Annotated in this window: 33 protein-coding genes, 4 tRNA genes and 1 pseudogene (1 of these 38 running past the window's edge); 14 read left to right on the top strand and 24 right to left on the bottom strand. The window is 61.2% G+C overall.

All coding sequences use genetic code 11. The features are described from left to right. Positions 1-817 carry the 5' portion of an AraC family transcriptional regulator gene (locus tag ALP40_RS17230; RefSeq protein WP_122209513.1) on the bottom strand. The gene continues 89 nt to the left of window position 1, outside the view, so 817 of the gene's 906 nt are visible here — the first part of the coding sequence; its start codon is at positions 815-817; its stop codon lies beyond the left edge, outside the window. Positions 818-997: 180 nt separating this feature from the next. On the opposite strand from ALP40_RS17230, the gene ALP40_RS17225 reads away from it, so the two are divergent. After that, positions 998-2,050: an NAD(P)-dependent alcohol dehydrogenase gene (locus ALP40_RS17225; RefSeq protein WP_099227238.1), complete on the top strand. Its 1,053-nt coding sequence runs from the start codon at positions 998-1,000 to the stop codon at positions 2,048-2,050. 1 nt (position 2,051) lies between these two features. Here ALP40_RS17225 and ALP40_RS17220 read toward each other — a convergent pair whose 3' ends face one another. The 10 genes from ALP40_RS17220 to leuC all read right to left on the bottom strand — a co-directional run bounded on the left by ALP40_RS17220 (position 2,052) and on the right by leuC (position 13,013). Then, positions 2,052-2,864, bottom strand: a complete 813-nt coding sequence (locus ALP40_RS17220; protein ID WP_122209419.1) for an IclR family transcriptional regulator — start codon at positions 2,862-2,864, stop codon at positions 2,052-2,054. A 65-nt stretch (positions 2,865-2,929) separates the two neighbouring features. Next, positions 2,930-4,240, bottom strand: a complete 1,311-nt coding sequence (locus ALP40_RS17215; protein ID WP_099227205.1) for an MFS transporter — start codon at positions 4,238-4,240, stop codon at positions 2,930-2,932. A gap of 346 nt (positions 4,241-4,586) precedes the next feature. Then, a complete protein-coding gene (gene dgoD / locus ALP40_RS17210) occupies positions 4,587-5,735 on the bottom strand; it encodes a galactonate dehydratase (RefSeq protein WP_004882597.1) in 1,149 nt (382 codons plus the stop codon). Between the two features lie 61 nt (positions 5,736-5,796). Continuing rightward, positions 5,797-6,426, bottom strand: a complete 630-nt coding sequence (locus tag ALP40_RS17205; protein WP_122209418.1) for a 2-dehydro-3-deoxy-6-phosphogalactonate aldolase — start codon at positions 6,424-6,426, stop codon at positions 5,797-5,799. Position 6,427: 1 nt separating this feature from the next. Then, positions 6,428-7,432 (bottom strand): 2-dehydro-3-deoxygalactonokinase, encoded by a 1,005-nt coding sequence (locus ALP40_RS17200; protein ID WP_122209417.1) that lies wholly within the window; start codon positions 7,430-7,432, stop codon positions 6,428-6,430. A gap of 183 nt (positions 7,433-7,615) precedes the next feature. After that, positions 7,616-8,728 carry an aspartate-semialdehyde dehydrogenase gene (asd, locus tag ALP40_RS17195; protein WP_122209416.1) on the bottom strand — a complete coding sequence of 371 codons (1,113 nt, stop codon included), beginning with the start codon at positions 8,726-8,728 and terminating at the stop codon, positions 7,616-7,618. Between the two features lie 69 nt (positions 8,729-8,797). Continuing rightward, positions 8,798-9,880 carry a 3-isopropylmalate dehydrogenase gene (gene leuB / locus ALP40_RS17190; protein ID WP_122209415.1) on the bottom strand — a complete coding sequence of 361 codons (1,083 nt, stop codon included), beginning with the start codon at positions 9,878-9,880 and terminating at the stop codon, positions 8,798-8,800. Between the two features lie 69 nt (positions 9,881-9,949). Further along, entirely contained in the window at positions 9,950-10,714 is a 765-nt protein-coding gene (locus ALP40_RS17185) for a class I SAM-dependent methyltransferase (protein WP_122209512.1), read from the bottom strand. A gap of 222 nt (positions 10,715-10,936) precedes the next feature. Then, positions 10,937-11,578: a 3-isopropylmalate dehydratase small subunit gene (leuD, locus tag ALP40_RS17180; RefSeq protein WP_122209414.1), complete on the bottom strand. Its 642-nt coding sequence runs from the start codon at positions 11,576-11,578 to the stop codon at positions 10,937-10,939. A 10-nt stretch (positions 11,579-11,588) separates the two neighbouring features. Then, entirely contained in the window at positions 11,589-13,013 is a 1,425-nt protein-coding gene (gene leuC, locus ALP40_RS17175; RefSeq protein ID WP_122209413.1) for a 3-isopropylmalate dehydratase large subunit, read from the bottom strand. 144 nt (positions 13,014-13,157) lie between these two features. Between leuC and ALP40_RS17170 the strand changes: the two genes are divergently transcribed. Continuing rightward, complete coding sequence (locus tag ALP40_RS17170) at positions 13,158-14,015, top strand: LysR family transcriptional regulator (RefSeq protein WP_122209412.1); 858 nt, start codon at positions 13,158-13,160, stop codon at positions 14,013-14,015. Between the two features lie 91 nt (positions 14,016-14,106). Beyond that, positions 14,107-16,305 carry a bifunctional diguanylate cyclase/phosphodiesterase gene (locus ALP40_RS17165; RefSeq protein ID WP_122209411.1) on the top strand — a complete coding sequence of 733 codons (2,199 nt, stop codon included), beginning with the start codon at positions 14,107-14,109 and terminating at the stop codon, positions 16,303-16,305. A 43-nt stretch (positions 16,306-16,348) separates the two neighbouring features. On the opposite strand, the gene ALP40_RS17160 is transcribed toward ALP40_RS17165, so the two are convergent. The 9 genes from ALP40_RS17160 to uvrB form a co-directional block, all read right to left on the bottom strand. Beyond that, complete coding sequence (locus tag ALP40_RS17160) at positions 16,349-16,792, bottom strand: Hsp20 family protein (RefSeq protein ID WP_004882612.1); 444 nt, start codon at positions 16,790-16,792, stop codon at positions 16,349-16,351. Positions 16,793-16,902: 110 nt separating this feature from the next. Next, positions 16,903-17,874 (bottom strand): tRNA-dihydrouridine synthase, encoded by a 972-nt coding sequence (locus ALP40_RS17155; protein ID WP_122209410.1) that lies wholly within the window; start codon positions 17,872-17,874, stop codon positions 16,903-16,905. A gap of 28 nt (positions 17,875-17,902) precedes the next feature. Then, entirely contained in the window at positions 17,903-18,364 is a 462-nt protein-coding gene (locus tag ALP40_RS17150; protein WP_122209409.1) for a thioesterase family protein, read from the bottom strand. 176 nt (positions 18,365-18,540) lie between these two features. Then, a tRNA-Glu gene (locus tag ALP40_RS17145) sits at positions 18,541-18,616 on the bottom strand. A 45-nt stretch (positions 18,617-18,661) separates the two neighbouring features. Then, a tRNA-Ala gene (locus ALP40_RS17140) sits at positions 18,662-18,737 on the bottom strand. A gap of 52 nt (positions 18,738-18,789) precedes the next feature. After that, positions 18,790-18,865 (bottom strand) — tRNA-Glu (locus ALP40_RS17135). Positions 18,866-18,941: 76 nt separating this feature from the next. Further along, positions 18,942-19,017 (bottom strand) — tRNA-Ala (locus ALP40_RS17130). 186 nt (positions 19,018-19,203) lie between these two features. Then, positions 19,204-20,685 carry a glutamate--tRNA ligase gene (gene gltX / locus ALP40_RS17125; protein ID WP_122209408.1) on the bottom strand — a complete coding sequence of 494 codons (1,482 nt, stop codon included), beginning with the start codon at positions 20,683-20,685 and terminating at the stop codon, positions 19,204-19,206. Between the two features lie 303 nt (positions 20,686-20,988). After that, complete coding sequence (uvrB, locus tag ALP40_RS17120; protein WP_122209407.1) at positions 20,989-23,004, bottom strand: excinuclease ABC subunit UvrB; 2,016 nt, start codon at positions 23,002-23,004, stop codon at positions 20,989-20,991. A gap of 385 nt (positions 23,005-23,389) precedes the next feature. On the opposite strand from uvrB, the gene ALP40_RS17115 reads away from it, so the two are divergent. After that, positions 23,390-24,586: an amino acid aminotransferase gene (locus tag ALP40_RS17115; RefSeq protein ID WP_122209406.1), complete on the top strand. Its 1,197-nt coding sequence runs from the start codon at positions 23,390-23,392 to the stop codon at positions 24,584-24,586. Positions 24,587-24,790: 204 nt separating this feature from the next. Next, positions 24,791-25,093, top strand: a complete 303-nt coding sequence (locus ALP40_RS17110; RefSeq protein ID WP_122209405.1) for a hypothetical protein — start codon at positions 24,791-24,793, stop codon at positions 25,091-25,093. A 75-nt stretch (positions 25,094-25,168) separates the two neighbouring features. On the opposite strand, the pseudogene ALP40_RS17105 reads toward ALP40_RS17110, so the two are convergent. Beyond that, positions 25,169-27,495: pseudogene (locus ALP40_RS17105) on the bottom strand (acylase). Between the two features lie 418 nt (positions 27,496-27,913). Here ALP40_RS17105 and ALP40_RS17100 point away from each other — a divergent pair. From ALP40_RS17100 to ALP40_RS17090, 3 genes are read left to right on the top strand one after another with little or no spacing between them, the layout of a single operon-like run. Beyond that, on the top strand, positions 27,914-29,086 hold the full coding sequence (locus tag ALP40_RS17100) for an efflux RND transporter periplasmic adaptor subunit (RefSeq protein WP_122209404.1): 1,173 nt from the start codon (positions 27,914-27,916) through the stop codon (positions 29,084-29,086). After that, positions 29,087-31,054 (top strand): MacB family efflux pump subunit, encoded by a 1,968-nt coding sequence (locus ALP40_RS17095; RefSeq protein WP_122209403.1) that lies wholly within the window; start codon positions 29,087-29,089, stop codon positions 31,052-31,054. 11 nt (positions 31,055-31,065) lie between these two features. Further along, the gene (locus ALP40_RS17090) at positions 31,066-32,454 is read left to right on the top strand and encodes an efflux transporter outer membrane subunit (RefSeq protein WP_122209402.1); all 1,389 of its coding nucleotides are present in this window, start codon (positions 31,066-31,068) and stop codon (positions 32,452-32,454) included. Between the two features lie 266 nt (positions 32,455-32,720). Here ALP40_RS17090 and ALP40_RS17085 read toward each other — a convergent pair whose 3' ends face one another. Continuing rightward, positions 32,721-34,355 (bottom strand): PvdJ/PvdD/PvdP-like protein, encoded by a 1,635-nt coding sequence (locus ALP40_RS17085; RefSeq protein WP_122209401.1) that lies wholly within the window; start codon positions 34,353-34,355, stop codon positions 32,721-32,723. 297 nt (positions 34,356-34,652) lie between these two features. Here ALP40_RS17085 and pvdM point away from each other — a divergent pair, with 297 nt between their 5' ends. From pvdM to ALP40_RS17050, 6 genes are all read left to right on the top strand, one after another. Continuing rightward, positions 34,653-35,996: a pyoverdine-tailoring dipeptidase-like protein PvdM gene (gene pvdM / locus ALP40_RS17080; protein ID WP_122209400.1), complete on the top strand. Its 1,344-nt coding sequence runs from the start codon at positions 34,653-34,655 to the stop codon at positions 35,994-35,996. Next, a complete protein-coding gene (locus ALP40_RS17075) occupies positions 35,993-37,273 on the top strand; it encodes an aminotransferase class V-fold PLP-dependent enzyme (protein WP_122209399.1) in 1,281 nt (426 codons plus the stop codon). The genes pvdM and ALP40_RS17075 overlap by 4 nt, the downstream gene beginning before the upstream one ends. 53 nt (positions 37,274-37,326) lie before the next feature. Further along, complete coding sequence (locus ALP40_RS17070) at positions 37,327-38,187, top strand: formylglycine-generating enzyme family protein (RefSeq protein ID WP_122209398.1); 861 nt, start codon at positions 37,327-37,329, stop codon at positions 38,185-38,187. A 62-nt stretch (positions 38,188-38,249) separates the two neighbouring features. Further along, a complete protein-coding gene (locus tag ALP40_RS17065) occupies positions 38,250-39,914 on the top strand; it encodes a cyclic peptide export ABC transporter (RefSeq protein WP_122209397.1) in 1,665 nt (554 codons plus the stop codon). A 304-nt stretch (positions 39,915-40,218) separates the two neighbouring features. Continuing rightward, on the top strand, positions 40,219-42,465 hold the full coding sequence (locus tag ALP40_RS17055) for a TonB-dependent siderophore receptor (RefSeq protein ID WP_122209396.1): 2,247 nt from the start codon (positions 40,219-40,221) through the stop codon (positions 42,463-42,465). 272 nt (positions 42,466-42,737) lie between these two features. After that, positions 42,738-45,170 (top strand): TonB-dependent siderophore receptor, encoded by a 2,433-nt coding sequence (locus ALP40_RS17050; protein WP_122209395.1) that lies wholly within the window; start codon positions 42,738-42,740, stop codon positions 45,168-45,170. Positions 45,171-45,353: 183 nt separating this feature from the next. Here ALP40_RS17050 and ALP40_RS17045 read toward each other — a convergent pair whose 3' ends face one another. Then, entirely contained in the window at positions 45,354-53,996 is an 8,643-nt protein-coding gene (locus tag ALP40_RS17045; protein ID WP_122209394.1) for a non-ribosomal peptide synthetase, read from the bottom strand. 1 nt (position 53,997) lies between these two features. Beyond that, the coding region (locus ALP40_RS17040; protein WP_122209393.1) for a non-ribosomal peptide synthetase at positions 53,998-57,671 on the bottom strand (3,674 nt) is incomplete at its 5' end.

The following is a 57,671-nucleotide window of genomic DNA, read 5'->3' as shown; positions in this document are numbered from 1 at the left end:
GATAGCCGACTCGCAGCGCCACCTGAGCGACGCCCAGTCCTTCGGCCACCAGCAGTTGCTGAGCCTTCAGCAGCCGCAGCCGCTTGAGGTATTGAACGGGTGACAGCAACGTGCTGCGCTTGAAGTGCTCATGAAAAGTCGAGGTGCTCATGTTGGCACAGCGCGCCAGCGTGTCGACGTTCAGTGCGTCGGCGTAATGCTCATGCAGGTAGGTCACCGCCGATGCGATCCGTGCGAACTGCCCCTGCTGCTCGACCAGCGCGCGCAGCACACCCGACTGCGGGCCGCGCAGCGCGCTGTACAGCACATCACGAATCCGGGCCTGTCCCATCGCCTGACACTCCAGTGGGTCGTGCAGACAGCGCAGCAACCGCTCGACACTGTCACGCATGCCGGCATCGATCAGCACAGAAGTCATGGACTCCGGCGTCTGCAATTGGCAGTCCTGCTCCGCTACCGGGCCCATGACCTGCACCAGCTCACTTAGCAACACCCGGTCTATGGACACCGATACGCCATACAGCGGCTTATCCGGCGTGGCGAACGTCTCGCACTTGAACGGCACCGACAGCGCCTGGATCAGATAATGCCCGGTGCCGTATTCGAACGTGCGCGTGCCAAGGCAGGCCACTTTACTGCCCTGCACCACGATCATCAGACTCGGTTCATACATCTGCGGGCTACTGGCGACGTAACTGAAGGCCGAGAGCACACGCACCTCCGGCAGATGCGTTTCAACAAAGCCCGGACGCAGTGCCAGAGGCTGGATCAACGAAACCAGAACAGCATTGCCATCGACAGGATAGGGAAGCGACATAAGAAGCACCGGCAGAGAATCAGACAGTTGCATGATCGCAGATTTGCGCGCTTGAGCGGCGCCCGGATTCAGTCTCCGGAGGAATAGGCATGAATCACGGAGGAATGACCCTAGCGACGATCACGCTTCACGCGGACAATGGTTGGCCTCTTCTCCGTACTATTTCGCGAGGTCACATTCATGTACACCGCCATTGGTTACGCCGCTCAGTCGGCCACCGCTCCCCTCGCCCCGATGACCTTCGAACGTCGCACTCCGCGTGCCGACGACGTTGCCATCGAGATCCTCTACTGTGGCGTCTGCCACTCCGACATCCACCAGGCGCGCAACGAGTGGGGCATTGCCGTTTACCCGCTGATGCCGGGCCACGAAATTGTCGGCCGCGTCACCGCCACCGGTGCCAATGCGACAAAGTACAAGGTGGGTGATCTGGTCGGCGTCGGCTGCATGGTCGACTCCTGCCGCCAGTGTTCGGCCTGCCAGTCGGATCTTGAGCAGTACTGCCTCGAAGGCCCGACCATGACCTACGCCACGCCAGACCGCGTGGACGGCAGCAACACGATGGGCGGCTACTCCAATAGCATCGTGGTCAGCGAGCACTTCGTCGTGCGCGTTCCCGAGAAGCTCGATCCGGCCGCTGCTGCGCCGATCCTGTGTGCCGGTATCACCACCTACTCGCCGCTCAAGCACTACGGCGTGAAGGCTGGCGACAAGGTTGGCATTCTGGGTATGGGCGGCCTGGGTCACATGGGCATCAAGTTTGCCAAGGCGATGGGCGCTGAAGTCACCCTCTTCACCCGCTCCGCGTCGAAAGCCCAGGAAGCGCGTCGTCAGGGTGCCGATCACGTGATCGTCTCCACCGACGCCGAACAGATGAAAGCGGCCGCCGGGCATTTCGATTTCCTGCTGGACACCATTCCCGTGCAGCACGACCTGAACCCCTACCTGCAAACCCTGCGTTTTGACGGTGTGCACATTCTGGTCGGCCTGATTGAGCCCGTTGAACCGCCGGTCCATGCCGCCAACCTGGTGATGAGCCGTCGCGTGCTGGCCGGTTCCTTGATCGGCGGTATTGCCGAAACCCAGGAAGTGCTGGATTTCTGCGCCGAGAACGACATCACTTGCGACATCGAAATGCTCGACATCCGCAACATCAACGAAGCCTACGAGCGCATGCTGGCCGGTGACGTGAAATACCGTTTCGTGATCGACATGGCGACCCTCAAGGCCTGATTCAGGCGGCCCCGAGCTCGGCCGACAGTCCCGCCGCGATCTCCCTGATCAGCGGGACCAGTTCGGCCATCTTTTCCAGGGGCATGTACGGCACCGTACTGGCGACACTGATGCCGGCCACAATCTGCTGGCTGGCATCACGTACCGGCGCCGCAACGCAACGGATCGAAGGTTCGTTGTCCTCAAGATCGAACGCGTAACCTCCCGCTACATATTCCTGCCTGCGCTGTTGCAACTGCTCCCATGTCTGCTGTTCGTGATTTGGCCACAGCGGATGCCTGCCCGTCGTCGGCACGCTGATTTCGTAAAGACGCAGCCACTCCGCTTCCGGGCTGTCCAGCAGCAACGCCTTGCCGATCCCGGTACGCACCAATGGCATGCGATGCCCGACCCGGGAACGCATTTCCGGGCCATTGCGACCAGGGTTCTTGTGCAGATAAAGCACGTCGTCGCCTTCGCGCACCGCCAGATGCACGGTATCGCCAGTCAGCTCAGACAACCGGTCCAGATAAGGCCGCGCCAGAATCGCCAGTGGCACCTCTTCGCGCGCCTGAAAGCCCAGCTCGATCAGCTTTGGCCCCAGCAGATAACCCACCTGCGGAACCACCCGCAGATAGCGTTCTTCCACCAGGCAACTGGCCAGACGATGGGTGGTGCTGCGCGTGGTGCCGATCAGGCGGGCGATTTCTTTCAGATCCCGGGCACCGCTGGCCACGGCCTGCACCACGCCCAAGCCGCGCAACAGGGTCTGGGTTCCGGCAGGTGCCGGCTCTTTGCCTGTGGAGTGTTCAGCGGGAAGCGGTTCGTTGTGCATGACAAGCCTTAATCAGATCGGGACGCTGGCGGCATTATCGTCGCCAGCGTCAGGACACGTCGACATCAGAGTTCGATGCGTTCCACCTTGCCCACCAGCAGGATGTAAGACAGCGCACCCAGCAACGCCAGCACCGAGATGTAGGTGATGGCCGGCGCAAACGAATCGCCGGAGGCCAGGAAGCCGATCACGATCGGCGTGGCAATGGCCGCCAGATTGCCGATGAAGTTGAACGTGCCGCCTGTCAGGCCCAGCAGCCGCGCAGGTGCCAGCGTGGACACCAGTGACCAGGTAATCGACGCCAGGCCGTTGCCAAAGAACGCCAATGCCAGAAACGCAATGACCAGTGGGGTGGATTCGACGAAGTTGGCACCGATGATCGACGTGGAGATCAGCAGACCGGCAATGATCGGCAGCTTGCGGGCAAAGCCCACGGTATGGCCGCGACGGATCAGCCAGTCGGAGAAGAAGCCCGAGCACAGTACGCCGACAAACGCAGCCAGAAACGGCAACGACGCCAGCAGCCCGGACTTGATGAAGTCCATGCCACGGTATTTCACCAGATAGGTCGGGAACCAGGTCAGGAAGAACCAGAGTGTGGAGTTCAGGCAGAACTGGCCGAGGTAAATACCCCAGAGCTTGCGCTTGCTCAGGACGATGCCCAGGTCCAGCCAGCTGAAACCCTGCTTCTGTTTTTCGACGTCCTTTTGAATGTCCACCAGCCCGCCGCCTTCGCGGATCAGGTCGATTTCCTGTTGATTGACGCCCTTGAAGTCTCGCGGCTCGCGGTACACCGCGTACCAGATCACCGCCCACAGCACGCCGACACCACCGGTCGCGACAAACACCATGTGCCAGCCGTAATGCGCCTGCAGCCAGGCTAAGACTGGCGTCAGGAACGCCAGGCCAACGAACTGCCCGGAGGTGTAGAAGCCGATGGCCGTGGCACGCTCGCGCTCAGGGAACCAGGTCGTCACCACACGGCTGTTGATCGGGTAAGCCGGCGCTTCAAGCGCGCCGACCGCCATGCGTAACACGAACAGCGCAATGAAGCTGGCGGCAAAGCCGAGCATGATGGTGGCAATCGACCACAGCATCAGCGCCACGGTGTAGAGAATGCGCGGTGGCACGCGATCCACCAGCCAGCCACCAGGCAGTTGCATGGCGGCGTAGGTCCAGCCGAAAGCGGAAAAGATCAGACCGACATGCACCGGATCGATGCCCAGCTCGGACGTCAGCGCCGGTGCGGCAATCGACAGGTTGCTGCGGTCCAGGTAATTGATGACCACGGTGATGAACAGCAGCACCATGATAAAAAAGCGTTTGCGGGACGGCGTCACCAGTGATGCCGCGCCCTCCATCGTACGAGTGCGCATGAAACTGTTTCCTCTTTTTGGATTTATTGAGGACTGTGTTGTTGGCAAATCGTGTAGATCGCTCCTCACGCTCTGCGATCATCGTTATGCATAAGTCGCGATGAGCGTTTGGAGCGGGCACGATTTCGTGCCGTGGGAACGGACCGGTCGGCGCTCCGCTTGTCCGCGAAAAGTGAGTACATCCGACGAAGATGCAGCGCCTGAACCGCAGTATTCGCGGACAAGTCCGCACCCACCACGTGTGATGCGCGACAGCGCTCCCACAGGTTATGCATCTGATCGGATACGCTCGTTTTGCCTGTTTTTTTACGCCGCTTCCGTCATGCAGAGCCTGCTCCGGATCAGATCACCACTCCGCAAAGCTGCCATCGGCATGACGCCAGATCGGGTTGCGCCAGCGGTGGCCGATGGCGGCGCGCTCTTTGACGTACTCCTCGTTGATCTCGATGCCCAGGCCCGGTCCGTTGGGGATCTTGACCATGCCCTTGTCATAGTCGAAGACCTCCGGGTGCTTGACGTAATCCAGCAGGTCGTTGCTTTCGTTGTAATGGATACCCAGGCTCTGCTCCTGAATGAAGGCGTTGTAGCAGACCGCATCCAGTTGCAGGCAGGCCGCCAGTGCAATCGGCCCCAGCGGACAATGCAGCGCCAGCGCGACGTCGTAGGCTTCGGCCATGTTGGCAATCTTGCGCGTCTCGGTGATGCCGCCCGCGTGTGATGCATCCGGCTGGATGATGTCGACATAGCCTTCGCTCAACACACGCTTGAAATCCCAGCGCGAAAACAACCGTTCACCCAAGGCAATCGGCGTGCTGGTCAGCGGTGCCAGCTCCTTGAGCGCTTCGTAGTTCTCGCTGAGCACCGGCTCTTCGATAAACATCAGCTTGTACGGGTCCAGCTCCTTCATCAGCACCTTGGCCATCGGCTTGTGCACACGACCATGAAAATCGACGCCGATGCCAACATTGGGACCCACTGCATCACGTACGGCCGCCACGTTGGCCAGGGCCAGATCGACCTTGTCGAAGGTGTCCAGGAACTGCAGTTCTTCGGTGCCGTTCATCTTCACCGCAGTGAAGCCGCGCTCGACCGCTTCCCGTGCCGCCCGCGCCGTGTCGGCAGGACGGTCGCCGCCGATCCAGGAATAGACGCGAATCTTGTCACGCACCTGACCGCCCAGCAGGTCGCTGACCGAAACACCCAGCGCCTTGCCCTTGATGTCCCACAACGCCTGATCGATCCCGGCCAGCGCGCTCATGTGGATCGCGCCGCCCCGGTAGAAGCCGCCGCGGTACAGCACCGTCCAGATGTCTTCGATGTTGCGCGGGTCCTTGCCGATCAGGTAATCGGACAGCTCTTCCACAGCAGCGGCCACGGTGTGCGCACGACCTTCGACGACTGGCTCACCCCAGCCTACAACGCCCTCGTCGGTTTCGACTTTCAGGAAGCACCAGCGCGGTGGAACGATGAAGGTGGTCAGTTTGGTGATTTTCATGGGAGCGGCTTCTCTTATTAATTCTGTAGTCGGGCGGTGGCGTCTGGCGCGCCGATCCGTTTCAAAGTGACGAGGTGTGTTCTGTCCAGGCGGCCACATAGGCCTTGGCACGCTCGGCGACATCGGCCGCGCTCATGCCCGGCTTGAACAGTCCGGAGCCAAGGCCGAAGCCTTTAACGCCCGCGTCGAGAAACACCTTCATGTTGTCCGGCGTGATGCCGCCGACCGGCAGCAGAATCGTGCCTGCGGGCAATACCGCCAGCCAGGCCTTGACCACTGCAGGCGACATTTGCTCGGCCGGAAACAGCTTGAGCACGTCCGCCCCTTCGCTCAGCGCGGCGAACGCCTCGGTGGGTGTGGCCACGCCCGGCGACAGGAACAGGCCGGCCGCTTTGGCCGCACGCAGCACCTTGGGATCACTGTGCGGCATGACGATGACCTGCCCGCCCGCATCCTTGACCTGAGTGACCTGTTCCGGGGTCAACACCGTTCCGGCACCGATCAGGCAGTCGGCAGGCAAACGCTGGCGCAACAAGCCGATGCTGTCGAACGGCTGAGGGGAATTGAGCGGTACTTCGATGACTCGAAAGCCCGCCTGATAGAGCTCATCGCCAATCGCAGGGGCCTCTTCGGGGCGCAGGCCGCGCAGAATCGCGACCAGTCCGTTTTCCTTCAATGCTTGCTTGAGCATGTCACACCTCTTGAACGTAATGGGACGACTGGCGCGCAACCAGACCCGCCTGGACCGCGACCTGCCAAAGGCCGCGTTCAGTCGCCTGAGCGGCAACGGTCACCCGAGGGAAACCGCAGGCGGTCAGGCCACGTGCATAGCGCTGGCACAACGAGTCGCTACCGATGAGAATCACCGCAGGCAGATGGCCGTGAGCGTCGTATTGAAGCCTGGCGAGAGACGCCAGTTCATGGCCGATCAACAGACCGGACAGATAATCGGGCTGGCTGCTCGCAGGCAACTGGCCGGTAAGGCCGAGCGTTCGGCAACTGAAGATGGTGGACAGAGGGCCTGCAACGCCCTCCTCCGACTGCGCATTGGCGAGCCCGCGATCGAACGCGGCGCTGTCGAACGCTTCGCTCGGCTGCATGGTGCGCCCAAGAATGGTGTGCGCGCACAACGCGGCGTACACCTCGCCGGTCATGAAGGTATCGAAATGAACGATGCGATCCTGCGCCACCTGCACCCATTTGGAGTGACTGCCCGGCAGACCGATCAACAGCGGCTGGCTGGCCGCCTGCTCATCGAGGCCCGCCAGCACACCCAGCACCTGGGTCTCCTCGCCACGCATGACGTTGGGCAAAGTCGAACGCTGCAAGACACCCGGAATGATGTGAACGGTCACGCCACGCAGACTGCTCACGGTCTGCAACGCGGCGCTCAACTCGTCGACGCTGGCAGGCGCTTCGCGATAGGTCGCCTCACGCCAGCCTTGGGCACTGCCGACCATGCCACAGGCGATTACCGGCAGATCGGGCTGCGCGTCGAGCCAGTCGCCGCACGCCTCATCGAACGCCAGCTCAAAACCGTCGCTGCACAACGTGCCCGCGACCTGCCGTTGCGTACTCGGCAGTTGCATGATGCCTGCGCTCAAGGCGCGTTGTTCCAGAACCCGGCCGTGCTCGCCAAGTCGGTAAGCACGAAGTGAGGTGGTCCCCCAGTCGAGCGCGATCAGTTGCGCCTGCATTGCTTCACCTTTTGTATTTTTGGAAGTGAGTGCAGGACGGACTATAAACCCGAAATCGAATTTATCTCAATATGTAAATTTCAATCCCACATATTGGGAAAAAAGAAATCATGCCTGATCGACAGGCGATAAAAAACCCGCGTCCTGATCAGGGCGCGGGTTTCGGGTGCAGCGGCGTTGCGATCAACGTTCCAGCAGGATTCTCAGCATGCGGCGCAGCGGTTCTGCCGCGCCCCACAACAGCTGGTCACCCACGGTGAATGCACCCAGGTACTGCGAGCCCATGTTCAGTTTGCGCAGACGACCCACCGGAATGCTCATGGTGCCGGTCACAGCCGTCGGGCTGAGGTCCTGCATGCTGGCTTCACGGTTGTTCGGCACCAGCTTGACCCACGGGTTGTGCTGGCTGATCAAGCCTTCGATGTCCGCAATCGGGACATCTTTGTTCAGCTTGATGGTCAGCGCCTGACTGTGGCAACGCATGGCGCCGATGCGCACGCAAATGCCATCCACCGGAATCGGGCTTTTGAAGCGACCCAGAATCTTGTTGGTTTCAGCCTGGCCTTTCCATTCTTCACGGCTCTGACCGTTTGGCAGCGCCTTATCGATCCAAGGGATCAGGCTGCCCGCCAATGGCACGCCGAAGTTTTCGGTCGGGAACGCTTCGCCGCGCATGGCCTCAGCCACTTTACGGTCGATGTCCAGAATGGCGCTGGCCGGGTTGGCCAGATCATCGGCAACCGACGCGTGCACCGCGCCCATTTGCTTGATCAGCTCACGCATGTTCTGCGCACCGGCACCGGAGGCTGCCTGGTAGGTCATAACGTTCATCCACTCGACCAGACCGGCGTCGAACAGGCCGCCCAGGCCCATGAGCATCAGACTGACCGTGCAGTTGCCACCGATGTAGTTTTTGGTTCCGGCGTCGAGCTGCTGGTCGATGACTTTGCGGTTGACCGGATCCAGCACGATGACGGCATCATCCTGCATGCGCAGACTGGAAGCCGCGTCGATCCAGTAACCCTGCCAGCCCGCTTCGCGCAGCTTGGGGAATACCTCATTGGTGTAGTCACCGCCCTGACAGGTGAGGACCACGTCCAGGGTTTTCAGCTCATCGATGCTGTAGGCATCCTTCAGCGGCGCAAGATCCTTGCCCACCGAAGGCGCCTGGCCACCGACATTGGAGGTAGTGAAGAACACCGGCTCAATGAGATCGAAGTCCTGCTCTTCCCGCATCCGCTGCATGAGCACGGAACCGACCATGCCACGCCAACCGATCAGACCTACACGTTTCATCGCAACACACCTAGAAAAAAAGTGGGACCGCCGCCTGCGGACGCACAGCAGATCAGCGGGCCAGAGAGATTACAGATTCCGCAGCGCGGCGACTACTGCATCACCCATTTCCTGCGTACCGACTTTGGTGTTGCCCCCGGAAAAGATGTCGCCGGTACGCAGCCCCTGGTCCAGAACGACGCTGACGGCCTTTTCGATGGCGTCTGCGGCATCGGTCAGGTTGAAGCTGTAACGCAGCATCATCGATACCGAGAGAATAGTCGCCAACGGGTTGGCAATGCCTTTACCTGCGATGTCCGGTGCCGAACCGTGGCAAGGCTCGTACATGCCTTTGTTGTTGGTATCCAGAGAAGCCGAGGGCAGCATGCCGATGGAACCGGTCAGCATCGAGGCCTGGTCGGACAGGATGTCGCCGAACAGGTTGTCGGTCACGATCACGTCGAACTGCTTGGGCGCACGCACCAGTTGCATCGCGGCGTTATCGACGTAAATGTGGCTCAGTTCGACTTCCGGGTAATCCTTGGCAACCTGCTCGACGATTTCGCGCCACAACTGGCTGGAAGACAGCACATTGGCCTTGTCTACCGAGCACAGTTTCTTGTTGCGCACCATCGCCATGTCAAAGCCGACACGGGCGATACGACGGATCTCGCTTTCGCTGTACGGCAGCGTGTCGTAAGCCTCGCGCTCGCCATTGTCCAGCACACGAACGCCGCGTGGCGCGCCGAAGTAGATACCGCCGGTCAGCTCGCGCACGATCAGGATGTCCAGACCGGCAACGATTTCGGGTTTGAGGCTGGAGGCATCGGCCAGTTGAGGGTAAAGAATCGCCGGACGCAGGTTACCGAACAGGCCCAGTTGCGCACGGATCTTCAGCAGACCTCGCTCCGGGCGGATGTCGCGCTCGATGGTGTCCCATTTCGGACCGCCGACAGCGCCCAGCAGAACCGCATCGGCAGCACGGGCGCGCTCAAGGGTTTCATCGGCCAGCGGCACGCCGTGCTTGTCGATGGCTGCGCCGCCGATCACGTCGTGGGTCAATTCAAACCCCAACTGATACTTCTCATTGGCCAACTCCAGCACCTTGACCGCTTCGGTCATGATTTCCGGACCAATGCCATCACCTGGGAGAATCAGAATCTGCTTGCTCATAACTTCCTCGATTTTTTATATCGACGCTTTGAAGAGCGCCTGTTTATAACGTTTAAGACCGCAAAAACATTAGCGCTCGGCCCACAGCACCAGCACGTCGGTACTGAATGAACCTTGAGCATCGATCTCGAAATACTGACGCACCTCATCGCCCATCGCCTGCTGCAGTTCGCGTATGGCCACGCGCAATGGCTGCGGGGTGCGCATGCGCTCGACCCACGAATCGAACTCCAGGTGCAGACGCTGGCGAGTATGACTGCGGGTGAACAGCCCTGCGTCGCTGACCTGATGCAGCCACTCTGCGGCAGAATAATCGCCCACATGGCTGGTATCGCGCAGCACCTCCACTGTTTGCAGATACGTATCCAGCAACGGACTGCCCGGCGACATGACGTCGATGAACGCCGCCACCCCACCCGGCTTCAGCACCCGACGCACTTCACGCAGAGCCAAGGCAAGGTCGCTCCAGTGGTGGGCCGAGTAACGACTGAACACGAAATCGAACTCACCGTCGGCAAACGGCAAGCGCTCGGCCGCACCGCACACCGTGCGAATATTACCCAACCCCTTGTCGGCAGCCGCCGCGGCGACCACGTCGAGCATCTGCTGCGACAGGTCGTACGCGACCACTTCACTGACCGACGGGGCGACATTGAAGCTGACATGCCCGGCCCCGCAGCCCAGGTCCAGCACCCGCGCGTCGTCCCGCCCTTTGACAGAGTCCTGTAGCAGCGCGAACTCGGCACCTTGCGCGTGCACGGCGCTGTTCAAATAGGCCGAAGCCTGCTCGCCGAATTGACGCTGTACGACCTGGGTGTGGGCAGCTTTAGTCATGGATGGCATCTCTGATGGTTCAGGGCTTTGAATTGCGGCGTTCTTGAGGTTGCCTTCGCGAGCAAGCTCGCTCCCACATAAAACCGCGTTCAGTCAGTCGGCCATGTATGTCAGTGGGAGCGAGCTTGCTCGCGAAAAGGTCAGTAGGCCCGGCGAAGGTTCAGTGTGAAATACAGCCTTCCAGGACAACGCCACGCCTACCGGACGTTGATTGCTCGATTGTCAGTCGCGAAACAGCCACGGCTGGCTCGCACGATGCTTGCTCTCGAACGTTGCGATGGCATCGGCGTCCATCAACGTCAGGCCGATGTCGTCCAGACCGTTGAGCAGGCAATGCTTGCGAAACGCGTCGATCTCGAAGCTTAGGGCCTTGCCGTCCGGACGGGTCACAGTCTGGGCTTGCAGGTCGATGTTCAACTGATAACCCGGGCTGGCTTCAACCTGTCTGAACAGCTCGTCGACATCAGACTCGCTCAGAATGATCGGCAGCAAACCATTCTTGAAGCTGTTGTTGAAGAAGATGTCGGCATAACTCGGCGCGATGATTGCGCAGAAGCCGTACTCTTCCAGCGCCCAAGGCGCGTGTTCGCGGCTGGAGCCGCAGCCAAAGTTTTCACGGGCCAGCAACACGCTGGCACCTTGATAACGCTCGTGGTTGAGCACGAACTCATGGTTCAGCGGACGCTTGGAGTTGTCCTGATACGGCTGCCCCACGTCCAGATAACGCCACTCGTCGAACAGGTTAGGGCCGAAACCCGTACGCTTGATCGACTTGAGAAACTGCTTGGGAATAATCTGGTCGGTGTCGACGTTGGCACGATCCAGCGGAGCGACCAGGCCGGTGTGTTGGGTAAAGGCTTTCATGCGGATTTCCTCAGTGCTGGATCAAGTCGCGAACGTCAACGAAACGGCCGTTGACCGCTGCGGCTGCCGCCATCGCCGGGCTCACCAGGTGCGTACGGCCGCCTGCGCCCTGACGCCCTTCGAAGTTGCGGTTGGAGGTCGACGCGCAGTGCTCGCCTGACCCCAGGCGGTCCGGGTTCATCGCCAGGCACATGGAACAGCCCGGCTCGCGCCACTCAAAACCGGCTTCGATGAAGATCTTGTCCAGCCCTTCCTGCTCGGCCTGCGCCTTGATCAGCCCCGAGCCTGGCACCACGATAGCTTGTTTAATGGTCGCGGCTACCTTGCGGCCCTTGGCAATGTCGGCTGCGGCTCGCAAGTCTTCGATACGCGAGTTGGTGCAGGAACCGATGAACACGCGATCCAGCTGAATGTCGGTGATCGGCTGATTGGCTTTCAGGCCCATGTATTTCAAGGCACGCTCGATGGAACCACGCTTGACCAGGTCCATTTCCTGCGCCGGATCGGGCACGTTCTGATCGACAGCCAGCACCATTTCCGGCGACGTACCCCAACTGACCTGCGGCTTGATGTCAGCAGCGTTCAGCTTGACCACGGTGTCGAACACCGCGTCCGGGTCGGACACCAGATCCTTCCACGCCTCGACCGCCAAGTCCCATTCCGCCCCTTTTGGCGCAAACGGACGACCTTTTACGTACTCGACAGTCTTCTCGTCGGTGGCCACCATGCCGACGCGAGCGCCTGCTTCGATGGACATGTTACAGATGGTCATGCGGCCTTCGATAGACAGGTCACGGATTGCGCTGCCCGCGAACTCGATGGCATAACCGTTGCCGCCCGCCGTGCCGATCTTGCCGATCACAGCCAGCACGATGTCCTTGGCGGTCACGCCGAACGGCAGTTGCCCTTCGACCGAGACCAGCATGTTCTTCATCTTTTTGGCGACCAGGCACTGGGTGGCCAGCACGTGCTCGACCTCGGACGTACCGATGCCGTGGGCCAGCGCCCCGAAAGCGCCATGTGTGGAGGTGTGCGAGTCGCCGCAGACCACACTCATGCCCGGCAGAGTCGCGCCCTGCTCCGGGCCGATCACGTGCACGATGCCCTGACGCGGGTCGTTCATCTTGAATTCGGTGATGCCGTATTCGTCGCAGTTGTCGTCCAGCGTCTGGACCTGCAGGCGCGACACCTGATCTTCGATGGCACCGATGCCGCCCTTGCGTTCCGAGGTGGTCGGCACGTTATGGTCGGGGGTCGCGATGATTGAGTCGATGCGCCACGGCTTGCGCTTGGCAAGGCGCAAACCTTCAAAGGCTTGGGGCGAAGTCACTTCATGGATGATATGACGGTCAATGTAGATCAGCGCCGAACCGTCGTCGCGCTGTTTGACCAAATGCGAATCCCAGAGTTTGTCGTAAAGCGTTTTACGGGCCATTGGACGTACTTCCTCATCAGCTTTTTTATGCCTTGGGCAACGGACGTCCATGAGCCCTTGGCTTGTGTGGTCATCCTAGGGAATGTGCTTAAATAACTCCAATTCATATTTTTTATGCTTTGGATAACCAATTGGAATCTGACGATGGACCTCGCCAATTTAAACGCCTTCCTTGCCATCGCTGAAACCGGGAGTTTCTCGGGAGCCGGTGAACGCCTGCACCTGACTCAGCCCGCCATCAGCAAGCGGATCGCAGGCCTTGAACAGCAACTGGGCGTGCGCCTTTTCGACCGCCTGGGCCGTGAAGTGAGCCTCACCGAAGCGGGCCGTGCGCTGCTTCCACGCGCTTACCAGATCACCAACGTGCTGGATGACACACGCCGTGCGCTGACCAATCTGACCGGCGAGGTGTCCGGGCGCCTCAAGCTGGTGACCAGTCACCATATCGGCCTGCATCGTCTGCCACCTGTGTTGCGTGAGTTCACCCGCACCTATCCGGCCGTGGCACTGGACATACGGTTCATGGACTCCGAAGCGGCCTATGACGAAATTCTGCACGGTCGCGCCGAGCTTGCGGTGGTCACGCTCGCCCCGGAGCCCCACCCCCTGGTGCGCGCCACACCAGTATGGGACGACCCGCTGGACTTCGTCGCGGCACCGGAGCATCCACTGGCCAACAGCGGCCCCATGAATATGGAAGACATAGCCCGGTATCCGGCGGTCCTGCCCAGTGACAATACCTTTACTCACAAAATTGTCAGCAATCTGTGCGAGGCCCACGGCCTCAAGCCCGATATCGCGATGAGCACCAACTACCTGGAAACCATCAAGATGATGGTGTCCATCGGGCTGGCCTGGAGCGTTCTGCCACGCACCATGCTTGATGAACAGGTTGCGCGCATTCCGTTGACAGGCGTGCAACTCAATCGCCAGCTAGGCTATATCCTGCACACCGAGCGGACTCTATCAAATGCGGCCCGCGCATTCATGAAATTGTTGTAATGCGCGATACAGCGGTTAATAGTGGTTTCCGTGCGATACAGAATGCAGACCGATCGTTTTACTGGCTTTATTTATCGAAGGCTCGTGATCAATGCCCAACCCTTTGGATCCCTCCATTCTGCCAGCGTCCTCGTGGCCGTCAGCCGCACAAGCGGCGCTCGACACCGTTGAGCAAACCCTCAAGGAAACGCGTGATCGTCTGAATCTGGCGCTGGATTGTGCACAAATCGGGACCTGGGAATGGAACATTGCCACCGATCGACTGCACGCCTCGGCGCGAGCCGCTCAACTGCACGGCCAACCAGCCCAATCGCTCGATTATGATTTCAACCGCTTTCTGGCAGGCGTACCGGCGGCTGAACGCCATCGGATGCGAACGGCCTACAAGGCAGTGCTCGCCGATGAACAGAATGTTTTCCAGCTGACCTATCGCTTTCAACTGCAAAGCGGCCTGTCTCGCCTGCTCGAAAGCCGCGCCATGCTGTACCGCAACGCGGACGGCACACCGTCAAGGCTGGTCGGTACTTTGCTTGATATCACACAGCAGCACGCTCAGGCGGCTCTGGAGGCCAGCGAGGAGAAGTTCGCCAAGGCTTTTCACTCAAGCCCCGACTCGATCACCATCACCGAACTGGGCACTGGCCGCTATGTAGAAGTCAATGACGGCTTTTGTCGCCTCACCGGCTACAACGCGCCGGAAGTACTGGGCAAGACGGTTCACGAAATAGGTATATGGACCGATCCCGATCAACGCCAGCAGATGGTTGAACAACTGCATGAAACCGGACGGGTTCATCACCGGGAAATGGCGGGTCGCAACAAGCATGGCGATCCGCTGACCCTGGATGTGTCGGTGGAATTCATCACCCTGAACGACACGGCTTGCCTGCTGATGAACGCGCGCGACATCGGTCAATTGAAAAGCGCCCAGGCACAAATCCAGCATCTGGCCTATCACGATCCGCTGACCGGCCTGCCCAACCGCGCCCTGCTCATGGACCGCTTGAGCCAGCAACTGTCGCTGCTCAAACACCACCGCCTGCGCGGCGCCCTACTGTTTCTGGACCTTGACCACTTCAAGCACATCAATGACTCGCTCGGTCATCCCGTCGGCGACAGCGTGCTGAATATCGTCGCTGCCCGGCTTGAAGCCAGCGTGCGACTCGAAGACACCGTGGCGCGCTTGGGCGGGGACGAATTCGTGGTCCTGATCTGCGGCCTGGAGGGCTCTCGCCAAGAGGTCACTCAGCAGGTCCAGGAACTGTCCGACAACCTGCGTGAGCTGTTGGCCGAACCGATGTTTCTCGACGGGCACCGCCTGCAAGTCACGCCCAGCATTGGCATGGTACTGATCCCGGATGACGGCTCCACCCCGGCCGATCTGCTCAAGCGTGCCGATATTGCCCTGTACCGGGCCAAGGATTCGGGGCGCAATGCGGCGCAGTTCTTTCACAGCTCCATGCAAAAAGCCGTCAGCCAGCGATTGCGGATGGAAAACGATCTGCGCCTGGCGCTGACCCGCAACGAGTTCCACCTGCACTTCCAGGCCCAAGTGGACTGCCGAAACGAGGTTCTGACGGGTGCAGAAGCGCTGCTGCGCTGGCAACATCCCGACTATGGCCTGCTGCCGCCCACCCAGTTCGTGCACATTCTCGAAGAGAGCGGGATGATCCTCGAAGTGGGCAGTTGGGTGCTGGACGAAGCGTGCAGAACGGCGGGGCGACTGCTCAAACAAGGGCTGATCACGCATAACGCCTTTCTGATGGGGGTCAACATCAGCCCCCGTCAGTTCAGACAAACCGACTTCGTCGAGAGGGTGCAGCGCAGCCTGAAACTGCACCATCTGCCTGCCGCCATGCTCAAACTGGAAATCACCGAAGGTATCGTCATCCAGAACCTGGAAGACACCATCGCCAAAATGCGCAGCCTGAAGAAGATAGGCGTGACCTTTGCGATGGATGACTTCGGGACGGGCTACTCGTCGCTGACGTATCTCAAGCGCCTGCCGGTGGACACGCTCAAGATCGACCAGTCGTTCGTTCAGGACGCTACCAGCGACCCCAACGATGCGGAAATCATCCGCGCAATCGTAGCGATGGCGCAAAGCCTCAACCTGAATGTGATTGCCGAGGGCGTCGAGACGGTCGAGCAACTGGCCTTTCTCGAAAAGCTGGGCTGCCATGTCTATCAAGGCTACCTGTTCAGCGAGCCTCTGGACGATTCGGGATTCGAAACCCTGCTACGTCTCAAGCAGCATCTGCGACAACCCAGCCTGCTGCCCGATCACTAAACGCAGAAAGGCGCCCGAAGGCGCCTTTCCGTTACCACAATGATCACTGCTCTATAGCTTTCTGTGTGTTCAGCGGAATACGCTTTGGCTTGGCCTCTTCCGGTACGTTACGCACCAGATCGATGTTCAGCAGCCCATGAGACAAATCGGCACCCCGAACTTCGATATTGTCAGCCAGCCGGAACGACAACTTGAATTCACGCCGGGCAATACCCTGGTGCAGATAGGTCACGTTTTCGGCCTCGCGCTCGCGCTTGCCGCCGGTCACCGTCAACACCCCTTTCTCGACCTGCAAATCAAGGTCTTCTTCCTGCATGCCTGCCGCTGCGATCACGATCCGGTACTGATCGTCGCTATGCCGCTCCACGTTGTAGGGAGGGTAGCCACTGGACGAATCATTGCGTGCCGCCGACTCGAAAAGGTCGTTGAAGCGGTCGAAGCCCACTGAGTGACGAAACAGTGGAGCCAGAGAAAATGCAGTCGTCATGATAATTCTCCTGTTAATCAGCGAGTGGTTTGCGCGACCCGACTTCGGCATCGCGTAATCCCCAAACTAAGGTCGCTCGCTGGCTTTTCAAGAGTGAATTTTCAGGAAAATTACGACCGTTCGTCGGGCTGGTTGTCGGCTGAATAGCCGAGCAAAACACTGATCCGGTCGCAGTCGGTTTCGCGGCGCAAGGCGTTGAACATCAGCGTTGCTTGCGGGTAACTCTTGGTCAGCAACACCAGCCATTGCTTGAGACGGCCGGGAGCCTGCACCAGGGTCATCTTGGCCAGGCAATCGCCCCAGAACGTCCGCAACATCGGTTGCAGTTCGGCCCAGGTCATCGGCACAACGTCTTCGCCCGCATGGGCTGCCGCGATCTGTCGGGCCAGGTCAGGACGTGCCACCAGTCCGCGACCGATCATGATGTCCCGTGCGCCACAGATTTCCTGACAGCGCCGCCAGTCTTCCACCGTCCAGATCTCGCCATTGGCGACGACCGGCACCTTGACCACCTCCTGGATACGCGCGATCCATTCCCAATGAGCTGGCGGCTTATAACCATCAACCTTGGTGCGGGCGTGCACCACGATTTGCTCAGCGCCGCCGTCAGCCAGCGCACGCGCGCAATCCAGCGCGCCATCGGTATTTTCGTACCCCAGGCGCATCTTGGCGGTGACTGGAATCTCCTGGGGCACGGCGCGCCGCACCTGACTGACGATGGCATGAAGCAGATCGGGTTCTTTGAGCAGAATGGCACCGCCACGGGAACGATTGACAGTCTTGGCCGGGCAACCAAAGTTCAGGTCCAGCACCGGTGCGCCCAACTCGCAGGCAAACGCAGCGTTCTCAGCCAGGCACACCGGGTCGGAGCCCAGCAGTTGGAGTCGCAGCGGTGTGCCCGCGTCAGTCTTCGCACCCTTATGAAATTCCGACGCGTACTTGTAGAAGTAGTGAGCCGGCATCAGACGCTCGGACACCCGGATGAATTCGGTCACACACCAGTCGATGCCGCCGACGTGGGTCAGCACATTACGCAGGATGTCGTCGACCAACCCCTCCATAGGCGCCAGAGCAATTTGCATGGGTCACACTCGAAAAAAGTCCGGCAGTTTACTGTTCGCCGCCAGGATTGGGAACGCCGCCATCCAACATCGCCGCACCGTAGCCTTCGATGAACTCGAGCGGCATACGTTTGGGGCGACCGGTGCTCAGCTCGATGCAGACAAAGGTGGTTTGCGCCCTCAGCAACGTGAGGTTGTCGGCAGGCCGTTTGAGCTGGAAAACGCGGGTCATCTTCAGACGACGATCCCAATTGATGATCCAGGTCGCCAGTTGCAGCTCGTCGCCCTCGTAGGCACTGGCCAGATAATCAATCTCATGCCGCACCACCGCCATCGCACGGTCCAGACGTCGATACTCGGCGAGGTCCAGCCCCAGATACTGCGAATGGCGCCAGGCACAGCGCTCCAGCCAACTGACGTATACCGCGTTATTGGCGTGCCCCAGACCGTCGATGTCATCGCTGCCGACATTCAGATCGATGACGAAAGGCGTTGCCCGATCCCAGACCATGCTTGCTCCTGCTTGGGTAAATGATTGGCCGCAGTGTAGCTGCAATGCATGCCCGGCAAGGCATGTCTGGAGATATCCGGAGACAGGAGAAGGGTTAGAAAAGAAGTAAAACCCTGAAAAAACAAAAGGGCCATTCAATAATCGAATGACCCTTGGTCCCGCAGAGCGGGAAATCGTGGCGTCCCCTAGGGGACTCGAACCCCTGTTACCGCCGTGAAAGGGCGGTGTCCTAGGCCACTAGACGAAGGGGACGCAAAACCTTCAGTCAGGTTCATCACCGATGAACCTTGGCAAAATTGGTGGAGCTAAGCGGGATCGAACCGCTGACCTCCTGCATGCCATGCAGGCGCTCTCCCAGCTGAGCTATAGCCCCGGATTTATCGCCTCGCGGCGGAGTTCAACCTTCCGGCATCACTCGGTAAAACTGGCGTCCCCTAGGGGACTCGAACCCCTGTTACCGCCGTGAAAGGGCGGTGTCCTAGGCCACTAGACGAAGGGGACAAAACCTTCTACCTGATCAGAGTTGGGACTCTGATCGATTCAACATCTTGTTTTACCAAGCCTTGAATCTTGAATTTGGTGGAGCTAAGCGGGATCGAACCGCTGACCTCCTGCATGCCATGCAGGCGCTCTCCCAGCTGAGCTATAGCCCCACATCAGTGGACGGGGCGCATGTTAAGCGTGAGTCGCTAAGCTGTCAAATTTATTTTCGAGAAATTTGAAAGTTTTTCGTCGGCATAACAATCACTTACCGTTTCGGCCCGCAAATCCGAGGCCAGGCCGACCACTGTATGCCCGCTCACACGGGCACGCAGCAGCTTCTCTACATCAGTGGCTGGTCAGGCAATCGCGCCCAGCAATTTTTCCCACTCTTTGTTTTCTTTCTTCGAGACGCCGCCCAGCAGATCGATGGCCTGACGCAGACGGAAACGGGTCAGGTCGGGACCGAGAATCTCCATCGCATCCAGCACCGAGACCGAGCTGGCCTGCCCGGTAATCGAGGCGAACATCAGTGGCATGGCGTCACGCAATTTGAGACCAAGGTGCTCGACCACAGACTGAATGCAGGCGGTGATCGGATCCTTCTCCCACTGACGCAGCGATTCAAGCTTCCACAGGATCAACTGCATCAACTGGCGCACCTGATCGCTAGACAGCTTCTTGTGCTCGAACAGCTTCACGTCCGGGGTGACGCCACCGGCGAAGAAGAAGCTGGCCAGTGGCGCAACCTGGCTGAAGGTTTCGACGCGGCCCTGCACGTGCGGCGCGATCTTCATCATGTACTCGGGATTCAGCGCCCAGTTCTGCACGCGGGCAGCAAACTCTTCGACCGGCAGCTCACGCAGCCATTGACCGTTGAGCCAGGACAGTTTTTCGATGTCGAAGATCGGGCCGCCCAACGAGACGCGGGACAGGTCGAAGTGCTCGACCATTTCCTGCAGCGAGAACTTCTCGCGCTCATCCGGCATCGACCAGCCCATGCGGCCCAGGTAATTGAGCATGGCTTCAGGCATGAAGCCCATGCGCTCGTAGAAGGTCACCGAGGTCGGGTTCTTGCGCTTGGACAGCTTGCTCTTGTCCGGGTTACGCAACAGTGGCATGTAGCACAGCTGCGGCTTTTCCCAGCCGAAGTATTCGTACAACAGGATCAGTTTCGGCGCCGAGGGCAGCCATTCTTCGCCGCGCAGTACGTGGGTGATGCCCATCAGATGGTCATCGACGACGTTGGCCAGGAAGTAGGTTGGCAGACCGTCGGTCTTCATCAGGACTTGCATGTCCATGCGGTCCCACGGGATTTCCACCTCGCCACGCAACAGGTCAGGCACCACGCAAACGCCTTCGGTCGGCACCTTCATGCGGATGACGTGCGGCTCGCCAGCGTCCAGACGACGCTGCACTTCTTCTTTGGAAAGCAGCAGCGCGCGACCGTCATAGCGCGGGGTTTCGCCCCGGGCCATCTGCTCGGCACGCATTTCGTCCAGCTCTTCGGCGGTGCAGAAGCACGGGAAGGCGTGGCCCAATTCGACCAGTTGCTGAGCGTATTTCTGGTAGATCTCGCCCCGCTCGCTCTGCCGGTAGGGACCGTGCGGCCCGCCGACGTCCGGACCTTCGCTCCACTCGATGCCCAGCCAGCGCAACGCGTCGAAAATCTGCTGTTCGGACTCGCGGGTCGAACGCAACTGATCGGTGTCTTCGATCCGCAGGATGAACTCGCCACCGTGCTGCTTGGCAAAGCAATAGTTGAAAAGTGCGATGTAAGCCGTGCCAACGTGGGGGTCGCCCGTGGGCGATGGCGCGATGCGGGTACGAACGGTGGTCATGGAAAATCCCGAAATAAGGTCGATCAAGCGCGGAATGTTAACAGGCCGGGGGTGTTGGGCTCCAGCGCGGGTGCGGTAGTTGATGGCGCCTGACGTTTCACAGCCTGAGTACATAAATCAGACAGCATGGATGCAAGTGGGAGCGGACTTGTCCGCGAAAGCCTCATCACAAACGCTGATGCCTCAATGAATGTACCGGACCTTCGCGAGCAAGCTCGCCCCCACCAGGGTGTACAGACCATCGTGCCTATCAAATAGACATGCCTGAGCGCAGGGCTGCGCAGAATGCACCCGATATCTGCATCACACCGTCAGCAACCGCTCGCGCAGTTTGCCGATTTCGTCACGCATTTGTGCCGCCGCCTCGAACTCCAGGTCGCGGGCCAGCTGGTACATCTTCTCTTCCAGTTGGCGGATCCGCTTGGTGATTTCGCTTGGGGAGCGCAGTTCGTTTTCGTACTTGGCGTTTTCCTCCGCCGCCTTGGCCATGCCTTTGCGCTTCTTGCTGCGCGAACCAGGCACCGTGGCGCCTTCCATGATGTCGGCCACGTCCTTGAACACGCCTTTGGGTGTGATGCCATGTTCCAGGTTGAACGCGATCTGCTTTTCACGACGCCGCTCGGTCTCGCCGATGGCCCGCTCCATAGACCCTGTCATCCGGTCGGCATACAAGATCGCCCGGCCGTTGAGGTTACGCGCCGCCCGACCGATGGTCTGGATCAGCGAACGGTCAGAGCGCAGGAAGCCTTCCTTGTCGGCATCGAGAATCGCCACCAACGACACTTCAGGCATGTCCAGACCCTCGCGCAGCAGGTTAATCCCCACCAGCACGTCGAAGGTGCCCAGCCGCAAGTCGCGGATGATCTCCACTCGCTCCACCGTGTCGATGTCAGAGTGCAAGTAACGCACCCGCACCCCGTGGTCGCTGAGATAATCGGTCAGGTCTTCGGCCATGCGCTTGGTCAGCGTGGTCACCAGCACCCGTTCGTCTATCGAAGCACGCTTGTTGATTTCCGACAGCAAGTCATCGACCTGGGTCAGCGCCGGACGAATCTCGATCTGCGGGTCCACCAAACCGGTCGGACGCACCACCTGCTCGACGATACGTCCGGCGTGCTCTTCTTCATACTTGCCGGGCGTCGCCGAAACGAAGATGGTTTGCGGACTGACATTCTCCCACTCTTCAAAACGCATCGGCCGGTTGTCCAGCGCCGACGGCAGGCGGAAACCGTACTCCACCAGGGTTTCCTTGCGCGAACGGTCGCCTTTGTACATGGCGCCGACCTGCGGCACGCTGACGTGGGACTCGTCGATCACCAGCAAGGCGTCCGGCGGCAGGTAGTCGTACAGGGTCGGCGGCGGCGCACCAGTCGGACGGCCCGACAGGTAGCGGGAGTAGTTCTCGATGCCGTTGCAGTAGCCCAGCTCCAGAATCATCTCCAGATCGAACCGGGTACGTTGCTCCAGGCGCTGGGCTTCGACCAGCTTGTTCTGGCTGCGCAAGTATTCCAGGCGCTCGCCGAGTTCAACCTTGATGCCTTCCATCGCCTCCAGCAGTGTTTCGCGGGGCGTGACGTAGTGGCTCTTGGGGTAGAAAGTGAAACGCGGCAGCTTGCGGATCACTTCGCCGGTCAGCGGATCGAACGCCGACAGGCTTTCGACTTCGTCGTCGAACAGCTCGACACGGATCGCCTCCAGGTCCGATTCGGCCGGGTAGATATCGATCACATCGCCACGCACACGGAAGGTCGCACGGGCGAAATCCATGTCGTTACGGGTGTACTGCAAGTCCGCCAGACGGCGCAGCAAGGCGCGCTGATCGAGTTTGTCGCCCCGGTCGATGTGCAGCACCATGCGCAGGTAGGTTTCCGGACTGCCCAGACCATAAATGCACGACACCGTGGTGACGATGATGGCGTCCTTGCGCTCCAGCAGGGCCTTGGTCGCGGACAGACGCATCTGCTCGATGTGGTCATTGATCGACGCGTCCTTCTCGATGAAGGTGTCGGACGACGGCACATAGGCTTCTGGCTGGTAGTAGTCGTAGTAAGACACGAAATACTCGACGGCGTTGTTCGGGAAGAACGCCTTGAATTCGCCATACAGCTGCGCCGCCAGGGTCTTGTTGGGCGCCAGCACCAGCGTCGGGCGTTGCACTTGAGAGATGACGTTGGCGATGCTGAACGTTTTGCCCGAACCCGTCACACCCAGCAGGGTCTGGTGCGCAAGTCCGGCGTCGATCCCTTCGACCAGTTGGCGAATGGCCTCGGGCTGGTCGCCAGCGGGCTCAAAACGGGTAACGAGCTGGAACTCGGACATAACCTACCTCTTGAATTCGTTCGCGTCGGGGTTCGCGACAAGGACTCGTCCGCACGGCTTGCACCGGCAATGACGAAATCACCACCGACGGCTCGTCCCGTCAACGGGGGACGACGTGCGGTGGTGTCAGTGCTTGAAGTGATGCACTGTAAATGGAGACGTTTGCGCATGTTTCAAGGCGCTCATTCAATCAGTGCTTACATCATTGAGGTTTCAACGGGACGAACGTTCTGCAAATAATCCGAAAAACCTTGAAAAAACCTGCACTCCCCTGTCGCCCCTGGGGGGGATGCTCTTTATACTAGCTCCCCGTTTATGCACCGCTTTGGCGCATTCGGCCGCGGCGTGCATTTCCCTCCCTCCTTCATTCAGAGCTGCCGCAAAAATGAGCCTCTTCTCCGCTGTCGAAATGGCGCCCCGCGATCCGATCCTGGGTATCAACGAAGCATTCAACGCCGACACCCGCACCACCAAGGTCAATCTTGGCGTGGGCGTCTACTGTGACGAAGACGGACGCATTCCTCTGCTGCGCGCAGTGGCTGAAGCCGAGAAGATCCGCGTGGCGCAGCATGCGCCACGGGGTTATTTGCCAATCGACGGCATCGCCGCCTACGACCAGGCCGTGCAGAAACTGCTGCTGGGCGCAGATTCGCCGCTGATCGCGTCAGGCCGTGTGCTGACCACTCAATCGGTCGGCGGCACCGGCGCGCTGAAAATCGGTGCAGACTTCCTCAAGCAACTGCTGCCCAACGCTGTCGTAGCCATCAGCGACCCGAGCTGGGAAAACCACCGCGCACTGTTCGAAACCGCAGGTTTCCCGGTTCAGAACTACCGTTACTACGACGCAGCCTCCCACGATGTGAACCGTGGCGGCATGCTCGAAGACCTGCAAAACCTGCCTGACCATTCCGTGGTCGTGCTGCACGCCTGCTGCCATAACCCGACCGGCGTCGACCTGAACCTGGAAGACTGGAAAAAAGTGCTGGAAGTGGTCAAGGCCAAAGGGCACGTGCCGTTCCTGGACATGGCTTATCAGGGCTTCGGCCAAGGCATTCAGGAAGACGCCATCGCTGTGCGCCTGTTCGCTGAGTCCGGCTTGACCTTCTTCGCCTCCAGCTCGTTCTCCAAGTCGCTGTCGCTGTACGGCGAACGTGTGGGTGCGCTGTCGATTGTCACTGAATCCAAAGAAGAAACCACTCGCGTCCTGTCCCAGGTCAAGCGCGTGATCCGCACCAACTACTCCAACCCGCCGACCCACGGTGCAATCATTTCCGCCGCCGTGCTCAACGATCCGGCGCTGCGTGCCATGTGGGAAACGGAACTGGGCGAAATGCGCGTGCGCATCCAGGGCATGCGCAAGGCGATGGTCGAGCGTCTGGCCGACAACCCGGCCGGTCAGGACTTCAGTTTCGTCGGCCGCCAGTGCGGCATGTTCTCTTACTCAGGCCTGACTGCCGACCAAGCCCAGCGCCTGCGCAGCGAGTTTGGGATCTATGCGCTGGACACCGGTCGTATCTGTGTCGCTGCGCTGAACCAGAAGAACATTGACGCGGTGTGCGACGCGATCAAGAAGGTGTTGTAAGAAGAAAATGATCGAGCTCATCGCTCCACGCAGCCATGCATCCCGTGACGCTCTGCGTCACAAATGGCCGGACGCGGAGCGTGGGCACGATGGTCGGGCTCAGTCAGCACCGCTTATACCACTCGGCAATCCGATCGAACGATCCCTTTCCTCTCCGCCTCGAACGTCTGTCAGCCATTTTTGAAGCAGACTTTCGAGGTATACATGTCTACCGAACCGCAACGGCAAAAAGAGCAGGCACCCGGTCAACACACGCCGCCGGACCAAGGGACGGACCGCAACGATCCGGCTATCGATCCGCAAGAGCCGGATGCTGTACCGGATTCGAGCGGGCATGACGGCCAGCGTCATAACCAGCAGCAAAGCCAGAGCCAGAGCCAGTCGCAAGGCTCGTCTGAAAAAAGCGCCTATGTGCCTGACTATGAGCCTCAGGAAAAGCCCCAGACTCAACGCAATCATCAACCGACCCAAGGCGTCGATGCTGATATCGATACGCAAGGCGGCTGACAACACGGCCCTTAAGCAATGTGAATTGGGCCACGCGGCCCAATCACGGCGGCTAGCTGATTGACAACTGCCCGATCAGCGTCCGGAAGACGAAGGGTCTTCCTTGATCTCCAGCACCTGATACCCCGGATCAGCCTTGATTTGCTGCTCGGTGAACGGCAGCGTCGTCCATTGCTTCTTCGAAAACGCCTCGGTCTGGTCCCTTGAATGCGCCGACTGCGGGTTGCTCGACTCGGAGAACGCCAGCAGCCCCTTGGCCTGCGGACCATCATTGTCGAACGTCACCACTTGCAGATAGCTGGTGCCGCTGACCACTTCACGCTTGCCGTCCTTGCCCGCTACGGTCTGCATCGCGTTGTAGACGCCCAGTGCTGCCGGACCGCCGTGGATCGGAACAGGTACACCACTCTGGCTCGACACCTGAATGTCACCCCAGGTCGTCTTCGCTGACAGACCGGCCTTGCTCACTTCATCCAGCGCCGTCAGCATGGCGGCACGTAACGCCGTAGCAACTTCCGGGTACTCGATGGCCAGACCACGGGGCGTGTGAACCGGGTCCTTGGCATCGAACACCACTCGCCAGCGCGAACCGACCGTCTGCATCGCGCTCATGATTTTCTGGAAATACACCAAACCCAAGCCGCTGTTGAGATCAGCGCGTCCGTCCCAGGTTTTCAGGGCTGTACACAGCGGTGCGAGGCGTTTTTCATCGCCACCCAGCCCTGTGGCACAGAACTGCAAGAGGTCCGGCAATACTTGCCCGGCCTGATACACCTCGTTGTCCATCACCATGGCTTGCAGGTTCTCGACGCTGACCTTGCCCATCTGCTGCAGTTTGCCGAGTCGATCCAGCGCAAAACGCGCACGCAACCCGAGCGGCTGGCCTTCCTGGCTGATCAGCGGCGAGAAGTTTTTCTGCGGCGCTGCCGGGTTGACCATCCAGGCTGAGTCGTTGGAATGCTGCACGAAGTCTGTTCGCAACAGTTGCGGCTGTCGCGACGAAGGGTAAATACCCGGCTGCGCCGCCTCGGGCGAGATATCCCAGTTACAGTCACTGCGCGAACCGTCGAGGACGATCAATTCGGTGCCGATGCGCGGGTCGCTGCACTTGGCAAGCTTCACCGCGTCGACATTCGGCTGTACAGCGCCTGGCCCTTGGCATCCACCGCCACGGTGTTCACCCACGGAATCCCCTGAAGGCTGCGCACCGAATCCTGGAACGCTTTGAGACTCTTGGCCTGATCCATCGCATACCACTGTTGCAGCACCCGGTCGTTCTTCAGGTTTGCATCGCGCAGGCTGAAGGCGAACTTGTCATCCCAGTCCAGCCTTCCCGGCCATTGCACCACCGGACCGAATGTCGATGAATAGACGGTACGGGTCACCGGCTTGACGCTGCCGTCCGCCTGCTTCACCTGCACGCTGAGCTGTTGCTTGCCCATCGCCACTGACTTGCCGTCGAGCAGGTAACGTGTCGGGTCTTTCGGGTCCAGTTGCAAACGATGCAGGGTGAAATGCCTGGACGTATCGACGGTATGGGTCCAGGCCAGGTGCTGGTTGAAGCCGATGTTGATCAGCGGCAACCCCGGCAACGCAGCGCCCATCACGTCCAGCTTGCCGGGGATGGTCAGGTGCATCTGATAGAAACGCATGCCGCCGCCCCACGGGAAGTGCGGGTTGGCCAGCAACATGCCGCGTCCGTTGGCCGACAGCTCGCGCCCGATCGCCACCGCATTGCTACCGCGCTCCAGTGCGAACCGCTCATTGCGAGCGGCAGCCAGTTGTAAGGCCTGACGCTGCTCGCGCTCAACGCCGACCTGAGCACCCTTCTGCGGCGGGCTGGCCCCGGCCAGCGCTTCAGTGAACTGCCCCACCCCGCCTTCGACCAGCAATCGACGGGTCAGGCGCACCAGATCGTCGGTACTGATCGGTCGTACCCATTCAGCGGCGCAGGCTGTCGGCAAGCCTTTGGCATGCTGCTCGCCCAGTGAGCGGTTATAGCCGGCCGCGTAACCCTGCATCAATTGACGAATCTCGGCCGGCTGGGCCTTCCAGAAATCGGCCAGCGCCTCAGGCGTGTTCAGCCATTTGAACAGCAGGTCGCTGGCCATATTGTTGCGCTGTTCGAGGGTCGCCTTGTCGGGGCCGAAATAGCGGGAGCGCTCACCATTGACCGTAACGACCTCGTTGGCGAGCAGGCACAGGTTGTCCTGGGCATAGGCGTAACCGATGCCGTAACCCAGCCCGCGTTCGTCAGCAGCTACGATATGCGGCACGCCAAATGTGGTGCGACGCACTTGCGCCGAGGCGCTCTGATTCTCGGGAGCAACCAGTGCCTGAGCGGGCAGCACCAGCCCGAACGAAAGACCTGCAACAAGTAAACCGGACAAGGGCCTGGACATAAACACGCTGACTCCAACTGGGCAGGAAAACGAAGAGGACCGGAACGGACCGTTTCAAACAGACAGAACGTAAATTCACGGGAAAACACGGACTTTTGTGGGGGCGGACTTGTCCGCGAAAAGGCCGGTACATTCGACGCATTTGCAGTGGCTGAAATACGGCATTCGCGGACAAGTCCGCTCCCACTGTGTTTGCTGCGCGATAGCGCTACGTCAAAGACGTGGTGGTGCTTCACAAAAAGCGTGCCGTGCGACAGCGCTACAAACTGACCTTTAAACGAGATTGGAGCCCGAAATTTAGTCGATTAAGGGCTATAGCCCGACAACGCTAAATTCCGCTCCACTCGCCTCGTCTTACTGACAGCCCCCATAGCCGTCGCCCGTCGCCCGGCCGATTTTTTCCAGGCAGGAACCCTGCATGAAACGCTCTCGACTCCCTCGGCGCACTGTCCTCGCGGCGCTGTGCCTGTTTCCGGTCATCGCCGTGTGCGCCTGGCAAATCCTGCCGGACAGCCACAGCAACGTGCCTACCGTGACAGTCACCCGCAGCAACATAGAAAGCAGCGTGACAGCGTTGGGCACTCTGCAACCGCGCAGCTACGTTGACGTCGGTTCGCAGGCCACCGGGCAGATCATGAAGATCCACGTGCAAGTGGGCGACCAGGTCAAGGAAGGTCAGCTGTTGGTCGAAATCGACCCGTCCACTCAAAAAGCCAGACTCGACGCGGCGCGCTACGCTATCGACAACCTCAAGGCACAGCTTCAGGAGCAACGTGCGCTGCACGAGCTCGCGCAGCAGAAGCGGCAACGTCAGCAGCGTCTGGCGGCCGGTGGCGCAACCCGTGCCGAAGACGTACAGGCGGCCGAGTCGGAATTTCACGCCACCCAGGCCCGGGTCGACATGTTCAAGGCGCAGATCCTGGAAGCCCAGGCCGCACTGCGCAGTGACGAGGCCGCGCTGGGCTACACCCGCATTTATGCACCCATGAGCGGCACCGTGGTTGCGCTGGACGCCCGCGAAGGCCAGACCCTCAATGCGCAACAACAGACCCCGTTGATTCTGCGCATCGCCCGGCTCTCGCCCATGACCGTCTGGGCTGAAGTGTCCGAGGCCGACATCGGCCATGTGAAACCGGGCATGAACGCTTACTTCACCACCCTGAGCGGCGGCAGTCGGCGCTGGAAAAGTACCGTGCGCCAGATTCTGCCGGTGCCGCCCAAACCGCTGGAACAGGCGAATCAGGGCGGCGGCAGCCCGAGCAGTTCGCGCAAAAACGGTGGCGGTCGAGTGGTGCTGTACACCGTACTGCTGGATGTCGACAACGACGATCAGGCGCTGATGGCGGAAATGACCGCACAAATCTTTTTCGTTGCAAGCAGCGCGACGGACACGCTGACCGCACCGCTTTCGGCCTTGAAAACCGACGCCCAAGGCGATCTGCAGACGGCACAGGTGCTGACCGCCAGCGGCGAGGTGCAGAGCCGTCAGGTGCGCACCGGGATCAGCGACCGGTTGCGGGTGCAGGTCCTTGACGGTCTGGAAGAAGGCGAACGCGTGCTGGTGCCCTCCGCGCTTGGCAGCGGAGGCTGAATGCAGACGCCGTTGATCGACCTGCGGGCCATCCGCAAATCCTATGGCGGAGGCGACAGCCCGCAGGTCAACGTGCTGCAAGGCATCGACCTGTCGATCCACGCCGGAGAGTTCGTGGCGATTGTCGGAGCATCCGGCTCCGGCAAATCGACGCTGATGAATATTCTGGGCTGCCTGGACCGCCCCACTTCGGGCGAATACCTGTTTGCGGGGGAAAACGTCGCCGAACTGAGCAGTGACGAGCTGGCCTGGCTGCGCCGCGAAGCCTTCGGCTTCGTGTTTCAGGGTTATCACCTGATCCCGTCTGGCTCGGCCCAGGAAAACGTCGAGATGCCGGCAATCTACGCGGGCACTCCGGCAGCGCAGCGGCATGCCCGCGCCGCCGCCCTGCTCGATCGGCTGGGGCTGGCCTCGCGCACCGGCAATCGCCCGCATCAACTGTCTGGCGGTCAGCAGCAGCGGGTGTCGATCGCGCGCGCCTTGATGAACGGCGGCCACATCATCCTCGCCGATGAACCCACCGGGGCACTGGACAGCCACAGCGGCGCGGAAGTCATGACCTTGCTGGATGAGCTGGCCAGTCAGGGCCATGTGGTCATTCTGATTACCCACGACCGCGACGTCGCCGCCCGCGCCAGACGCGTCATCGAAATCAGCGACGGGCGAATCGTCAGCGACACGCTCAGCGAGACTGTCGGAAACGCTCAGCCGACAGGCGCACTGCAAGCGGTCGATCTACGGGCACGACTGGCCCAGGGCAGCAACGCCCGCAGCGCGTGGAAAGGCGAGTTGGTCGACGCCGTTCAGGCGGCGTGGCGAGTGATGTGGATCAACCGGTTTCGCACCGCACTGACGCTGCTGGGCATCGTGATCGGCGTCGCCTCGGTGGTGGTCATGCTGGCGGTGGGCGAAGGCAGCAAGCGTCAGGTCATGGCCCAGATGTCGTCCTTCGGCTCCAACATCATCTACTTGAACGGCAAGGCACCCAGCCCGCGTGCCCCGAAAGGCATTATCACCCTCGAAGAAGTCGCTGCGCTGGGTGATCTGCCCGAGGTCAGGATGATCATGCCGGTCAACGGCGGACAGGCAGGTGTGCGCTTCGGCAATGTCGACCACTCCAGCTACGTGGGCGGCAACGACACGCACTTCCCGGCCATATTCAACTGGCCGGTGGTGGAAGGCAGCTACTTCACCGAAGCCGATGAACAGAGTGCCGCGGCAGTGGCTGTGATCGGGCACAAAGTCCGGCAAAAGCTGTTCGGTGAGCGCATCGACCCCATCGGCCAGTACATCCTGATCGAGAACGTGCCGTTTCAAGTGGTGGGCGTGCTTCAGGAAAAAGGCGCCAGCTCGGGCGACCTGGACAGCGACAACCGCATCGCGATTCCCTATTCATCGGCCAGCATTCGCCTGTTCGGCTCGCAAGACCCGGAGTACATCACAATCGCTACCCGCGACGCCGAAAACGTCAAACAGGCAGAAGCGGCGATCCGCGACCTGCTGAACCACCTGCACAACGGCAAACAGGATTACGAGCTGACCAACAACGCAGCGATGATCCAGGCCGAGGCCCGCACGCAAAACACGTTGTCGTTGATGCTCGGCTCGATTGCGGCCATCTCGCTGCTGGTCGGCGGCATCGGCGTCATGAACATCATGCTGATGACCGTTCGCGAGCGGACGCGGGAGATTGGCATCCGCATGGCCACCGGTGCGCGTCAGAGCGACATCCTCCGCCAGTTTCTCACCGAAGCGGTGATGCTTTCGGTGGTCGGAGGGCTGGCCGGCATCGTGCTGGCACTGGGCATGGGCACGGTGTTGCTGTTGAGCAAGGTCGCGGTGGCCTTTTCGCTGTCAGCCGTGGCGGGAGCCTTTGGCTGTGCATTGATCACCGGGGTGATCTTCGGCTTCATGCCCGCCCGCAAAGCCGCCCGCCTCGACCCGGTTGCGGCCCTCACCAGTCAATGAATGATCATTCCATGAAAGCAACCTTCACGCTGTTGACCACTTGCCTGCTGCTGGCCGCCTGCAGCACGCCCTTACCCGGCCCGGACAACGGCATCCAGCCGCCGCCCGCCTGGGCGTTTGCCCGGAGCGCAGCGACCCAACGCACCGATGCCCGCTGGTGGCAACACTTTGGCAGCCCGGAACTGAACCGGCTGATCGAACAGGCCAGCCGCGACAGCCATGAAGTCGGCGCGGCCTTGGCACGGGTGCGTCAGGCCCAGGCAACGGCGATCATCGGCGGCGCGCCATTGCTGCCTGAACTGAGTTATGGCCTGCGGGGGGAACGTAATAAGTTCATGCGCAGCAGCGACCGCAAGGCCAACCCGTCGGACGACAACAACACCGACATGTTTACGGCCGACCTGACCGCCAGCTACGAGGTGGATTTCTGGGGCGGCGTCGCGGCCGGTCGAGACAGCGCCCTTCAGAGCCTGCGTGCCAGCCAGTTCGATCAGGCAACCGTGGAGCTGACGCTGCTCAGCAACGTTGCCGACCGCTACGCGCAAACCCTGTCGGCCCGCGAGCAAGGCCGCATCGCCGAACTGAATCTGGCCAACGCGCATGACGTGTTGCGACTGGTGCAGACGCGCTACGACTCGGGCTCGGCGACGGCACTGGAACTGGCGCAGCAGAAAAATCTGGTTGCCACCCAGCAACGCGAACTGCCACGGATTCAGCAACTGGCCAACGAACAGCTGATCACCCTCGCCGCCCTGCTGGGCCAACCGGTGCAGCGCCTGAAACTGGACAACCAGGCATTCGACAGCCTGAGCTGGCCGGACATCGGCAGTGGCGTGCCCAGCGACCTTCTCACACGCCGCCCGGATCTGGCAAAGGCCGAAGCCGAACTGGCAGCCGCACACGCCAACGTCACGATTGCCCGCGCGGCCATGCTGCCCAAACTCACTCTGAGCGCACGCGTCGGCACTGAATCGGTTCGCGCCGAAGACTGGCTTCGCGCCCCGTTCAGCAGTCTGGCGGCGGGCTTGGTCGGCCCGATTTTCAACAACGGCCGCCTTGGTGCAGAACGTGACCGGGCCACCGCACGACAGGAAGAACTGCTGGAAACCTATCGCGGCGCAATCATCAACAGCTTCGCCGACGTGGAAAAGGCCCTGAACAGCATCGACGGTCTTGATCGCCAGCGTGGCTGGCACGAAGAAGAGCTGAAACAGGCCCAGACCGCGTTTCGCATCGCCCAGAGTCGTTATCAGGAAGGTGCCGAAGACCTGCTGACCGTGCTTGAAACCCAGCGCACCTTGTACCAGGCACAGGACGTCAGCGTGCAGTTGAGGCTGTCCAGAGTGCAGGCCAGTATCGCGCTGTACAAAGCACTGGGCGGTGGATGGCAGGTGCGTTGAGTGGCATAGCGGACGCTTAAATAGCCCTTGAACGAACACAATGCAGAATGTGGGAGGCGGCTTGCCGGCGATCTGCCGGGAAACGGCAGCAAAACCTGCATACGCGGTGTGTCAGATGCAACCTGGGCCCGCTGCGCAGCCCATCGCTGCCGTCGTAACCTCCGAGAGCTCCCACGCCCTGCGGGCCGAAGCTAGTGTGCGTGCAGTTCAGTCAATTACAGCGTGTTTGATAAGAGGCGGTGAGCTGTAAGACAGCGCCTATCCGCCTAAAACCACTTCTCCGGCAGCAGATTGCGCGCATACCACGGGCGACGGGGCACGCGGCGGACCAGATCGCCGAGTTTGTCATCGGCGGCAAAGGTAATGCGCAGCGCAAGCTTCATGACTTCCGGGTCCATCTCCATCGACGTGCCGGCCTGCAGCCCCGGTGTGGTGCTGCAACCGTGGGTGTCCGGCCCCAGCCACGGGTCGCTGACTTCCACCCAGCGACCCGACGCGAACCAAGGCACGCCGTTGACTTCAAGGCGCTTCACCTCACCGGGATGAAAGCGCTCGTGAGCCCGAAACCAGTCATCGATACGGTCGTCGATCCAGCCATGAAACATCCAGAACACCGGGTTGACGTGGGACGAGAACGGGTCGGCCAGAAAGTCGTTTTCAGGGCCGAACCAGCGCTCGGCAAAGTCATCCGAACGTCGCGCCATCGGCACCGGCTGGCCGTTAGCCGGATCACGGGCCACCGAGGCCCAACGCATGTGCAGCCAGTCGTGCAGCTCCAGTTCGACCTGCGAACCAAACTGTCCCAGTGTCAGCGTCGACAGAAAGCGCGGGTCACGGTACTGGGATTCCCAGACCTGAAAATGGGTGTGATACGTCTCGGGACTTTTGATGTCGCTGACCAGTTGGGTGTACTCCTCGTCACCCTGCGCCAGCCAGTTCGGCGGCAGTGAACAGCCGTCGTGGTTGTCGAAATAACGCGCGAAGCCCAGTCGGTCACGCTCCAGTTCCGGCTGGGGCATCGGAAAACGCGGCCAAGACGGCAGGTCCTGAATCGTCCGGGCCTGAATCAGCATGTGTCGGTGCATATAAAAGAAGTCCACGCCCGAACCGTTACGATCCTTGTGCGGTCCGCGAGCGTCGCGCTCCTTGTCCCGCGGCCCCGGCTGCCAGCCGATCCCGCGCAAGGCTTTCTGCTTGTCGCTGGGCAGCTTGTGCCATTTGTCACGGGACGCATGCCAGAGTTGGTGGAACAGACGATGTTCTTTGGAGATCAGCCAGGCATGAAACTCAGGCGTCAGATTGACCCGTTCTCGCGCCTCAGGAAACAGTTGCTTGACAGCGATTACGCGGCTTTCCAGCTCCGGCAAGGCCAGCGGTCGATCAAGGCGCTCGATACGGCCACTCAGCGTGCCGCTGCCAGCATTGCCAAACGCGCCCCAGACCTCATCCAGAATCAGGCTGAATTCGTAATCCGGCGTGTCGCTGTGCGGGCCGTTGCCTGCGTGACCGTCCATGACCCGCAGATACAATTTGGCAGCGTTGGCCGGTTGCAGGTCGCCAATCACCCGAAAACGCGGCATAGCATCGCCGCGCAGGTTTTCAGCGGTGTCGATGTAACCACGCAATCCACGGCCCCGCGGGGCGATATCGAGGAACATTTCCAGACCGTCCAGCGGCGCGCCGCGCAGCCCTGCATCGCGCCCCTCGAAACGCAGCGTCCACACGCCGCGCAGCTTGTCGGCCAGACGCTGAGTGGCAGTATCGGCCGGGCCTGCGGTGGCCTCACCAGGCGTGACGGGCTCCTCGACACGCGTGAACTCCCGATGGGCATACCAGACCGCTGGCACTGCCGCGCCGGTCAGCGCCAGACCTGCGATGAAACCTCGTCGAGAAATCGTCATTGCCCTACCTGTTACAGCCCCCGAGACACCGGGTATCCAGCTAGAACGTAAAGCCTGCGGATAAATTTACTTCTCGGCTCGCCTGAGCAGGAAGCACTGATTGAGCCCGAGCGCTCGGCTCACTGAATCCGCAGTCTCTGTGTCACGGCTGCATGCCCACGCGGAGCATACGATCAGGTGCGGCCTGGCAAGACCACCGCTAAATTTCTCCGCCATCCGCTCGTTCTCCCCAGATAGCAACGGCCCTGCTGCCCGCACGCAAGGCAGGCCTGCACCGATCATCTGAACGAGACGGCAATGACAAAACCGCGTTGGAAAAAGGCTCTCTTCATCGGCCTGCCACTGGCCCTGGCCATCAGTGCAGGCGCAGGCTATTTGGCCTGGAATTACTGGTCACCCGCAGGCTACCCGGTCAAGGTCATGAAGCAGGCAGAAGACCTGCAAGAGCGGATCATTTCCTTCGACAGCCACATCACGGTGCCGATGAAGTTCGGCAGCGAGCGCAACGAGGCTGACAAGGACGGTTCCGGCCAGTTCGATCTTGTGAAGACCGCACGTGGCCGTCTGTCAGGTGCAGCCTTGACGGTGTTCGGCTGGCCGGAGATCTGGAACGGCGCCAACGCACCACATCGCCCGACACCCGGCTTCGTCGAGGAAGCGCGCAAGCAACAGGAAGTGCGCTACACCATCATCACCGGCATGGTGCGCGACTTCCCCCATCAGGTCGGCATCGCCTACACCCCGGACGACATGCGCCGCTTGCAGGGCGAAGGCAAGTTCGCGATTTTCATCAGCATGCTCAACGCCTACCCGCTGGGTAACGACCTTGATGCGCTTGACCGATGGACAGCGCGAGGGATGCGTATGTTCGGCTTCAGCTACGTGGGCAACAACAGCTGGGCGGACTCATCGCGCCCGCTGCCGTTCCTCAACGACACGCCGGATGCGCTGGGCGGTCTGTCCGAGATCGGCAAACAGGCCGTGCAGCGCCTGAACGACCTTGGCGTGATCATCGACGTGTCGCAAATGTCGAGCAAGGCGCTGGAACAAGTCAGCCAATTGAGCCGCACGCCGATGGTTGCCTCGCACTCGGCACCGCGTGCGCTGGTGGACATTCCACGCAACCTCAGCGATGAAGAAATGCAACGGATCAAGCAGAGCGGTGGCGTGGTCCAGGTCGTTGCTTTCCCTGCCTATCTGAAGCCCTTGAGCCAGAAGACCCAGGACAAGCTCAACGCGCTGCGCAAGGAATTCGACCTGCCGCCACTGCCCAATCTCGCAATGGCGCTGATGCCCGGCGATGCAATCATCACGGTCTGGCCGGAACAACGCTTCGGTGCTTACGCCAGCAAGCTTTACGCAATTCTTGAGGAAGAGCCCAAGGCCACGGTCAAGGATTTCGTCAACGCGATCGATTACACGGTGAGAAAGATCGGCATCGACCATGTCGGCATCAGCTCAGACTTTAACGACGGTGGCGGCGTGGAAGGCTTCAACGACGTCAGCGAGATCCGCAACGTGACCGCCGAGCTGATCGAGCGCGGCTATGCCGAAGCCGACATCGCCAAATTGTGGGGTGGCAATTTCCTGCGTGTCTGGGAACAGGTGCAGGCCTCGGCCAAGCCGGTGGTCAAGCCATGACTGATCGCAGAACGTTCCTCAAACAGGCCGGACTGCTGGCCGCCGCCCTGCCACTTGGCTCGGGCCTGATCGCACCCGCTACGGCTGCCACGCCAGAACCGGTGTCGGCAGACAAATGGGGCGGGCTCAAGCAACTGTTCAATCAGGACCCGGACTACATTCACTTCTCCAACTTTCTGGTGGCCTCGCACCCAAGACCCGTGCGCGAAGCCATCGAGCAGCACCGCGCCCACATTGATCGCAACCCCGGTCTGGCAATGGATTGGGACCTGCAGGAAACCGAACTGCGCGAGCATGAAGTGCGTGTCTGGGCAGGCAAATACCTGAATGCCAAACCTGGCCAGATCGCCTTGACCGGCAGCACCACCGAAGGGCTGGCGATCATCTACGGCGGCCTGCACATCCGCCCGGATCAGGAAATCCTCACCACCGAACACGAGCACTCCTGCGCCCGCAGCATCCTCAATTTCCGCCAGCAGCGTGACGGCACTCAGGTGCGCAGAATCCGCTTGTTCAAAGACCCGGCGCAGGTGTCGGCCGACGAAATCATCGGTTCGATTGCCCGCAACATCCAGGCCAATACCCGTGTACTGGGCATGACCTGGGTGCAATCGGGCAGCGGCGTAAAGCTGCCGCTCGGCGCTATCGGCGATCTGGTCGAGGAGCACAATCGCAACCGCGACGCCAAGGACCGCATCCTGTACGTAATCGACGGCGTGCACGGCTTTGGCGTGGAGAATCTGGATTTCCCGGCCATGAAGTGCGACTACTTCGTGGCGGGCACCCACAAGTGGATGTTCGGCCCGCGTGGCACCGGGATTGTTTGCGCCCGCTCGGAACAGATGACCGATCTCACGCCCACGATCCCGACCTTCTCCGAAGCGACCAATTTCGCCACCACCATGACGCCGGGCGGCTATCACTCGTTCGAACACCGCTGGGCGCTGAACAAAGCGTTCGAGCTGCACCTGCAACTGGGCAAGGCCGATGTTGAGGCGCGCATCCATCAGCTCAACAGCTACCTCAAGGAACGCCTGCAAGCGCAGCGCAACGTCGAGCTGGTCACACCGATGGACCCTGCCCTGTCGGCAGGTTTCAGCTTTTTCAGGGTCAAGGATCAAGCCAGCGACGAGGTGGCGGCCTGGTTGATGAAAAACCGCATGGTGGTCGATGCGGTGAGCCGCGATGTCGGCCCGGTGGTGCGCACCGCGCCAGGCCTTCTGAACAGCGAAGCCGAAGTCGACCGCTTCATGGCGCTGCTCGACCAGCGTACCTGACGCCTGCACACCCGCTATCACCTGCTTTCCGCTTTTTGCCACTGAGGCCCGTCATGAAAAAGATGCTGTTCACCCTGTCCCTGACCTCGCTGTTCGGTCTGTTCTTGAGCGGCACCGTTCAGGCGGCGACGCCTGAGGCCGGGAAAGTCTTCAAGGACTGCAAGGATTGCCCCGAAATGGTCGTGCTGCCTGCGGGCACCTTCACCATGGGCGCGCCGGAAGAGGAACTGGGTCGCCAGCCGGACGAAGGGCCGATGCACGATGTGACCTTCGCCAAACCCTTCGCCATCAGCCGCTTTCAGGTGCTGAGCGGCGAATGGGACGCCTACATCAAAAGCTCCGGTTACAAAATGCCGGACGGCGATACCCGCCCCGGACGCGAATGCAAGGCAGGCAAGCCGCGCTATCCGCTTGGCCCGCGTCAGCCTGCGGTGTGCATGGACTGGAACGAAGCCAAAGCCTACGTCGCCTGGCTGTCGAAGAAGACCGGCAAGTCCTACCGCATGGTCAGCGAAGCGGCCCGTGAATACGCCGCACGCGGCGGCAGCAAGGGTTCGTTCCCGTTCCCGATGGATGAAGGCAAGACGTATGGCATCGCCAAACACGCCAACACCTACGGCCCGGAAGACGGTTTCAGCTACACCGCCCCGGCGGGCAGCTATAGCCCGAACGACTTCGGCATCTACGACGCCCACGGCAACGTGTACGAGTGGACCGCCGACTGCGAGACCAGCAACTACAACGGCGCGCCCACCGACGGCAGTGCCTGGCTGGCGGGCGATTGCACCTGGAAAATGATTCGCGGCAACGACTGGACCGAAGCGCCTATTTTTTCGCGCTCCGGCAACCGCAACAGCCGCCAGCCGGATGTACGCGGCGACTGGCTGGGCTTTCGGGTCATGCGCGACCTCTGACCGACTCATCGAGCCTGCGGCCTTTGACAAGGCCGCCATCACGGACACTCACGAGAACCCTCATGACCCTCAAAACCCAAAGCCTCGCCGGGGAAACCCTGAGAATCCTCAAACCTTTCTGGTGGCTGGTGGCGCTGTCGACGGTGCTGGGGATCGTCAGTGGCCTGAGCGTGACAGCGTTGCTGGCGACCATCAATAACGCGATGAACCTGCCGGCCGGGCCGAATACCCACACCGCGCTGCTGTTCGCCGGGCTGTGCGTACTGACGCTGGCGTGTTCGACACTGTCCAACCTGTCGACCCACTACGTGGGCCAGCGAGTGGTCGCCAACCTGCGCCGCGAACTGGCAGCCAAGGTGCTGGTCGCGCCGATCGAACAATTGGAACGTTATCGCTCGCACCGGCTGATCCCGGTGCTGCTTAACGACGTCAACACCCTCAGCACCTTTGCCCTGTCGGTGGCACCGATGGTGATCGCGTTTACCGTGACCCTCGGCTGCCTGACCTATCTGGCCTTGTTGTCGTGGCAGATTCTGGCACTGACGGTGTTGACCGTTGTGTTGGGCACCGGTGCGCAGTACCTCGCCCACGCCTTCGGGACGCGGAGCATTCAGTCGGCACGCAATGGCGAAGACGAACTGCAGAAGCACTACCAGGCGCTGTCGGCAGGTGCCAAGGAGCTGCGCATCCAGCGCAAGCGTCGCCAGCACATGCTCGATGAACAGATCCACGGCACCACCGAGCAGATCTGCCGCGCGAACATCCGCGCCGCGAATATTTTTGTCAGTGCCGAGACCTTCGGGTCAATGCTGTTCTTTGCCGTGATCGGCATGGCCATCGCCTTTCAGGCCTTGTGGCCGACCACCGAGAAAACCGTGCTGGGCGGCTTCGTGCTGGTGATGCTGTACATGAAAGGCCCGCTGGAACGCCTGATCAATTCCCTGCCCGCCATCAGCCGCGCGCAGATCGCCATGCGCCGTATTGCCGAGCTGTCGTGGAAGTTTTCAAGCCCCGAGCCGCACCTGCTGGTCAGCGACCGGCCCAATTCACTGGCCAGTCTCAAGACGCTGGAGCTGCATCAACTGCGTTATGACTACCCGGCCGTGGAAGGCAGCGACGCGTTCCACCTCGGCCCGGTCAACCTGAGCATCAAGCAGGGCGACATCGTGTTCATCGTGGGCGAGAACGGCTGCGGCAAGACCACGCTGATCAAGCTGCTGCTGGGCCTGTACAAACCGCAACAGGGCGAAATTCGCCTAAACGGCGAGTCTGTCACGCCGGAACACCTGGATGACTATCGGCAGCTGTTTACCACGATCTTTGCCGATTACTACCTGTTCGACGAGCCGCTGCAGGGCCAGGCGAGCCTGCCGGAAGACGCGGGCAAGTACCTGGAGCGTCTGGACATCGCCCATAAGGTCAGCATCCGTGACGGTGCTTTTACCACCACCGATCTGTCCACCGGCCAGCGTAAGCGTCTGGCGCTGATCAATGCCTGGCTGGACGAGCGTCAGGTGCTGGTGTTCGACGAATGGGCCGCCGATCAGGACCCGGCCTTCCGTCGCGTGTTCTATACCGAGCTGCTCCCCGAACTCAAGCAGCAGGGCAAGACCATCATCGTCATTTCCCACGATGACCGGTATTTCTACATCGCCGACCAGTTGGTGCGCATGCACGCCGGGCAAATCGACGTCGAACAGGTACAGAGTGCCTCCGTTTCAGCCTGATTGAAGGCGTTACCGACGCCCCGCCCGGCCTGTCCACGAGCGGGGCTTTTTCGTTCTATGGGCCGCCTGCGCAGGTGCATTGCTAGCCATCCGCCATCTTTTTTCACGCGATGTGAAAAATTCATTAAATAACAGTGATTCGCTTTCGTTCTCATTTACAGCAACGGTGCGCATGGCTGCTTTCTCGCCCGATTGCCCATAAAAAAGTTGCTCCTGACTGCGCGAATGGCGGAACAGACCAGCCCGCGCAGATCTGACCGACGCTATCTGCCCTTTGCCGATACCTACTAAAAAGAGCCACGTCATGCACAACCCGTCTCGACTCACCCCGCTCAGCAAAGCCTTGCTGCTCAGCCAGATGTTCAGCGCCCGACCATCTGTGGCAGCAATGGGTTTCGCGCTGTGCATGCCGCTGGCTGTGCAGGTCCAGGCGGAAGAAGCCACCACAGAAGGCTCGACCACCGCAGGCACGGTGACCCTGGCCCCAACCGCCATCGACTCCAATTCGCTGGGCACCACCACCGATGGCACGGGTTCCTACACCACTGGCGCCGTGAGCATCGGCAAAGGCGCACCGCAGTCGCTGCGTGAAACGCCGCAGTCGGTCAGCGTCGTGACACGACAGGTGATGGACGACAACAACCTGAACAGCCTCAGCGACGTGCTGGAAGACACCCCCGGCATGAGCTTCCAGTACCGCAACTTCGGCGGTCACGTGTACACCTCGCGCGGCTTCTCGCTGCTGGCGGAGAGCTTTCTGGTCGATGGCATTGGCGGCCAGGGCTATCAGATCACCGGCTGGATGCAGCCGGACATGGCCATCTACGACCGTGTCGAAGTGCTGCGTGGCGCGTCCGGCCTGCTGGTCGGCGCGGGTCAGCCCGGCGGTGCGGTGAACCTGGTACGCAAGCGTCCGACCGCAGAGAACAAGTTTTCGATCACCACCCGCGCCGGTTCCTGGGATCAGTACCGGGTCGACCTGGACGGCAGCGGCAAGCTCAACGATTCAGGCACCCTGCGTGGCCGTATGGTCGCCGCCTATGACGACAGCGGCTCGTACCTGGATGGCCGCGACAGCCGCACGCCGCTGCTGTACGGCATCGTCGAAGCCGACGTGTCTGACACCACCACGCTGACCATGAGCCTGCGTCGCCAGGAACAGGTCATCAACGGCTACTCCATCTACGCCCTGCCCCGCTACAGCAACGGCCAGTCGCTGGGCCTGTCACGCTCGACCAACCTGGCGCAGGACTGGAACCGCCTCGAAAGCGACATGACTGAGGTGTTCACCGAAATCGAACACCGCTTCAACGATGACTGGAGAAGCCGGACGTCGTTGACCTATTCCCAAGGCGGATTCGATCAGGCGATAGCCTATGCACGCGGCGCGGTAAACCCCAACACGCTGGCAGGCTCGGCGTTTCAGAACACCTTGTTCCGCAAGGACGAAGTGAACAGCACCGGCCTCAACAGCCAGTTGGAGGGCAACTTCAACGCGTTCGGCCTGAACCATCAGTTGACCCTCGGTGCCGACTGGTCCAGACAGGAATCCAATACCAAACAGGCGCAGGTCCGAACGGCTTCGCCCATCAACATTTTCAACGTCAACCAGAACGCCTTCCCCAAGCCCGTACGTCCGGCCTGGGGCAACGACATCGACATGACCGAAGAGCGTGCAGGCCTTTACGCCAATGCGCGGATTCACTTGAGCGAACCGTTGAGCCTTGTACTGGGCAGCCGTTTGAGCTGGTACGACTATCAGTACGATGTAAAAACCGGCGCAGCCAACAGCTACGAATCCAAGCAGACGCAGGAATTCACACCGTTCGCCGGTCTGATCTACGACATCAACGACAACTGGTCGTGGTACGCCAGTTACGCCGATATCTTCACGCCGCAGGCCGACTTCGTCGACATCGCTGGCTCGCCGCTGGATCCGGCCATCGGTTCCAACTACGAAACCGGCTTCAAGGGCGAGCTGTTCGACAAGCGCCTGAACCTGTCGATGGCGCTGTTCTACATCAAACAGAAAGACGTTGCGGCAGTGGATCTGTCGGAGGCAGCCTCGACAACGCTCTGCCCAACCAGCGCCGACGGCTCGTGCTACCTGCAAGACGGCATCAAGCGCAGCAAGGGCGTGGAAATCGAAGCCAGCGGCGAAGTCTTGCCGGGGCTGCAAGTGTTCGGCGGCTACACCTACAACCTGTTGCGCAACAACGGTGACGCAGAAGTGGCTTACGAAACGCCGAAACACATGCTGCGCCTCAACACCAGCTACAACCTGCCGGGCGCCTGGAATCGCCTGACTCTGGGGGCTGGCGTATCGGCAGACTCGGGTTACGAAGTGCCGTTCAACGACCAGTTGGGCGTTGCCGGTCGCGCGATCTGGGATGCCCGTGCCTCCTGGAAGCTGGACGAAAACTGGCGTGTTTCGCTCAACGCCGAGAACCTGTTCGACCGCAAGTACTACACCACTGCCGTGGCCACCGACCGTTCCAACGTCTACGGCGAACCCCGCAGCTACGTCCTGACCCTGCGCGGAGATTTCTGATTTACCGCCCGATGCCCGGATGACTGCGACAACCACAAAGCCAAGGGGAAGCCCTTGGCTTTTTGTGCTTTCGCGGCGTCGACATCAACGAGATTTATCCGATGCCGGAAACAGCCCGTGATTGAAAGAACGCAATGGCGTGGGAGGCGGTTGCCTTGAGCACGCGCTCTGTCAAAGACAATGGGTTTGCACACGAAGACTGATGCCCCGAATCACCCAAGCGACGACAAAACCATTATCCTGCACGCGCGTACCAAAAGAGCCCTCCTGCTATGCCGCCACCCCTTAAACGCCGCCACACAAGGCGCGTGAAACCCGTCGACCAAAGTCCGAAATCCGGGTTGGCGCTGAAGGGTATGGGGTTGATGTTGTCGCTGTTTTTTCAAGGCACTGCGTTGGCAGAACACTTCGAGTTCGACATCCCCGCGCAACCCTTGAGCAGCGCCTTGAACGAGCTGGCGCGCCAGGGCGATCTGCAAGTGCTGTACAACCCGGACGACGTGCGTGGCAAAACCGGCAGCCCGGTGCGCGGCAGGCTCACCCCCGAACAGGCGGTCACGGATCTGCTTCGGCAAGCCGGTGTTGCGCACACCTTCGAGGCCAATACGCTGACGCTCAGCCAGACGCCGGTCCTGCCGCCCGTGACCCTCAAACCGATGGCGATTCAGGCGCGGCAATTCGGCGTCACTACCGAGGGCAGTGGCTCATACACCACCAACGCAGTCAGCCTCAACAAGACGCCCCACTCATTGCGCGAAACACCGCAATCGGTAACGGTCGTGACGCGCCAGTTGATGGACGACAAGAACCTGACCGGCCTTGACGAGGTGATGGCGCAAACACCGGGTATTACCTTTTCTCAACGCAACTTCGGCTCACACGTGTTCAGTGCTCGCGGCTTCGCGATGGAAGACGAAAGCTATACGATCGATGGCGTTTCCGGCCAAGGCTACAGCGTGACCGGCTGGATGACACCGGACATGGCGATTTACGACCGCGTCGAAGTGCTGCGCGGTGCAGCAGGCCTATTGATCGGCGCAGGCAATCCTGGCGGTGCGGTCAATCTGGTGCGCAGACGCCCTACCGCGATCCCCAGGTTATCGGTCACCACCCGCGCAGGCAGCCGGGACAGCTACCGGATGGACCTGGATGGCAGCAGCGCGCTTAACGATGCAGGCAACCTTCGCGGCCGCTTCGTGGCGTCCTACGAGGACCGAGGCTACTTCACCGACGAATTGCATAAAACCGCGCCATTGCTGTACGGCACCCTGGAAACCGATCTCAACGATGACATCACGCTGACCCTGGGCCTGCGCCATCAGCGCTCGGACATCAGAGGGTTTTCCATCTTCGGCCTGCCACGCTACAGCGATGGTCGTGCCCTGCATCTGTCCCGTTCCACCTCGCTGGCGCAAGACTGGAATCGCCATCAGACCGAAACCAACGAGGTGTTCAGCGAGCTGGAACATCACTTCAACGAGGACTGGACGGGCACCGTGTCGGTGACTCACTCTGAAGGCGATTTCGATCAGCGAGTGGCCTACGCCCAAGGCGCCATTGACCCGCAGACCCTCACCGGTTCCCGTCCGATCAAGACCCTGTTTCGCTCCGACACGTTGCAAAGTACCGGTTTCGACAGTCATCTGGATGGCCGCTTCGACGCCTTCGGCCTGACGCACCAGTTGACCATAGGCGCCAACGGGTCGGATCAGGAACGCCGTTCGCGGCAAGTGCTGGTCACTTCAAGCAAGGCGCTGGATGTCTTCAACCCGGACCACAGCGCCGTCGTCCAGCCGAACCATCCGGCCTGGAGCACTATCACCGACTTCAGCGACAAGCGTTACGGCGCCTACAGCAACCTGCGCCTGAACCTGACTCAATCCTTGGGTCTGGCGATGGGTGGACGCATCAGTTGGTATGACTATCAGACCCAATCGGCAGGCCTGACGACCAAGGCCCGGCAGGATCAGGAAGTCACGCCTTTCATCGGCGTGATCTACGACCTGAGCCCCGAGTGGTCGTGGTACGCCAGCTACACGGATATTTTCTTGCCGCAGAGCGGTTACCGGAATGCAGGCGGCAAATTCCTCGAACCGGCCATCGGTGCCAGCCATGAAACAGGGATCAAGGGCGAGCTTTTCGACAAGCGCCTGAATGTATCGCTGGCCGTGTTCTACGTGAAACAGAAAGACGTGGCGGCGGAGGACGACGCCAACAGCGGCAACTGTCCAACCAACGATAGCTATGGCACCTGCTACCTGAACGGCGATATCCGGCGCAGCAAAGGGTTTGAGCTGGAAGCCAGCGGCGAACTGCTGCCAGGCTTGCAAACACTGGCGGGGTATACCTTCAACCTGACGCGAGGCAGCGACGGGCAGTCGATTTCCGCCGAAACACCCCGCCACCTGTTCAGGCTGACCAGCAGCTACACCCTGCCCGGTGCCTGGCACAGGTTGACAGTGGGGGCAGGCGTTTCAGCCCAGAGTGGCTATTCGGAAATCGAATCGACCCAGGTCATCAAAAACCCCGGCCGGGCGATCTGGGATGCCCGCGTGTCGTGGAAAATAGACGAGCACTGGTCCGTCGCCCTGAACGGCAACAACCTGCTGGACCGCACGTATTACAAGGCCACGGGCGATACTGACCGGGGCAATTATTATGGCGACCCGCGCAACTATGTACTGACCGTACGCGGGGATTTTTAGCTGTCGAGTCCAGTCAGGCGGCGGTGCTGCAACGCTTTGCTGACGCGATTGTGAGAACACCGCCGATTGCGACGCGGGTGAAGGCTGAGCTCTGGCACTGATTCGGGGTCAGGTCGAAGAAACCAAGGCAAAACCGGCGCTGGAAACGGCATGGGCACGATCAGAATCGAGACGTGAGCCTGATCACGCCCTCCTCAACCGCGTCACCAGCCCCTCCAGAAACCCATCGGCAATCACCACATTATCGTGGCGCTGATCCACCACCGTTGAACTCGCCAGCCCGTTCACCGAGCATTGTTCGAGCAGCACCTGTTCGGCCTTGGCAATCTGGTCGGGTGCGCGGCTTTGCCCGGCCCACCAGCAGTCGACTTTCACGCTCAACGGTTTCAACACGAACGCTTCGCTCAGGCGGGCGTTGGCGTCCAGCAGGCGATAGCCGGTTTCAATCTCGTCCTGCACGGCGATGTCCTGAAACACGCTGCGCAGGCTGTCGGCGCTCATGCCCGCATCCAGCGCCACCTTATCGACCACAAAGTCGATGACTTCACCTTCGCTTGAAACCGACTGCCGGGCCGTTTCGATCAGTGTGACAATGGCCTCTTCCTGCAAACCCGGCACAAACGCCTGAAGGCTCTTGATCAAGCTGCGGTAGTAATTTTCGCCCTGTTTCTGCGTGGCGGTCTGCGGATCTTCCTGGATAAACGCCATGCCGATAGAGGCAGGCAACTGGGTATCTACCAGCCCGACAAATTCCACGCGCTCACCCGCGCCTTCCAGACGGTGGGCAATGTCGATGGCCAGTGCGCCGCCCATCGACCAGCCCAGCAGGCTGTAAGGTCCGACCGGCTGTGTATTGCGAATCTGCTCGACGTAATAGTCGACCATGTCCGTCCAGGACGTATCGAACCAGCCCGGCACTACGTACGCCTTGTTGACCAGCCCGTAGACCATGCGGTCATCGTTCAGCTTTCCGGCCAGCGGGTAGTAGGAATACGTACCGCCGCCGCCCGGTGGCAGACAGAACAAGGGCGTTCGGGCCGAATGGCTGGTGTTCATGGCGATAACTGCCGACATGACCTTCGCCTCCCCGGCGCGCATGAAGTCCGCCAGTTCGCCCAAGGTCTGCATCAGCAGAAAATCATGCAGTTTGATTGAAACATCGAAGGTTTCGCGGATCCGTCCGGCCAGTGAAACCGCCAGCAGCGAGTGCCCACCCAACGCAAAGAAGTTGTCGTTCAAGCCGACCTGTTCGACCTGCAGCACCTGCTCCCAAAGCGCCGCCAGACGCTGTTCGAACTCGGTACGCGGTGCCATATAACCCTGCGCACGGCCTGTTTCAGGTTTGGGCAAAGCGCGGCGGTCCAGCTTGCCGTTGGCAGTCAGCGGCATGGCGTCGAGCAGTACGAAATGCGTAGGCACCATGTAATCCGGCAGGTGCGCCTTGAGCCGGGTTTTCAATGCGGCGCGCAAAATCGCTGTGTCCTGACCCGCCTCGCTCGGCACCAGGTAGGCCACCAGTTGTTTGCCGACAGGGCCGTCGATGTCGATCACACTGGCTTCGCGCACGGCGGCGTGTTCATTCAAACGTGCTTCGATTTCGCCCAGTTCGATGCGCAACCCGCGGATCTTCACCTGATGGTCGATCCGCCCGGCGTATTCAATCACGCCCTCGTCCTGTCCTTGGTTGCGATAGCGCGCCAGATCGCCAGTCCGGTACAGACGCCCGCCGCCCTGCTCGTCGAACGGATCCGGCACGAAGCGTTCAGCCGTCAGCGCTGCACGGTTGTGGTAGCCCCGCGCCAGCCCGACGCCACCCAGGTACAGCTCCGCCGCCACGCCCGGTGCGGCAGGCAGCAGGCCGTCGTCGAGGATGTGGGTCTTGAGGTTGTCGATGGGGCGCCCGATCGGCACGCTCAATACGTCGTCTGGCGTACAGGTCCAGTGCGTCACGTCGATGGCCGCTTCGGTCGGGCCGTACAGGTTGTACAGGCCGACCTGTGGCAAGCGCTTGAGCACCTGCCCGGCCAGTTCCGCTGGCAAGGCTTCACCGCTGCACACCACGCGTTTCAGGCTATGGCAGCTTTCCACCTGTTGATGAGTGAGGAAGGCCTGCAGCATGGACGGCACGAAGTGCAACGTGGTGACCTGATATTGCTGGATGGTCTGCACCAGCCGCTCGGGTTCACGATGATCGCCCGGCAGTGCGACGGCCAGCCGCGCACCGGTCAGCAATGGCCAGAAAAACTCCCAGACCGAGACGTCGAAGCTGAACGGGGTTTTCTGCAATACGGTATCGGTTGCATTCAGCGCATAAGCCTTCTGCATCCAGTGCAAACGGTTGACCAGCGCACGATGACTGTTGCCCGCGCCCTTGGGTTTGCCGGTTGATCCTGAGGTGTAGATCATGTACGCAAGGTTCAGCGGATCAGTGAGGTTGACCGGGTTAGTGGTGCTGTAACCGTCAAGCCAGTCGCTGTCCTGATCCAGGCACAGACTCTGCACCCCGGCAGGCAGCGGCAAACGCGCCAGCAGCGGGGTCTGGGTGAGCAGCAGGCCGATGCCGCTGTCCTGCATCATGTAGGCCAGCCGGTCTTCAGGGTAGTCCGGGTCCAGCGGCACGTAAGCACCGCCCGCCTTGACGATGGCCAGCAGGCCAATCACCAGTTCCAGACTGCGCTCGACACAGATACCGACCCGCACATCCGGGCCGACACCCGACTCGCGCAGCCGATAGGCCAACTGGTTGGCGCGGGCGTTGAGCTGCGCGTAGCTCAACGTCTGATGGTCAAAGATCAGCGCGGGAGCGTCCGGCGTCGCCAGCACTTGGGCTTCGATCAGTGTGTGAATGCATTGTTCGCTGGGGAACGCCGCAGCCGTGGCGTTCCAGTCACGCAGCACCTGCTGCTGCACGGGCTGATTCAGCAACGCCAGTTCACCAAGGGCTGCGTTCGGGTCACGCATCAGCGCCTGCAACAGGTGTTGGACATGTGCCGACAACTGCGCCACATCGCACTCGCTCATGCGCTGACGGTCGTAGCTGAAACGCATGGACAGGGTCCGCCCCAGATTGACCACCAGCGTCAGCGGGTAATGGGTCTGCTCCTGGGTGTGCAGGCCACCGAACACCAGCCCCGGCGGCGCGGTCTGTTGCAACGCGTCGGACACCGGATAGTTCTCGAACACCAGAATACTGTCGAACAGCGCCTCACCGCCGCTGCGCGCCCAGCGCTGAATGTCGTACAGCGGCGTGTGTTCATGCTCACGCAAGGCCAGGTTCTTAGCCTGCACCTGCTGCACCCAGTCGGCCACGGTTTGCTCGGGACGCGGGCTGGCGATCACCGGCAGGGTGTTGATGAACAGACCGAGCTGCTCCTCGACACCCGGCAGGTCTGCTGGACGTCCGGCCACGGTTGCGCCGAAGGTCACGCTGGAGTGCCCGGTGTAACGTTGCAGCACCAGGAGCCACGCCGATTGCACCAGCGTATTGAGGGTCACGCGCTGCTCTCGGGCGAACTCGCTCAGGGCGTGTGTGACGTGTGCGTCGAACAGGTGGAGGTGATCGCCCTGCCCGCTCTCGCTCGGGCGTGATGTGAAGCGCTGCATCAGGCGGGTCGGCTCGTTCAGTTCTGCGAGCTGTTCGTTCCAGAAGCGTTCGCTGAGCGCCGCATCCTGACGTTGCAGCCACTCGATGTAGTCCCGATAACGGCTGGCCTGCCTTGCTGGCGCCTGCCCGCTGTAGCGTTGCAGCACTTCGCCCAGCAGCCGCGAGCTGCTCCAGCCGTCCATGAGGATGTGATGGCTGGTGTAGATCAGTTGATGGCGGTCCTCGCCCGTGCGCAGCAGCGCCAGACGCAGCAAAGGCGCCTGAGCCAGATCGAAGCCCTGCCGACGGTCCGCATCGGCCCAGTCGTCCAGCCATTGCGGCGTCAGGCCTCTGGCGTCGACTTCGGTGAACGGCATCGAGACGTCGCGTAGCACCACCTGCAGCGATTGATCCAGATGGCTAACAAAACCGCTGCGCAGCACCTCATGAGCGTCGAGCGTGGCCTGCCAGGCCGCCTTGAAACGCGCAACGTCCAGCCCTGTGACCTCGACGCGCATCTGGTTGATGTAATGCCCCGCCGCTTGCGCAAACAGGGTGTGGAACAGCATGCCCTGCTGCATCGGCGCCAGTGGGTAGATGTCTTCGATGTTCCGGGCGGCCATCGGCAGGCTGTTCAGCTGTGCCTGGGTCAAGCGGGCCAGCGGGAAATCGGAAGGCGTAACACCGGCCACGTCTGGCGAGGTGCAGTGAGCAATGAGCTGTTGCAACTCCAGCGCGTACTCGTCGGCCAGCCGTTGCATCGTGTCCGTCTCGAACACCGCGCGGCTGAAACTCCAGCTCAAGCGTAACTCGCCGCCATACACCTGACCGTTGATGCTGATGGGCGCAGCCAAAGGCGCTTCGGCGCCTTGCGAAGCACCCGCACTGTCCGCAGACGGCGTGAACAACGCGTCTTGCGCATCGAAACTACCGTCGAACTGGCCCAGGTAATTGAACACGATGCTGCCTTGCGGCAACTGTTGCAGCGTTTGACGAGCGGCGTCGCTGCCCAGATAGCGCAGCGCGCCATAGCCCATGCCTTTATCCGGCACCGCGCGCAGTTGTTCCTTGATGGTCATGACCGAATCGGACAGCGCGTCCTGCGCCGAAAGCCTGACCGGATACAGAGTGCTGAACCAGCCCACCGTGCGGGTGATGTCCAGCGCGTCGAACAGGTCTTCGCGGCCGTGGCCTTCCAATCGAATCAACACCTCGGAACGCTGAGTCCAGCGGCTGATCACCCGGGCCAGCGCGGTCAGCAGCAGGTCGTTGATCTGAGTGCGATAGGCAGCCGGCGCATCCTGCAGCAGTTGCCGGGTCAGCTCGCTGTCGAGCTGCGTGACCACCGATGCCGCGTGTTTCTGCTGTTGCCCGCCGTGCGGATGGTCGAGCGGCAACTCGTCACTGGCGTCCTGAAGCTGGTTCTGCCACCAGAACAGTTCCTGCTCCAACGCAGCGCCGTGTGCATGGGCGTGTAGATGCTCGGCCCAGGCTTTCAGAGAACTGGTCTTGCTCGGCAGCGTTACGGGCTGACCTGTAGAAAGAGCCTGATACGCCTGTTGCAGGTCTTCCAGCAATACCCGCCACGACACGCCATCCACTACAAGGTGATGGATGACCAGCAGCAGGCGTTGCTCGTTGTGCGGCAGATTGACCAGCACCGCGCGCAGCAGCGGGCCGTTTTTGAGATCAAGACTGCGCTGCGCCTCGTCAGCCAGTTCGGTCAGGCGCTCGGCGGCGTCCAGTTCATGCGTCCACAGCAGGTCGCGGGTGTTCAGCGCCCCAAAGGTGGCGTGCCACTGGCCATCCTGTTGCGCAAAGCCCAGGCGCAAGGCATCGTGTTGCTCAATCAGCGCGGTCAGCGCATGTTGCAGCAGCGTGGCCTCCAGCGGGGTGTTGGGCTTGAGCATCACCGCCTGGTTCCAGTGATGACGCTCGGGAATGTCCAGTTCGAAGAACCGCGCCTGAATCGGCAGCAGTGGCAGCGAACCACTGACCTGCTCCACCGCAGCCGCCGGTTTCTTCTGAATCAGTTTTGCCACCGACGCCAACTGGCCGATGGTCTGCTTTTCGAACAACTGCTTGGGGCTGAGCTTGATGCCCTGGCGCTTGGCACGGGCAATGATTTGCAGGCTGAGGATCGAGTCGCCGCCCAATTCGAAGAAGTTGTCCGTGCTACCCACTTGTTCCAGCTTCAGCACATCGGCCCAGACGGCAGCGAGCTTTTCCTCGATCTCGCCGACCGGTGCGGTGTAGCGCTGTTTGACCACGCCCGGCTTGGGCAACGCACGTTTATCCAGCTTGCCGTTGGCGGTCAGCGGCAGACGTTCGAGCAGCAGGATCTGCGCAGGCACCAAGTATTCCGGCAGGCGTGCGGCCAGCTGTTCACGCAAGGTTTCAACGCTCACCGACGCCACGCACCAGGCCACCAGTTGCAGGCGCGACTCATCGCTCTCCAGAGGCGCGGCCAGCACCACCGCTTCGGTCACGCCTTCCAGGGATTGCAACAGCTGACCGACTTCACCGGGCTCGACCCGATAGCCACGGATTTTCACCTGATCGTCAGCGCGCCCCAGGTATTCCAGCACGCCGTCCACCCAGCGGGCGCGGTCGCCTGCACGGTACAGGCGTTTGCCGTCAGCGTCGGGGTCAGGCACGAAGCGTTCGGCAGTCATGGCCGCACGGCCCAGATAACCCTGCGCCAGGCCTGCGCCGCCCAGATACAACTCACCCGCGACGCGCTCAGCGACCGGATTCAGGTAAGCGTCCAGCACACGCGCCTTGCCGTTGGCCAGCGGTTGACCGACCGGCACGCTGCGGCAGGCGGACAACCGTTCCGTCATCTCGTGGGTGAGGATGCCGACCGTGGTTTCGGTTGGCCCGTAATGGTTGACGATCCGGCAGCCCGGCTTGAGCGAACGCACCTGTTCGATCAGGGACCATGCACTGGCTTCGCCACCGAGAATGAGCACCTGCCTCGGCAGCACATCGGCGGGATTGGCCGCCTGTAAAAGCCCTTGCAGATGGCTCGGAACGATTTTCAGCACCTCGACCTGATGCTCGGCCATGTAGCGGGCAAACCCGTCCGGATCGAAGGCCTGTTCGTGGGACAGCAAATGCAGCGTACGACCCGAGGCCAGCGCGCCGAACAGCATGGTATGACCCAGGTCGGCGGCCACGGTGGAAACCATCGCCATGCTTGCCTGATCATCGAGCGACAAGCGCATCAGCACCGACTGCACGTAATTGGCCAGCGCGCCGTGGCTGATCACCACACCCTTGGGCTGCCCCGTAGAACCGGAGGTGTAGATGATGTAGGCCGGTTGTTCGGCAACCACGTCAATACCTAACGCATCATCGGCGAGGTCGGCCCACTGGGCGGACTTGAACGCCAGCACCGGGCAAACGTCCAGGTTCGCGACCTTGTCGTCGCCTGCGGCATGAATCAGCAGTACAGCGCCGCTGTCTTTGGACAGTTGCTGCAAGCGCTCGGCGGGTTGCGAGGTGTCCAGCGGCAGGTAGACCGCGCCCAGTTTCAGCACCGCCAGCAGGCTGATCACCCATTCCACCGAGCGGTCCTGACACAGCGCAACGCACATGCCCGAGCCGATGCCTTGGGCTTGCAGGTGGCGAGCGAAGCGGTTGGACTGCTGTTCCAGTTGCGCAAAACTAAGGGTTTGCTGACCGACCCGCACGGCCGTCTTGTCGCGTGCACTGTGCAAGCCCTGTTGCCAGAGGCCAAGGAAGTCGGAGCAGGCGAAAACTTGTGACGCCTCGATGCCCGGCAGTGCGCCAGTCAATGGCTGATCCGCCAGACGACGATCAACGTTCGTCACCAGCGCCTGCAACACACTGCGCAAAGCATCGGCGATGCGTTTTATGGTGCGCGCTTCGAACAGATCGGTGGCGTAGGTGAAGTAGCCGCGCAGGCCGCTCGGGGTGTCGGTGAAGTCGAAAGCCAGGTCGAATCGCGCATCGCCCGCGTCCACTGCAAACTCGCTGACGCTCAGCCCTGACAGGCTCTGGCGTGAGGCATCGGTCTGCTCGGCAGCGTAGACGTGTTGATTGATCTTGAACTGGAACAGCGGGTTGTGGCCCAGATTACGCTCCGGCGCCAAGGCATCCACCAGATGCTCGAAGGGCAACTCCTGATGCGACTGCGCACCGCTCACCACCTGTTTAACCTGATCCAGCAGCGAGGCGAAACTCTCGCGCTCGTCCACCTGCACGCGCAGCACTTGGGTGTTGATGAAGAAACCGATCAGCCCTTCCAGCTCGCTACGGGTACGCCCGGCATTCGGCGCACCGATACGAATATCGCTCTGCCCGCTGAACCGCGACAGCACCACAGACAGCGCCGCCAATACCTGCATGAAGATCGTCTGGCCACGACTGCGCGCCAGGGTTTTCAACTGCGCGGACAGTTGTTCCGAGAGATCGACCCGCACGGTCGCGCCGCGCTGGCTGGGCCGCAACGGGCGCTCATGGTCCAGCGGCAGGGTCAGCACCGGGTGTTCGCTGCCCAGTTGCTGCTTCCAGTAATCCAGTTGCCGTTCGCCCTCCCCGGCTTCCAGCCAGGCACGCTGCCAGATGGCATAGTCGGCGTATTGAATCGCCAGCTCAGGCAACGCAACCGCCTGGTCCAGGACCTGTGCCTGATAGAGCTGCACGAACTCGCGAATCAACAGCTCGCCCGACCAGCCATCGGACACCACGTGGTGCATGCAAACCGTCAGCACGTGTGCGGTGTCGCTCAACTGGAACACCTTGACCCTCAGCAGCCTGTCGCTCAGCAGGTCGAACGGTGTGTGCAGCTCGGCACGCACCTGCGCGTCGATCTGGTCAGCCTCGACGCTGACGCACTCCAGGGCAACGCTGCCCTGCGCCAGAATGACCTGATAAAACTCGCCGTCTTCGCAGACGAATCGGGTGCGCAGGGTTTCGTGGCGTTGCACCAGTTGATCGAGCGCTGCGCCGAGTGCCTGTCGGTTCAGCGGGCCAGTGAGGCGTACCGCCAGCGGCACGTTGTAGGCAATGTTGTGCGGTTCCAGTTGCCAGAGAAACAGCATGCGCTGCTGCGCGTACGACAGTGGAATGCGCCCGGCTTCATGGCGGGTCACGGCGATGGGCAGCAGCCGGAAGCTCTGCCCGGTCGCATTCATCTTGTCGAGGATCTGACGACGCTGTTCGACGGGCAAACCGACGAAACGCTGGGCGATGCGCGCTGCTGCAGACTTGTCCATGTCAGATACCCGCCATTTCGTTCATCATTTTCTCGATATCGGACAAGCCGTCCTCGGTCAGCGACAGGCCGCTTTCGGCAAAGACCTGGATAAACTCATTCAATTGCGGCTTCTCGAAGATCAGGCGCAGCGGTATGTCGATGCCCAGCGCGGTGTGGATTCTGGAAACAAGCTGCGTGGCCAACAACGAATGGCCACCCAGTTCGAAAAAGTCGTCGGTCAGCCCTACTCGCGTCACGTTCAGGACCTCGGCCCAGATCGCAGCCAACTGCTGTTCCTGCTCAGTGACCGGCGCCACATAAAGACGCTGCAACTGGCTGGCATCCGGTTTCGGCAGGGCCTTGCGGTCCAGCTTGCCGTTGGGCGTCAGCGGCAATTGCGCCAGCCAGATGAAATGGCTGGGCACCATGTACTCCGGCAGCCCTTGCTTGAGGAACGCCTTGAGGTCATCGCGAAGCGCACCGGTATCACGGCTCGGATCGCTGGCTACCAGATAGGCGACCAGTTGCTTGCCGGACGGCCCGTCGGTATCGATGACCACCGCGTCCTGAATACTGTCCTGCTCCAACAGCCCGGCTTCGATTTCGCCCAACTCGATCCGGAAACCGCGAATCTTCACCTGATGGTCGAGACGCCCGGCGTACTCGAGGATGCCGTCGACGTGGTAGCGCGCCAGATCGCCCGTGCGATACAGGCGACTGCCGTCGGCGGCGAACGGATCGGGAACGAAGCGCTCGGCGGTCAGCGCCGCACGGTTGTGATAACCCCGCGCCAACCCATCGCCACCGATCAGCAATTCACCCCGGGCACCGATGGGCACCAGGTCGGCGGCATCGCTGACGACGTGCAACCGGGTATTGGCCAGTGCGCGGCCCAAGCGGATGTCGTCGCCATTGGTGAGGCAATGGCGGGCCGACCAGACCGTGGTTTCGGTCGGGCCGTAGACGTTCCAGACGTGTCCGGCCTGCTCGATCAGACGTTCTGCCAGCTCGACACTCAACGCCTCGCCGCCACACAGCACGGTCTTGCCGCGCAATGCGTTGGCCGGTGCGACGTCCAGCAGCATGCGCCAGGTCGAGGGCGTGGCCTGAATCACGCTGACCGCCTGCTGATCGATCACACGGAGCAGCGCCTGCGGGTCCTTGTTTTGATCAGGCTGCAACAGCACCACCGTGGCACCCCGCATCAGCGGCAGATACAGCTCAAGCCCTGCAATGTCGAACGACAGCGACGTCAGCGACAGCACCTTGTCATTCACCGTCAGGCCGGGCTGATCGGCCATGCTGGACAGGAAATTCACCAACGCATCATGACGAACCGTGACGCCTTTGGGCTGCCCGGTAGAACCCGAGGTGTAGATGACGTAAGCCAGGTTCTGAGAGTGCAGAGTGCTGCACGGATTGTCTTCGCTGTAGTCGGCCAGCCAGTCATCGGCACGGTCCATGCACAGGCTTTGCACGTTCGGTGGAATCGGCAGACTGAGCAGCAGATCGGTGCGGGTCAGCAACAGACTCAGGCCGCTGTCCTGAATCATGTAGGCCAGCCGCTCTTGCGGAAAGTCCGGGTCCAGCGGCACATAGGCACCGCCGGCCTTGAGGATCGCCAGCAGCGCGACGACCATGTCCAGGCTGCGCGGCACGGCGATGCCGACCAGCACCTCTGGGCCGACGCCCAGTTCGCGCAGCCGATGAGCCAACCGGTTGGTGCGGGCGTTAAGTTGGCGGTAGGTCATGCGCTCACGCTCAAGCATCAGCGCGATGGCATCGGGCGTGGCCTGCACCTGCGCTTCGATCAGCGCGGGCAGGCACTGGGCCGGATACGTCGAGGGCACCGGGTTCCACTCATGAACGATCTGCTGCTGTTCCACAGCGCTGAGCATCGGCAAATGCGCAACACGCAACCCGGCATTCACACAGATCGATCGCAACAACGCTTGCCAATGATCCGCCATGCGCTCGATGGCGCTGCGCTCGAACAGCGCAGTGGCGTAGGTCATGCCTGCGCTCAGCCCGCCATCGTGTTCGGCCGTGTTCAAGGTCAGGTCGAACTGCGCCGGATGGCTGTCGAATTCCACTGCCTGAACCTCTAGACCGGACAGCGCACGAAGCTCGGCGCTGGCCTGGCTCTGGTGGTTGAACATCACCTGGAACAACGGGCTGTGACTGAGGCTGCGTTGCGGCTGCAGGGCCTCGACCAGTTGCTCGAACGGCAGCTCCTGATGCGCCTGGGCCTGCAATGCCGTGTGTTTGACCTGTTGCAGCAGCTCGCTGAAGGTCGTGTGCAAGTCGAAGTCGGCGCGCAGCACCTGAGTGTTGACGAAGAAGCCGATCAGGCCCTCGGTTTCGGCACGGGTGCGGTTGGCAATCGGCACGCCGACGCGAATGTCGGACTGCCCGCTGTGGCGATGCAACAGGCTCTGGAACGAAGCCAGCAAGAGCATGAACAGGGTCACACCCTGCTGGCGGGCCACGCTTTTCAGTTGGTCGATCAGCGCCGCGTCCAGCTCGATGGCGAGCCGCGCACCGACATGGCTTTGCAGCGCCGGACGCGGATGGTCGGCGGGCAGTTCGAGCATCGGCTGCTCGTCACCCAATTGCTGCTTCCAGTACGCCAATTGCTGCGCCTGCTCGCCCGCCTCCATCCATCGGCGTTGCCACAACGCGTAATCGGCGTACTGCATGCTCAGTTCGGCCAGCTCCACGTCGCGGCCCTGGCTGAAGCCTTCGTAGAGACGCACCAGTTCATCGACCATGATCGGCATCGACCAGCCGTCGGAAACGATGTGGTGCTGGGTCAGGATCAAGATGTGCTCGTCACGGCCCAGGTTCAGCAGCCTGACGCGCAAGAGCGGGCCTTGTTCCAGGTCAAACGGGCGCTGCACTTCCTGCTGCACGAGGGCATCGGGGCTCTGGCCGCTCGGTACAGGCTCGACCGTGAGCGTGCAGGTGCGCGGCGGATGAATGATCTGCACCGCCTGCGCGCCATCTTGCCGGAACGTGGTGCGCAGGGTTTCGTGACGGGCGATCAACGCGCCGAAACTGTGTTCCAACGCCGCGATGTCCAGCGAGCCACTCAGGCGCAGCACCGCAGGCATGTTGTAAGCAGTGCTTTCCGGGTCAAGTTGCCAGAGAAACCATTGACGCTGTTGGGCATAGGACAGCCCCAGCGGCTCACTGCGGTCGGCTTTGACGAACGATGGCTCGGAATCCGGCTGGCCCTGCCCTGCACTCCGCGCGAACGTGGCCAGATCCGCCGCTTCAAACAGGTGACGCAAGGACAGGTCGACACTGAGCTGCTGACGAATGCGTGACATGACCTGCGTAGCCAGTAATGAGTGCCCGCCCAGCTCAAAGAAATTGTCGGTGCGACCGACCTGCTCCACTTTGAGCACGTGCGCCCAGATGGCGGCCAGTTGCTGTTCCAGCTCGCCTTCAGGAGCAACGTAGTGCGCCTGCAACTGGCTGGCATCCGGCGCAGGCAACGCCTTGCGGTCCAGCTTGCCATTGGCGGTCAGCGGCATGGCGTTCAGCAGCACGAAGTGGCTAGGCACCATGTAATCCGGCAGATGGGTTTTCAACTCGGTTTTCAGCGCTTCGCGAAGGGTTTGCGGGTCCTGCGCAGGATCGGTCGGCACCAGATAAGCCACCAGTTGCCCCTCCAGCGCGAGCACAGTCA

The organism is Pseudomonas viridiflava, assembly GCF_003702045.1.
Taxonomy (GTDB): Bacteria; Pseudomonadota; Gammaproteobacteria; order Pseudomonadales; family Pseudomonadaceae; genus Aquipseudomonas; species Aquipseudomonas viridiflava_C.
The sequence above is the reverse complement of the archived record's forward strand: the minus strand, read 5'-3'. Positions and strand labels throughout refer to the sequence as shown.

Excerpts from the sequence above, each read along its gene's own strand:
- pvdM (WP_122209400.1), top strand. The coding sequence starts at position 34,653 with ATGACAAAACCGCGTTGGAAAAAGGCTCTCTTCATCGGCCTGCCACTG.
- ALP40_RS17150 (WP_122209409.1), bottom strand. The coding sequence starts at position 18,364 with ATGGTCTGGGATCGGGCAACGCCTTTCGTCATCGATCTGAATGTCGGC.
- ALP40_RS17070 (WP_122209398.1), top strand. The coding sequence starts at position 37,327 with ATGAAAAAGATGCTGTTCACCCTGTCCCTGACCTCGCTGTTCGGTCTG.
- ALP40_RS17165 (WP_122209411.1), top strand. The coding sequence starts at position 14,107 with ATGCCCAACCCTTTGGATCCCTCCATTCTGCCAGCGTCCTCGTGGCCG.
- ALP40_RS17200 (WP_122209417.1), bottom strand. The coding sequence starts at position 7,432 with ATGCAGGCGCAACTGATCGCGCTCGACTGGGGGACCACCTCACTTCGT.
- ALP40_RS17110 (WP_122209405.1), top strand. The coding sequence starts at position 24,791 with ATGTCTACCGAACCGCAACGGCAAAAAGAGCAGGCACCCGGTCAACAC.
- ALP40_RS17170 (WP_122209412.1), top strand. The coding sequence starts at position 13,158 with ATGGACCTCGCCAATTTAAACGCCTTCCTTGCCATCGCTGAAACCGGG.
- ALP40_RS17050 (WP_122209395.1), top strand. The coding sequence starts at position 42,738 with ATGCCGCCACCCCTTAAACGCCGCCACACAAGGCGCGTGAAACCCGTC.
- leuD (WP_122209414.1), bottom strand. The coding sequence starts at position 11,578 with ATGAAAGCCTTTACCCAACACACCGGCCTGGTCGCTCCGCTGGATCGT.
- uvrB (WP_122209407.1), bottom strand. The coding sequence starts at position 23,004 with ATGTCCGAGTTCCAGCTCGTTACCCGTTTTGAGCCCGCTGGCGACCAG.
- ALP40_RS17160 (WP_004882612.1), bottom strand. The coding sequence starts at position 16,792 with ATGACGACTGCATTTTCTCTGGCTCCACTGTTTCGTCACTCAGTGGGC.
- ALP40_RS17100 (WP_122209404.1), top strand. The coding sequence starts at position 27,914 with ATGAAACGCTCTCGACTCCCTCGGCGCACTGTCCTCGCGGCGCTGTGC.
- leuB (WP_122209415.1), bottom strand. The coding sequence starts at position 9,880 with ATGAGCAAGCAGATTCTGATTCTCCCAGGTGATGGCATTGGTCCGGAA.
- ALP40_RS17220 (WP_122209419.1), bottom strand. The coding sequence starts at position 2,864 with ATGCACAACGAACCGCTTCCCGCTGAACACTCCACAGGCAAAGAGCCG.
- gltX (WP_122209408.1), bottom strand. The coding sequence starts at position 20,685 with ATGACCACCGTTCGTACCCGCATCGCGCCATCGCCCACGGGCGACCCC.
- ALP40_RS17055 (WP_122209396.1), top strand. The coding sequence starts at position 40,219 with ATGCACAACCCGTCTCGACTCACCCCGCTCAGCAAAGCCTTGCTGCTC.
- ALP40_RS17045 (WP_122209394.1), bottom strand. The coding sequence starts at position 53,996 with ATGGACAAGTCTGCAGCAGCGCGCATCGCCCAGCGTTTCGTCGGTTTG.
- ALP40_RS17075 (WP_122209399.1), top strand. The coding sequence starts at position 35,993 with ATGACTGATCGCAGAACGTTCCTCAAACAGGCCGGACTGCTGGCCGCC.
- ALP40_RS17185 (WP_122209512.1), bottom strand. The coding sequence starts at position 10,714 with ATGACTAAAGCTGCCCACACCCAGGTCGTACAGCGTCAATTCGGCGAG.
- ALP40_RS17095 (WP_122209403.1), top strand. The coding sequence starts at position 29,087 with ATGCAGACGCCGTTGATCGACCTGCGGGCCATCCGCAAATCCTATGGC.
- dgoD (WP_004882597.1), bottom strand. The coding sequence starts at position 5,735 with ATGAAAATCACCAAACTGACCACCTTCATCGTTCCACCGCGCTGGTGC.
- ALP40_RS17090 (WP_122209402.1), top strand. The coding sequence starts at position 31,066 with ATGAAAGCAACCTTCACGCTGTTGACCACTTGCCTGCTGCTGGCCGCC.
- ALP40_RS17115 (WP_122209406.1), top strand. The coding sequence starts at position 23,390 with ATGAGCCTCTTCTCCGCTGTCGAAATGGCGCCCCGCGATCCGATCCTG.
- ALP40_RS17215 (WP_099227205.1), bottom strand. The coding sequence starts at position 4,240 with ATGCGCACTCGTACGATGGAGGGCGCGGCATCACTGGTGACGCCGTCC.
- ALP40_RS17155 (WP_122209410.1), bottom strand. The coding sequence starts at position 17,874 with ATGCAAATTGCTCTGGCGCCTATGGAGGGGTTGGTCGACGACATCCTG.
- ALP40_RS17205 (WP_122209418.1), bottom strand. The coding sequence starts at position 6,426 with ATGCTCAAGCAAGCATTGAAGGAAAACGGACTGGTCGCGATTCTGCGC.
- leuC (WP_122209413.1), bottom strand. The coding sequence starts at position 13,013 with ATGGCCCGTAAAACGCTTTACGACAAACTCTGGGATTCGCATTTGGTC.
- ALP40_RS17065 (WP_122209397.1), top strand. The coding sequence starts at position 38,250 with ATGACCCTCAAAACCCAAAGCCTCGCCGGGGAAACCCTGAGAATCCTC.
- ALP40_RS17225 (WP_099227238.1), top strand. The coding sequence starts at position 998 with ATGTACACCGCCATTGGTTACGCCGCTCAGTCGGCCACCGCTCCCCTC.
- ALP40_RS17085 (WP_122209401.1), bottom strand. The coding sequence starts at position 34,355 with ATGACGATTTCTCGACGAGGTTTCATCGCAGGTCTGGCGCTGACCGGC.
- asd (WP_122209416.1), bottom strand. The coding sequence starts at position 8,728 with ATGAAACGTGTAGGTCTGATCGGTTGGCGTGGCATGGTCGGTTCCGTG.